Annotated in this window: 53 protein-coding genes and 2 pseudogenes; 24 read left to right on the top strand and 31 right to left on the bottom strand. The window is 64.7% G+C overall.

The window, feature by feature from the left end:
* The 3 genes and pseudogenes from AC1DSN_RS01210 to AC1DSN_RS01220 form a co-directional block, all read right to left on the bottom strand.
* Positions 1-376 (bottom strand): annotated as a pseudogene (locus tag AC1DSN_RS01210) (multidrug RND transporter); the annotation flags it as partial.
* 23 nt (positions 377-399) lie between these two features.
* Complete coding sequence (locus AC1DSN_RS01215) at positions 400-858, bottom strand: MarR family winged helix-turn-helix transcriptional regulator (protein WP_063574111.1); 459 nt, start codon at positions 856-858, stop codon at positions 400-402.
* Positions 859-936: 78 nt separating this feature from the next.
* Entirely contained in the window at positions 937-1,179 is a 243-nt protein-coding gene (locus tag AC1DSN_RS01220; protein WP_477293656.1) for a hypothetical protein, read from the bottom strand.
* A 142-nt stretch (positions 1,180-1,321) separates the two neighbouring features.
* Between AC1DSN_RS01220 and AC1DSN_RS01225 the strand changes: the two genes are divergently transcribed.
* On the top strand, positions 1,322-2,122 hold the full coding sequence (locus AC1DSN_RS01225; RefSeq protein WP_213949965.1) for an AraC family transcriptional regulator: 801 nt from the start codon (positions 1,322-1,324) through the stop codon (positions 2,120-2,122).
* 54 nt (positions 2,123-2,176) lie between these two features.
* On the opposite strand, the gene AC1DSN_RS01230 is transcribed toward AC1DSN_RS01225, so the two are convergent.
* From AC1DSN_RS01230 to kdpF, 9 genes are all read right to left on the bottom strand, one after another.
* Entirely contained in the window at positions 2,177-2,569 is a 393-nt protein-coding gene (locus AC1DSN_RS01230; protein WP_477293659.1) for a hypothetical protein, read from the bottom strand.
* Between the two features lie 289 nt (positions 2,570-2,858).
* The gene (locus AC1DSN_RS01235) at positions 2,859-3,557 is read right to left on the bottom strand and encodes a response regulator (protein ID WP_213949967.1); all 699 of its coding nucleotides are present in this window, start codon (positions 3,555-3,557) and stop codon (positions 2,859-2,861) included.
* Positions 3,554-6,214, bottom strand: coding sequence for an ATP-binding protein (locus AC1DSN_RS01240; protein ID WP_477293661.1), 2,661 nt, complete (start codon positions 6,212-6,214; stop codon positions 3,554-3,556). The genes AC1DSN_RS01235 and AC1DSN_RS01240 overlap by 4 nt, the downstream gene beginning before the upstream one ends.
* A 155-nt stretch (positions 6,215-6,369) precedes the next feature.
* On the bottom strand, positions 6,370-6,945 hold the full coding sequence (gene kdpC, locus AC1DSN_RS01245; protein WP_477295679.1) for a potassium-transporting ATPase subunit KdpC: 576 nt from the start codon (positions 6,943-6,945) through the stop codon (positions 6,370-6,372).
* A gap of 9 nt (positions 6,946-6,954) precedes the next feature.
* Positions 6,955-8,373: an outer membrane beta-barrel protein gene (locus AC1DSN_RS01250; RefSeq protein ID WP_063571505.1), complete on the bottom strand. Its 1,419-nt coding sequence runs from the start codon at positions 8,371-8,373 to the stop codon at positions 6,955-6,957.
* A gap of 74 nt (positions 8,374-8,447) precedes the next feature.
* Positions 8,448-8,636 carry a hypothetical protein gene (locus tag AC1DSN_RS01255; RefSeq protein ID WP_063571506.1) on the bottom strand — a complete coding sequence of 63 codons (189 nt, stop codon included), beginning with the start codon at positions 8,634-8,636 and terminating at the stop codon, positions 8,448-8,450.
* A 13-nt stretch (positions 8,637-8,649) separates the two neighbouring features.
* A complete protein-coding gene (gene kdpB / locus AC1DSN_RS01260) occupies positions 8,650-10,728 on the bottom strand; it encodes a potassium-transporting ATPase subunit KdpB (protein WP_477295677.1) in 2,079 nt (692 codons plus the stop codon).
* A gap of 3 nt (positions 10,729-10,731) precedes the next feature.
* Positions 10,732-12,453 carry a potassium-transporting ATPase subunit KdpA gene (gene kdpA, locus AC1DSN_RS01265; RefSeq protein WP_477329298.1) on the bottom strand — a complete coding sequence of 574 codons (1,722 nt, stop codon included), beginning with the start codon at positions 12,451-12,453 and terminating at the stop codon, positions 10,732-10,734.
* A complete protein-coding gene (gene kdpF, locus AC1DSN_RS01270; protein WP_063571509.1) occupies positions 12,450-12,542 on the bottom strand; it encodes a K(+)-transporting ATPase subunit F in 93 nt (30 codons plus the stop codon). The genes kdpA and kdpF overlap by 4 nt, the downstream gene beginning before the upstream one ends.
* Between kdpF and AC1DSN_RS01275 the strand changes: the two genes are divergently transcribed.
* The gene (locus AC1DSN_RS01275) at positions 12,541-12,723 is read left to right on the top strand and encodes a hypothetical protein (RefSeq protein ID WP_477295672.1); all 183 of its coding nucleotides are present in this window, start codon (positions 12,541-12,543) and stop codon (positions 12,721-12,723) included. The genes kdpF and AC1DSN_RS01275 overlap by 2 nt on opposite strands.
* Before the next feature lie 196 nt (positions 12,724-12,919).
* Here AC1DSN_RS01275 and AC1DSN_RS01280 read toward each other — a convergent pair whose 3' ends face one another.
* Positions 12,920-15,325 (bottom strand): S9 family peptidase, encoded by a 2,406-nt coding sequence (locus AC1DSN_RS01280; RefSeq protein ID WP_477295670.1) that lies wholly within the window; start codon positions 15,323-15,325, stop codon positions 12,920-12,922.
* Between the two features lie 83 nt (positions 15,326-15,408).
* On the opposite strand from AC1DSN_RS01280, the gene AC1DSN_RS01285 reads away from it, so the two are divergent.
* From AC1DSN_RS01285 to AC1DSN_RS01300, 4 genes are all read left to right on the top strand, one after another.
* Positions 15,409-17,511 (top strand): prolyl oligopeptidase family serine peptidase, encoded by a 2,103-nt coding sequence (locus AC1DSN_RS01285; protein WP_477295668.1) that lies wholly within the window; start codon positions 15,409-15,411, stop codon positions 17,509-17,511.
* A 117-nt stretch (positions 17,512-17,628) separates the two neighbouring features.
* A complete protein-coding gene (locus AC1DSN_RS01290; RefSeq protein ID WP_477295666.1) occupies positions 17,629-18,033 on the top strand; it encodes a DUF350 domain-containing protein in 405 nt (134 codons plus the stop codon).
* A gap of 10 nt (positions 18,034-18,043) precedes the next feature.
* Positions 18,044-18,526, top strand: coding sequence for a hypothetical protein (locus tag AC1DSN_RS01295; RefSeq protein ID WP_477329300.1), 483 nt, complete (start codon positions 18,044-18,046; stop codon positions 18,524-18,526).
* Positions 18,526-18,729 carry a glutathionylspermidine synthase family protein gene (locus tag AC1DSN_RS01300; RefSeq protein WP_477329302.1) on the top strand — a complete coding sequence of 68 codons (204 nt, stop codon included), beginning with the start codon at positions 18,526-18,528 and terminating at the stop codon, positions 18,727-18,729. Before AC1DSN_RS01295 ends, AC1DSN_RS01300 begins: the two co-directional genes overlap by 1 nt.
* 37 nt (positions 18,730-18,766) lie before the next feature.
* Here AC1DSN_RS01300 and AC1DSN_RS01305 read toward each other — a convergent pair whose 3' ends face one another.
* From AC1DSN_RS01305 to AC1DSN_RS01315, 3 genes are read right to left on the bottom strand one after another with little or no spacing between them, the layout of a single operon-like run.
* A complete protein-coding gene (locus tag AC1DSN_RS01305; RefSeq protein ID WP_477297535.1) occupies positions 18,767-19,381 on the bottom strand; it encodes a hypothetical protein in 615 nt (204 codons plus the stop codon).
* Positions 19,382-19,393: 12 nt separating this feature from the next.
* Positions 19,394-20,422 carry an ImmA/IrrE family metallo-endopeptidase gene (locus AC1DSN_RS01310; RefSeq protein WP_477329304.1) on the bottom strand — a complete coding sequence of 343 codons (1,029 nt, stop codon included), beginning with the start codon at positions 20,420-20,422 and terminating at the stop codon, positions 19,394-19,396.
* Between the two features lie 37 nt (positions 20,423-20,459).
* Positions 20,460-20,804, bottom strand: a complete 345-nt coding sequence (locus AC1DSN_RS01315; protein ID WP_477329306.1) for a hypothetical protein — start codon at positions 20,802-20,804, stop codon at positions 20,460-20,462.
* An 80-nt stretch (positions 20,805-20,884) separates the two neighbouring features.
* Between AC1DSN_RS01315 and AC1DSN_RS01320 the strand changes: the two genes are divergently transcribed.
* Positions 20,885-21,445, top strand: a complete 561-nt coding sequence (locus tag AC1DSN_RS01320; protein WP_477297540.1) for a sce7726 family protein — start codon at positions 20,885-20,887, stop codon at positions 21,443-21,445.
* Here the strand turns inward: AC1DSN_RS01320 and AC1DSN_RS01325 are convergent.
* Positions 21,442-22,464, bottom strand: coding sequence for a beta family protein (locus AC1DSN_RS01325; protein ID WP_477329308.1), 1,023 nt, complete (start codon positions 22,462-22,464; stop codon positions 21,442-21,444). The genes AC1DSN_RS01320 and AC1DSN_RS01325 overlap by 4 nt on opposite strands.
* Positions 22,465-22,973: 509 nt before the next feature.
* Between AC1DSN_RS01325 and AC1DSN_RS01330 the strand changes: the two genes are divergently transcribed.
* Complete coding sequence (locus AC1DSN_RS01330) at positions 22,974-24,086, top strand: glutathionylspermidine synthase family protein (RefSeq protein ID WP_477329310.1); 1,113 nt, start codon at positions 22,974-22,976, stop codon at positions 24,084-24,086.
* 6 nt (positions 24,087-24,092) lie between these two features.
* Here the strand turns inward: AC1DSN_RS01330 and AC1DSN_RS01335 are convergent, their stop codons facing one another.
* Positions 24,093-24,662, bottom strand: a complete 570-nt coding sequence (locus AC1DSN_RS01335; RefSeq protein WP_477299161.1) for a hypothetical protein — start codon at positions 24,660-24,662, stop codon at positions 24,093-24,095.
* A gap of 121 nt (positions 24,663-24,783) precedes the next feature.
* On the opposite strand from AC1DSN_RS01335, the gene AC1DSN_RS01340 reads away from it, so the two are divergent.
* From AC1DSN_RS01340 to hemC, 4 genes are all read left to right on the top strand, one after another.
* On the top strand, positions 24,784-25,452 hold the full coding sequence (locus tag AC1DSN_RS01340) for an alpha/beta hydrolase (protein WP_477329312.1): 669 nt from the start codon (positions 24,784-24,786) through the stop codon (positions 25,450-25,452).
* A 44-nt stretch (positions 25,453-25,496) separates the two neighbouring features.
* The gene (locus AC1DSN_RS01345) at positions 25,497-26,564 is read left to right on the top strand and encodes a sensor histidine kinase (RefSeq protein WP_477296272.1); all 1,068 of its coding nucleotides are present in this window, start codon (positions 25,497-25,499) and stop codon (positions 26,562-26,564) included.
* Complete coding sequence (locus AC1DSN_RS01350; protein WP_063574079.1) at positions 26,542-27,255, top strand: LytR/AlgR family response regulator transcription factor; 714 nt, start codon at positions 26,542-26,544, stop codon at positions 27,253-27,255. Before AC1DSN_RS01345 ends, AC1DSN_RS01350 begins: the two co-directional genes overlap by 23 nt.
* A 64-nt stretch (positions 27,256-27,319) precedes the next feature.
* Positions 27,320-28,240: a hydroxymethylbilane synthase gene (gene hemC, locus AC1DSN_RS01355; protein WP_477296271.1), complete on the top strand. Its 921-nt coding sequence runs from the start codon at positions 27,320-27,322 to the stop codon at positions 28,238-28,240.
* Between the two features lie 19 nt (positions 28,241-28,259).
* Here the strand turns inward: hemC and AC1DSN_RS01360 are convergent, their stop codons facing one another.
* Together AC1DSN_RS01360 and AC1DSN_RS01365 are read right to left on the bottom strand one after the other, a co-directional pair.
* On the bottom strand, positions 28,260-29,297 hold the full coding sequence (locus AC1DSN_RS01360) for a DUF481 domain-containing protein (RefSeq protein ID WP_477296270.1): 1,038 nt from the start codon (positions 29,295-29,297) through the stop codon (positions 28,260-28,262).
* A gap of 33 nt (positions 29,298-29,330) precedes the next feature.
* Entirely contained in the window at positions 29,331-30,260 is a 930-nt protein-coding gene (locus tag AC1DSN_RS01365; protein ID WP_477329314.1) for a hypothetical protein, read from the bottom strand.
* 209 nt (positions 30,261-30,469) lie between these two features.
* Between AC1DSN_RS01365 and AC1DSN_RS01370 the strand changes: the two genes are divergently transcribed.
* Together AC1DSN_RS01370 and AC1DSN_RS01375 are read left to right on the top strand one after the other, a co-directional pair.
* Entirely contained in the window at positions 30,470-31,462 is a 993-nt protein-coding gene (locus AC1DSN_RS01370; protein WP_063573755.1) for a helix-turn-helix transcriptional regulator, read from the top strand.
* 13 nt (positions 31,463-31,475) lie between these two features.
* Positions 31,476-32,423, top strand: a complete 948-nt coding sequence (locus tag AC1DSN_RS01375; RefSeq protein WP_477296268.1) for a patatin-like phospholipase family protein — start codon at positions 31,476-31,478, stop codon at positions 32,421-32,423.
* Between the two features lie 10 nt (positions 32,424-32,433).
* Here AC1DSN_RS01375 and AC1DSN_RS01380 read toward each other — a convergent pair whose 3' ends face one another.
* The 7 genes from AC1DSN_RS01380 to AC1DSN_RS01410 form a co-directional block, all read right to left on the bottom strand.
* A complete protein-coding gene (locus tag AC1DSN_RS01380) occupies positions 32,434-33,147 on the bottom strand; it encodes a glycosyltransferase (protein ID WP_218625571.1) in 714 nt (237 codons plus the stop codon).
* A gap of 79 nt (positions 33,148-33,226) precedes the next feature.
* Positions 33,227-33,964, bottom strand: coding sequence for a DUF3379 family protein (locus tag AC1DSN_RS01385; RefSeq protein ID WP_477329316.1), 738 nt, complete (start codon positions 33,962-33,964; stop codon positions 33,227-33,229).
* Positions 33,961-34,494 (bottom strand): sigma-70 family RNA polymerase sigma factor, encoded by a 534-nt coding sequence (locus AC1DSN_RS01390; RefSeq protein WP_159890234.1) that lies wholly within the window; start codon positions 34,492-34,494, stop codon positions 33,961-33,963. Before AC1DSN_RS01390 ends, AC1DSN_RS01385 begins: the two co-directional genes overlap by 4 nt.
* Positions 34,495-34,518: 24 nt before the next feature.
* Positions 34,519-35,391 carry a ParB/RepB/Spo0J family partition protein gene (locus tag AC1DSN_RS01395; protein ID WP_477329318.1) on the bottom strand — a complete coding sequence of 291 codons (873 nt, stop codon included), beginning with the start codon at positions 35,389-35,391 and terminating at the stop codon, positions 34,519-34,521.
* Positions 35,392-35,403: 12 nt separating this feature from the next.
* The gene (locus AC1DSN_RS01400; RefSeq protein WP_213949983.1) at positions 35,404-36,255 is read right to left on the bottom strand and encodes a ParA family protein; all 852 of its coding nucleotides are present in this window, start codon (positions 36,253-36,255) and stop codon (positions 35,404-35,406) included.
* 131 nt (positions 36,256-36,386) lie between these two features.
* A complete protein-coding gene (rsmG, locus tag AC1DSN_RS01405) occupies positions 36,387-37,016 on the bottom strand; it encodes a 16S rRNA (guanine(527)-N(7))-methyltransferase RsmG (protein ID WP_213949117.1) in 630 nt (209 codons plus the stop codon).
* A gap of 70 nt (positions 37,017-37,086) precedes the next feature.
* Positions 37,087-37,521 (bottom strand): SPFH domain-containing protein, encoded by a 435-nt coding sequence (locus tag AC1DSN_RS01410; protein WP_477295867.1) that lies wholly within the window; start codon positions 37,519-37,521, stop codon positions 37,087-37,089.
* A gap of 901 nt (positions 37,522-38,422) precedes the next feature.
* Here AC1DSN_RS01410 and AC1DSN_RS01415 point away from each other — a divergent pair.
* The 10 genes and pseudogenes from AC1DSN_RS01415 to AC1DSN_RS01460 all read left to right on the top strand — a co-directional run.
* The gene (locus AC1DSN_RS01415; RefSeq protein WP_477329321.1) at positions 38,423-38,698 is read left to right on the top strand and encodes a hypothetical protein; all 276 of its coding nucleotides are present in this window, start codon (positions 38,423-38,425) and stop codon (positions 38,696-38,698) included.
* The gene (locus AC1DSN_RS01420) at positions 38,698-38,961 is read left to right on the top strand and encodes a hypothetical protein (protein WP_063571274.1); all 264 of its coding nucleotides are present in this window, start codon (positions 38,698-38,700) and stop codon (positions 38,959-38,961) included. Before AC1DSN_RS01415 ends, AC1DSN_RS01420 begins: the two co-directional genes overlap by 1 nt.
* A 4-nt stretch (positions 38,962-38,965) precedes the next feature.
* Positions 38,966-40,570 carry a PepSY-associated TM helix domain-containing protein gene (locus AC1DSN_RS01425; RefSeq protein WP_477295864.1) on the top strand — a complete coding sequence of 535 codons (1,605 nt, stop codon included), beginning with the start codon at positions 38,966-38,968 and terminating at the stop codon, positions 40,568-40,570.
* A 407-nt stretch (positions 40,571-40,977) separates the two neighbouring features.
* The gene (locus tag AC1DSN_RS01430) at positions 40,978-41,997 is read left to right on the top strand and encodes a LacI family DNA-binding transcriptional regulator (protein ID WP_345777504.1); all 1,020 of its coding nucleotides are present in this window, start codon (positions 40,978-40,980) and stop codon (positions 41,995-41,997) included.
* A gap of 236 nt (positions 41,998-42,233) precedes the next feature.
* Positions 42,234-45,257: a TonB-dependent receptor gene (locus tag AC1DSN_RS01435; RefSeq protein WP_477295863.1), complete on the top strand. Its 3,024-nt coding sequence runs from the start codon at positions 42,234-42,236 to the stop codon at positions 45,255-45,257.
* Positions 45,258-45,439: 182 nt separating this feature from the next.
* A complete protein-coding gene (locus AC1DSN_RS01440; protein ID WP_477329323.1) occupies positions 45,440-46,906 on the top strand; it encodes a glucoamylase family protein in 1,467 nt (488 codons plus the stop codon).
* Complete coding sequence (locus tag AC1DSN_RS01445; protein WP_477293454.1) at positions 46,903-48,192, top strand: sugar ABC transporter substrate-binding protein; 1,290 nt, start codon at positions 46,903-46,905, stop codon at positions 48,190-48,192. The genes AC1DSN_RS01440 and AC1DSN_RS01445 overlap by 4 nt, the downstream gene beginning before the upstream one ends.
* Positions 48,189-49,067 (top strand): carbohydrate ABC transporter permease, encoded by an 879-nt coding sequence (locus tag AC1DSN_RS01450; protein ID WP_477293456.1) that lies wholly within the window; start codon positions 48,189-48,191, stop codon positions 49,065-49,067. The genes AC1DSN_RS01445 and AC1DSN_RS01450 overlap by 4 nt, the downstream gene beginning before the upstream one ends.
* Positions 49,064-49,885 (top strand): carbohydrate ABC transporter permease, encoded by an 822-nt coding sequence (locus AC1DSN_RS01455; protein ID WP_063571280.1) that lies wholly within the window; start codon positions 49,064-49,066, stop codon positions 49,883-49,885. Before AC1DSN_RS01450 ends, AC1DSN_RS01455 begins: the two co-directional genes overlap by 4 nt.
* A 5-nt stretch (positions 49,886-49,890) precedes the next feature.
* Positions 49,891-52,581 (top strand): annotated as a pseudogene (locus AC1DSN_RS01460) (discoidin domain-containing protein); the annotation flags it as partial.
* Between the two features lie 111 nt (positions 52,582-52,692).
* Here the strand turns inward: AC1DSN_RS01460 and AC1DSN_RS01465 are convergent.
* The 4 genes from AC1DSN_RS01465 to AC1DSN_RS01480 form a co-directional block, all read right to left on the bottom strand.
* Complete coding sequence (locus AC1DSN_RS01465; protein WP_213949107.1) at positions 52,693-53,052, bottom strand: hypothetical protein; 360 nt, start codon at positions 53,050-53,052, stop codon at positions 52,693-52,695.
* Between the two features lie 217 nt (positions 53,053-53,269).
* Positions 53,270-54,100, bottom strand: coding sequence for a pirin family protein (locus AC1DSN_RS01470; RefSeq protein WP_477293461.1), 831 nt, complete (start codon positions 54,098-54,100; stop codon positions 53,270-53,272).
* Between the two features lie 182 nt (positions 54,101-54,282).
* Positions 54,283-54,954, bottom strand: a complete 672-nt coding sequence (locus AC1DSN_RS01475; protein WP_063572242.1) for a YecA/YgfB family protein — start codon at positions 54,952-54,954, stop codon at positions 54,283-54,285.
* On the bottom strand, positions 54,951-55,524 hold a 574-nt coding region (locus AC1DSN_RS01480; RefSeq protein ID WP_477329325.1), incomplete at its 5' end, for an exodeoxyribonuclease III. The genes AC1DSN_RS01480 and AC1DSN_RS01475, both read right to left, overlap by 4 nt.

A 55,524-nucleotide genomic window follows, 5' to 3' on the forward strand; every position in this document is an offset into this window, starting at 1 on the left:
GGGGCGACGGCAGCAACGAACCCGGCAGATGCGCGCCGGCGGCGCCCGCACCGACGTTGAACGTCGGATCGCGCGCGGCATCGGCGCCGGCGCTCTGGGCCTGCGCCTGACGCACGCGTGCGTCGGCCGTGGCCAGATCCGGGTTGTCCTTCAGTGCTTCCTCGATCAGTGAGGTGAGCTGGCTGTCGCCCAGCCCGGTCCACCAGTCGGCCGACGGCCAGCCGGCCGGCGAGACGGCGACCTTGGACAGGGTACGGTCGGCGTGAAGGGTGGTCGGGTCGGTGAGCTGACCCTGCGGATCCAGTCCACGGCTGGTGACACAGCCGGAAAGAATCAACGCGGCCCCGACGGCCGCCACGAGAGTGTGCAGACGCATGCGTTTTGCCTCGGACGTTTAGTTCAGTCTTTGTCGCGGAGCGCGTTGAGCACGCGCTCCAGGTAATCGTGCAACTGCTCGCGCTCGGTGTGGGAGAGGTCCTTCTGGGCCCGATCCAGCGTCGCGATGTTGCTTTCGTACAGATGCTTCCAGAGCGCCTCACCGGCCTCGGTCAGCTCGATGCGCAAGGCCCGGCGGTCCTGCTCGTGCTGTTTGCGCCGCAGGTAACCCTTGGACTCGAGCTGGTCGAGCTGCCGCGTCATGGCGCCGCCGTCCAGGTCCACCGCCCGTGCCAGTTCCGTCGCCGTCATCGGGCCGTGGGTGGCCAGACGTTTCAATACATGAAACTGGGTGAACTTCAGGTCCGCACCCAACGCGGCGAGATCCGCTTCGATCGCGCGGACGATTTCGCTACGCACCATGCCGATGAGGGCACCCAGGGTGTCGCGACCGTCGTAGGAGAGGCACAGGTGGCTGTTCATGGACACGCATTCTATTGCCCAAAATATAGTTGTCAAGGCAAATATGTGCTGTCCTGATATTTCAGGTTTCTCGGATATTCATCCTTCTTCGGCCAGCAGCGCCGCCAGGGCGGCGTCGCGTACCTCGAAAAGGTCGAACACACCGAGCGCCCTCAGGGTCGGTAACTGAGCCAGCAGACGGGGTTCCAGTCGGCGGACCTGGTCTTCGGACGTGGTCGGATCGAGCATGGCGTGGGCACAGGCGACGAAGGTCACCAAGGCATCGCCCGCCTCCTGGCCTTCGCTCAATTCGCTTAAATCGGTAGTGACGAGACGGATCATAGGGATCTCCGCTTCAGGGTCACGGGCGCAGGTGTCGGCGGATGCCGCGCGCAGGGACAGTTGCTTGGGGTTGCAAATGTTAGCCATGGAAGGTATCGGCCTGATATCGTTAGTGGGCCAACTTATGTCGAGATTCGGCCAAATGCACGACGAAGTCCTACATCGGCTCCTCGAGAGCGCCGACGGCCCGCCGCTCATCGCCTACGAGGCGCGCGGCGAAATACCGCTTCGTGAAACGGACTGGCACAGCCACGTGCGCGGGCAGTTTTTCTACGTGGAACAAGGGCTTTTCATCACCCGCACGGAGCACGGCTCCTACCTGCTGCCGCCGCACCGTGCCGGCTGGATGCCGCCGGGGATGATGCACACGGTGAGCATTGCGGGTCCCAGCCACGCCTGGGGCGTCTTCATCGCGCCGTGTGCCGCGTCCGTCCTTCCCGATCGGCCGTGCGTGGTCGGGGTAAACGATCTCTTCCGCGCCATCGTCAAGCGCGCCGCGACGTGGCCTGTCGACGTCGCTACCGCGGAGCCGGAGCCGGAGCGCGAGCGCCTGTTCGCCGTCCTGCTCGATGAACTCCGGCGCGCGCCCGTGGAGGCACTGCATCTGCCGATGCCGCTGGATCGCCGCCTCCGCCGTGTCGCGATGGCCATGTACGAGAACCCCCATGACACGCGCGGCATCGACGACTGGGCCAACTGGGCCGGCATGTCCTCGCGCACGCTCACGCGCCTGTTCCGCCAGGAAACCCAGTGCAGCGTGGCGCAATGGCGGCAGCAGGCGCGGCTGACGCGCGGGCTCGAACGCCTGGCGCACGGCGAGCCCGTCTCGGTGGTTTCCGATGCCCTCGGCTACGCCACGCCGAGCGCTTTCGTGGCCATGTTTCGCCGCGCCTTCGGCGATTCGCCGGGTCGCTATCTTGCGCGACAGGCCACCGGCACGTAATCGCCATTGCCCACATCATCGCCGCTACTCATGCGCTCCTCCGTAGGAGCCGCTTCAGCGGCGATGGGTGCTTGCGGCGGCCTCGGCCACCGGCTTGCACATCCACATCCCCTCGAATGTGTAGCGATCCCCGCTGCTGCGCTCAACCACGTCCACGCCGATACGGCCATGCAACCACGGCCCATGGTTTCCCTTCGAGCCGATCTCGTGACATGAGCGCAACGGTGTGAAAGCGCCTGATTCCGGGTTCGTCATAGCGGTTTCCTGTGCAAGGCATTCGGCCATGGCTTCGTCGTAGCTCGGCATCGTTCGCTTGCCGGTGGTGAAGCGTTCGCTCGAACACGCGAGTGACCGGGCGAACGCCGGCGTCGCGATGGCGACAGCCGTAAGCAGGGCGGCGACAGCCGCGACGTGCTGAAGGAAAGCGCGGTTTGGGGAGGAATGCATGACGTGCTCCTTGGTGAGAGGAGGCGGAAGGTCATGGGTTCATTCGTCGATGGAAATCAGAATAGTCTGAAAAATGTACCGGGTTGTCCGGGGTGTGGAGTGCGTCACAGTTGGCGGGGTTCGAGGCGACGCTTGGCGTTTGTTGGCGCGTGGGGTTGCGCCGGTTTTGGGGGCATCTGTTCGCCGATGAATCGGCTGCTACGTTCTTTAGGTGCCGGATTTGCGAGCACCCTATCGCCGCTGAAGCGGCTCCCACAGGAAGTGCCACAGGGAAGCAGGCCTTGGCGGCTCAGGTGGCGGGGAAGCGGTAGCCGACGCCGGGTTCGGTTTTGAGCCAGCGCGGTGTGGATGGATCGTCACCCAGTTTGAGGCGGAGCTTGCCCATGACGATGCGCAGGTAATGCGTGTCCTGCGTGTGTGTCGCACCCCAGACTTCGCGGAGGATCTGCTGCTGACTGACGACGCGGCCGGGATGACGGACCAGGAGCGAGAGGACGGCGAATTCCTTGCGTGTAAGCGCGACCGGCGCGCCATCGAGCAGCACTTCGCGGCGCGCGAGGTCGATCACCAGACTGCCGTCGTCATAGCGCACGGGCGCATCGGCCTGACCACCCTTGGCGCCCTGACGGAGCAACACACGCAGGCGCGCCATCAGTTCCTGGATGCCGAAGGGCTTGGTCACGTAGTCGTTGGCACCCTGGTCGAGCGCACGCACCTTCTCGCTTTCCGAGTCACGCACGGAGAGCATCAGCACGGGGACTTCGCTCCATGTTCGGATTTCACGCAACACATCATGGCCTTCCATGTCCGGCAGGCCGATGTCGAGCACGACGACATCCGGCGATTGCGTCACGGCCAGGCCCAGGCCTTCCTGCCCCGTGGCGGCGAGCAGCACCTGGTAGCCCTCGGCACGCAGGCCGATATCGAGGAAGCGGCGGATCTGCGCTTCGTCGTCGATCACCAGTACTCGTGGAGCGGTGGGGTTCATGCGTTCTCGGTAGGGGGCGGCGGCAGCGGCAGTGAGACCCGGATGGTCGTGCCTCCGCCCACGTGGGGCAAGGCCTCCACGCTGCCGCCATGCGCGCCGATCATGCCACGGCAGATCGCCAGGCCCAGCCCGGTCCCCTTGCCGCCGCGGTCGCCGCGCGTCACCGAATAGAACATGTCGAAAATCCGCGCCCGCTCGTCCTCCGGAATACCCGGACCGCGATCGGCCACGTCCACCAGCAGGCGACCCGCCTCCGAGCGGACCGTGACGCGAATCGGCTCCTCGGGCGGTGTGAAGCGGCCCGCATTCTCGAGGATATTGAACAACGCCTGCTCGATCAGCGCGGGGTGCACATGCAGCAGCACCGTGTCGGTGGGCAGGTGCATGTCGATCCGCACCTCGGGAAATAGCTTGTGCATGCGCGACACGGCAGCGGCGACGATCTCGCCAGCGTCCACCCAGTCTCGATGGAGCTGCAGCGTGCCGTGGCCAAGACGGGTCATGTCGAGCAGGTTCTGGATGTAACGATCGAGACGCTGGCCCTCGCCGAGAATGGCCTGGAGCAGTTCGTGCCGCTCGTTGGCGGGCAGCTGGGCGTCGTAACTGAGCAGGGTGCCGGCGGAGCCGATCATCGAGGCCAGCGGGGAGCGCAGGTCGTGTGAGACCGACGAGAGCAGGGCACTGCGCAGACGTTCGGTTTCACCCTGCACGCGCGCGCTTTCCAGTTCGTGCGCGAGGCGCGCCCGATCGAGTGCCTGGCCGATGTCCTGCACCATGGCCAGGGCGAGGCTGCGCCGGTCGGCATCGGGCTCGCGTGCGCTCAGCGGAAAGCGCAACGCGACGACGCCGGCCCGCTGGTGTTCGGCGCCGAGCGGCAGCATCCAGCAGGAGGCGGCATGCAGCGTATCGGTGTAGCGGCCTGCCGGCTCGGCATGGCCCTCACACCAGTCGGCGGCCGCGAGGTCCTGCGTGGATAACGCGAAGGCATCGGGAACCGAGTTCACGACCTTGAAGTGGCCGCTCTCGTCGCGTGCAAGCATCGCGATCTCGATCGAAAGCGCGCGGGCCAATGCCCCCGCGCCGGCCTTGCGGATGCTGTCGGCGTCGGCGCTGGTCGCCAGTTGCTGGCCCAGTGCGACCAACGCGCGGGCACGCACCTGTGCAGCGCGCAGCGACGTCACCTGTCCGGCCAGCCGTGTCGCCAGCCGGCTGCAGACCAGCGCGACGACGAGGAACAGGACAACGGCGAGCACATCATCGGCGTTGGCGATGGCCAGCGTGTAGCGCGGCGGGGCGAAGAAGAAGTTGTAACCCAGGAAGCAGAGCAGCGCCGTGTACACAGCCACGGCCATGCGCGTACGCACCGCGACGACGAGCACGGCGGTGAGGAAGATCAGTGAGAGGTTGGCCACCGACAGGAAGCGATCGGCAACGAACGACAACGCCATGGCGATGGCGGTCGCTCCCGTGGCGAACGCGTACTCGCGGCGGGACCCGCCGCCATCCTTGAAGCGCAGGCGTCGACGTGCGCGAGCGCGTTCGGCCGGCGTGGCGACGATGGTCAGCTCGAGGTGCGCGCCGCGGCGTAGCAGCTGCTGGGTGAGCGAGAACCCGAGGCGCCGGGCGATCGGCCGCTCGCGGGTACGACCGACGATGATCTGGCCGACGCCTTCGCGATCGGCCCAGGTGAGCAGTTCATCGGCCACGGCATGGCCGCGCAGGATCACGCCTTCACCACCGAGTCGGCGCGCAAGACGCATCGCGGAATCCACGCGCTCGCGCCGCTCGGCATCGAGGCCGCCGCGATCGACGAAGACCACGCTCCAGGGCGCGCCACGACGCTCCGCGATGCGTCGAGTGATCCGCACGAGGTATTCGCTCTGCCCGTGGCCGTCGATGGCAGCCATGCAACGGCGGCGCACCGGCATGGCATCGCCACGGGCGAGCATGTGCTCGCGCAGGTCACTGTCGACATGCGCTGCCACGGTTTCCACGGCGAGCTCGCGCAGGGCGGCGAGGTTGGTCGGCGAGAAATAGGCATCCAGTGCGACGGCTGCCGTTTCCGGCACATAGACCTTGCCCTGCTTGAGCCGGCCGATCAGTTCGCGCGGCGGCAGGTCGACCAGCACGATATCGCGTGCCCGGTCGAGGAAGGCGTCCGGCACGGTCTCGCGGACGGCCACGCCGGTGATCCGGCGGATCTGGTCGTTGAGGCTCTCCAGGTGCTGGACATTGAGTGCCGTGTAGACCTCGATGCCGGCATCCAGCAGTTCGGCGATATCCTGCCAGCGGCGCGTGTGGCGGCCACCGGGAAGATTGGTGTGAGCCAGTTCGTCGACCAGCAACACGGCGGGCCGACGCGCGAGCGCGGCCTCGAGATCGAATTCCCGGAAGTCCCGGCCGGCATAGCGCACGGGTCGGGTCGGCAGCACTTCCAGCCCGTCGACCAGGGCGACGGTGTCCGAACGCCCGTGGGTTTCGACGAGTCCGACGACCACGTCGATGCCCTGGCGTTTCAGATCGCGGGCCGCGGAAAGCATGGCGTAGGTCTTGCCGACACCGGGTGCCGCGCCGAGGAAGACCTTGAGGCGTTGGCCGTCCTCTTCCTTCGCGGCACTGAGCAGCGCGTTGGCGCGGGCGTCGCGGTCGTCAGTCATGAGGCGTGGCCGGGGGCGAAGGGTGCATGAGCGAAGGGTAGCCGATGGGCTGAGGCAAACTGGTATCGCCGATGAATCGGCTCCTACAAGAGCGCGGGCCCGCTCGTTGTAGCGGCGCCCTGCTTCTGTAGGAGCCGATTCATCGGCGATGGGTGTTACCGAGACGCTTGATCAACAGCCAGGTTGAGCTTCAACACATTCACCCGAGGCTCGCCGAGCACACCGAGCTGGCGCCCGTCGGTATTGGCGGCAATCAGCTCGCGCAACTTCGCGGGGTCCAGGTGCCTTGCCCTGGCCACGCGAGCCAGCTGGTACTCGGCCGCGGCCGGGCTGATCTCCGGATCCAGGCCACTGCCCGACGCCGTCACCAGGTCCACCGGCACGGCGGCCTTGTTGAGGGGATCGGCGTTACGCAGCGCGGCGATGCGATCGCTCGCCGCTTTGGCCAGGGCCGGGTTGGTCGGGCCCAGGTTCGACGGGGTGGACGCCGCGGCATTGTTCGGGCCCGGCGTGGTCGCCGACGGGCGACCCCAGAAGTAGCCGGGCGCCGTGAACGACTGGCCGATCAGCGCGGAGCCGACCGGCTTGCCATCACGTTCGACCAGGCTGCCCGCCGCCTGGTGCGGGAACAGCAGGGCCGATAGCCCACCGACCACCGCCGGATAGGCCACGCCGGTGACCGCGGTCATGAGCAGGAGCAGGACGATGGCGTTACGCAGCAAGGTGGTCATGGGAGTTCCTTAGTAGTGCAGGATCGCGTCGACGACGGCGGTGGCCTGGTAGTCCTTGCGGCCACCATTGTATGCATCGACGTCGTAAGACCGGTCGTAACGGATTTCGGGACGGATCTCGAGATCCGGAGTCACCCAATGGGTCATGCCGAGCGTGTGGCTGGTGTACTTGGTCGGGTACCCGGTGCGCTGACCCTTCTGGTCGTTATAGAACTCGTTGCGGAACGAGATCATGTTCTTCGGATCCAGTTCGACGTTGAAGTAGTTCACGATGCCGTACTCGCCGGCCTTTCCCGGGAACGGCGACGAGCCGGCGACTTTCGGATCGAAGTCCTCGCCATAGCCCGGAATGTTGCGGCCGTACATGTAGTACGCCTCGGTGAGCATGTGTACGTTGTCACTGAAGCGATGGCCCCAGGTGGTCACGTACATCTGCACGTTGTTGTAGTTGTAGTCGGAGTTGTTGAAGCTGTTCACGCAGGGATAGAGCATGTCGTTGTTGTCGGACGACACGTAGCGTACGCAGGCCTGCAACGTCGGGCGTGCCGAATGGTTCCACACCGCGGTGTCGTTGCCACCGTTGATGCCCACCTGCAAAGTCCACTGCTGGTTGAGGCGCGTCGTGGTCATCACACCCATCTGGGTGTACGGATCCACGGTGTAGAGGATCGAGTGGGTGACCAGATAGTTGTTAGGCGAGAACTGCGCCTCGATGTCCGGCAACGACAACCAGCGACCGATGCGGATATCCATGCCTTCGGCAATGTGCGGCAGGTAGATGTCACCGTAGAACAGCATCGGGTCATAGCCGTAAATCTTGCCGTTGAGCGGCTCGTTCGGCTTGGGATTGTTGAGAAGCTGGTTGCTGAAGACGCCCTTCGCCGTGGTGAAGTGGTAGTCATAACCATAGAGGTTATCCAGGTGGAAGCCCCAGTCCACGTGATCGGTCTGCACGGTGTCGGCCAGGCGCTCGATGCGGAACAGGGCCTGGTTGAACTCGATGCGATTAGGACGCACCGCGTACGACACGGGATAGTTCGTGTGCGAGGACGTGCTCAGGTTGGCCGAGGCATTGAGCCAGCCATAGACCTCGATGCGATTGTCCTTCATCCACTTGCCGACGCTGTTGCAGGCAAGTGCCTTCTCGAGCGGGTACTGCGAATTCTCGTTCGGCGCACCGATCGGATAGGGGACGCCACCTAGCTGCCATTCCGCCGAGGGGAACGGCGGTGACGAGAACGGCGCGGCCATGCCGCGGCGTGCCGGCGCCTCAGCGTTGGGATCGGCCGGCTGGGCATCTTCGCGGTAGGCGGCGGCAAGGCGGCTACCGAATCCCTGGGAGCAGTCGTCACTGCCCGAGGCCATGGCCTTGGTGACAGGTGCGAGTGCGAACATGGCGGCGAGGAAAGCATAACGAGTGGTACGCATGGCGTTTTGACCGATCCCTTTCGGGACCCCTTTATCGGTGGAGTGGGTGGGTTGGGCTTTACAGAAGACGGCGTTCAGATGCCGGCGTAGCCGCCGAGCGTGTATTCGTCGTCGTTGGGCGGTGTTGCCGGAACCATGCGCGGCTTGATTACCGCGATCGGCGCGCCCGCAACGGCAGCGACGTGTTCCGGGGCGACGACGCGGACTTCCATGTCCAGGTCGGCGTGGTCTTCGATGAAAACGGTGAGCTTCACGGAATGCATGGGGCGACCTCGGTCAGGCGAGTCCAAGAAGGACCAGCAGCATGTCGATCAACTTGATGCCAATGAAGGGCACGACGATGCCGCCAAGCCCGTAGACGAGCAGATTTCGACGCAGGAGCGCGCCAGCGCCGAGCGCGCGGTAGGCCACGCCCTTCAGTGCGAGCGGAATGAGACAGATGATGATCAGCGCGTTGAAGATCACCGCGGACAGGATCGCGCTGCGTGGCGTGGCCAGGTGCATGACGTTGAGCGCATTGAGTGCGGGGTACGTCGTGGCGAACGCCGCGGGAATGATCGCGAAATATTTGGCGATATCGTTGGCGATGGAGAACGTGGTCAGCGAGCCGCGGGTGATCAGCATCTGCTTGCCGATGGCGACAATCTCGATCAGCTTGGTCGGATTGGAATCCAGGTCGACCATGTTGCCGGCTTCTTTCGCCGCCTGCGTGCCGCTGTTCATGGCCACGGCCACGTCGGCCTGGGCCAGCGCCGGTGCGTCGTTGGTGCCGTCGCCGCACATCGCCACCAGGCGGTTCTCGGCCTGCATGTCGCGGATGAGCTTGAGCTTGGCTTCCGGCGTTGCCTCGGCGAGGAAGTCGTCGACGCCGGCTTCGGCCGCGATCGCCGCCGCCGTGAGCGGGTTGTCGCCGGTGATCATGATGGTGCGGATGCCCATCTTGCGCATCTCGGCGAAGCGCTCCTTGATGCCGTCCTTGACGATGTCCTTGAGCTCAACCACGCCCAGGGTCAGGGAGCCGTCGACCACGACCAGCGGCGTAGCTCCACGACGGGCCACGTCTTCGGCCATGCGGCGGACCAACGGCGGCATGTGGCTATCCTGGGAGTCGAGGTAGCGCTCGACCGCGTCCATCGCACCCTTGCGGATATGGCGGGTGCCGACATCGACGCCGCTCATGCGGGTCTGCGCGGTGAACGGCACGAACTCGGCGTGGCGATCGTCGTGGCGGCGCTCGCTCACGCTGGCGGCGATGAACTTCGCGGCCAGCGTAACGATGCTGCGGCCCTCGGGCGTTTCATCGGCACGCGAGGCAAGCTCGGCGGCTTCGGCCAGTTCGCGTTCCTCGATACCCGGGGCCGGATGGAACGCCACGGCCTGGCGGTTGCCGAGCGTGATCGTGCCGGTCTTGTCGAGCAACAGCACGTCCACGTCACCGGCGGCCTCGACCGCGCGGCCCGACGTGGCGATGACGTTGGCGCGGATCATGCGATCCATGCCGGCGATACCGATGGCCGAGAGCAGGGCGCCGATCGTCGTCGGAATCAGGCAGACCAGTAGCGCGATGAGTACGGTCAGGCTGATCGGCTCACCCGCGCCGGCGGCCTGCACGCTGTAGATCGAGTACGGCAGCAGCGTCGCACAGGCCAGCAGGAAGATCAGGGTGAACTTCGCCAGCAGGATCGTCAGCGCGATCTCGTTCGGCGTCTTGCGGCGAGAAGCGCCTTCGACCATCGAGATCATGCGGTCGAGGAAGCTCTCGCCGGGGTTGCTGGAAATGCGCACCACGATCCAGTCGGAGAGCACGCGGGTGCCGCCGGTGACCGCGCTGCGGTCGCCGCCGGACTCACGGATCACCGGTGCGGATTCGCCGGTGATCGCACTCTCGTCGACGCTGGCCGCGCCGACTACGATCTCGCCATCGCCGGGCACGATCTCACCGGCTTCGACGAGGACGTGATGGCCGAGGCGAAGCTCGCTGGACGGGGTGAAGACAATGGGCGCCTCGCGGTCTGCGGAAGCGAGCTTCTTCGCCATCACGTCACGACGGGAACCGCGCAGCGCATCGGCCTGGGCCTTTCCGCGACCTTCCGCCAGCGCTTCGGCGAAGTTGGCGAACAGCAAGGTGAACCACAACCAGAGGCTGACCCAGAAGATGAACGCGGTCGGCGCTTCGGCGTGACCCGTAAGGGCCTGCACCCAGAGCAGCGTGGTGGCCACGCTGCACACGAAGACCACGAACATCACCGGGTTGCGGAACTGCATGCGCGGCGAGAGCTTGCGGAACGCGTCGACGAGGGCGCGAGTCACCAGCGCGCGATCGAAACCACGCGGAGTATGGGCTTGGGAAGTCATGGATCAGTGGCCCGTAGCGGACATCAGTTGTTCGGCGATCGGCCCAAGGGCGAGTGCCGGAAGGAAGGTCAGTGCGCCGACGACGATGACGACGCAGGCAAGCAGGGTGACGAAGAGCGGTGTATGCGTTGGCAGGGTGCCGGCGGTTTCCGGCACGTGACGCTTGGCGGCCAGTGAGCCAGCCATGGCGAGCATCGCGATCGCCAGCGGGAAACGGGCAAGGAACATGCAGATGGCCAGCAAGACGTTCCAGAAGGGCGTATTGGCGGAAAGCCCACCGAACGCGCTGCCGTTGTTATTCGACGCCGAACTGACCGCGTAGAGAATCTCACTGAAACCGTGCGCTCCGGGGTTGGCGACTGCCGCTGTGCCGGCCGGCGTCATCACCGCGATGGCCGTGCAGATCACCACCAGGGCACATGGAATCAGTACGGCGAGGCTCGCCATCTTCATCTCGTGCGCTTCGATCTTCTTGCCGAGGTATTCCGGTGTACGACCCACCATCAGCCCGGCAATGAACACCGCGACCACGGCGAAGGCGAGCATGCCGTACAGACCCGAGCCGACACCGCCGAAGATCACTTCACCCAGCTGCATCAGCCACATGGGCACGAGGCCACCGAGCGGCGTAAGCGAGTCGTGCGCGGCGTTCACCGCGCCGCAGGACGCTGCCGTCGTGATGGCGGCGAACAACCCGGACGCGGCGATGCCGAAGCGCGTCTCCTTGCCTTCCATGTTGCCGCCGGCCTGCGTGGCCGAGGCCTGCGCGTCGATGGCCAACCCGTGCAGCGCCGGGTTACCGGCCTGTTCGGCGGCTACGAGTCCCAGCGTCAGCGGGACGAAAATAAGCAGCATGGTGGCGAGCAGCGCCCAGCCCTGGCGGCGATCGCCGACCATGCTGCCGAAGGTGTAGCAAAGTGACGCCGGAACAAGAAAGATCGCCAGCATCTCGACGAAGTTGGAGAACGGCGTCGGATTCTCGAACGGATGCGCGGAGTTGGCGTTGAAAAAGCCACCGCCGTTGGTGCCGAGCATCTTGATCGCGATCTGCGACGCCGCCGGACCCATCGGCAAGGTCTGCTGGCCGTGCTGCAGGGTCGCGACGTCGACATAGGCCGACACGTTCTGCACCACACCCTGCGAAACCAGCAACAGGGCGATCACCAGGGAAAACGGAATGAGCACGTAGAGCGTGGCCCGGGTCATGTCGACCCAGAAGTTGCCCACCGCTGCGACGCCGCGACGGCTGAAGCCACGGATGACCGCGATCAGCACGGCGATGCCGGTCGCCGCCGACAGGAAGTTCTGCACCGCAAGGCCGATGGCCTGGGTGAAGTAACTCATCGTCGACTCGCCGGCGTAACCCTGCCAGTTCGTGTTCGTCGCGAAACTCACCGCGGTGTTCATCGCCGAATCCGGCGTGATCGCACCGAAGTGCTGCGGGTTCAGCGGCAACCACTGCTGCGTGCGCTGGAGGATGTAGACGACGGCGAGGCCGGCTACGTTGAAGACCAGCATGGCGATGGCGTAGCGCTTCCAGCTCATGTCCTCGTCGGCGCGGATGCCCGACAGACGATAGAGCAGGTTTTCAGCGCGGGCGCCGAAGCGGTTCACGCGGTTGGGCGTCTCGGCGAACACCTGGGCCATGTAGTGGCCCATGGGTTTCACCAGCACGAGGAGGACGGCCAGATACAGGCCGACCTGGAAGAAGTCGTTCGCGGTCATTCGAACCACTCCGGCTTCAACAGGGCGACGCAGAGGTAACCGGTCAGGGCCACCGCAACCACGGTGGCGATAAGCAGGACAAGGGACATGGCGGGCTCCTCAGCGACGACCGAGACGGTCGCAAATCATGAGGAAACCGATCGTCAGCGCCGTAAGGACGACAACGAGAAGGACGTACAGGAGTTCCACGGGTGCATTCCGTCGAAGAAGACGGCGCATTGTTCTCCCGTGGCGATATTTCTTGCGTATCGCGTCGGGCTGGGGGCGTAAAGCCTGCGTAAAATTTCCACGCAGCGCCCTTGTGGGAGCCGATTCATCGGCGAATGAGGACATGTGGGAGCCGATTCATCGGCGAAAAGCCAACGGAGCGGTTTAGCCGAAACCGCCATCGCCGATGAATCGGCTCCCACAGGAAGCGTCAGGGCATCGCCGATGAATCGGCTCCCACAAGAGCACAGCGGCTGGCTTACTGGTGCAGGTTCTGCTGGAACAACTCGTCGATACGGCGGTATTCGTCGTACCAGGAGTCCGGATGCACGAAACCGTGGCGCTCCAGGGGATACAGCGACATCCAGAAGTTCTTCTTGTGCAGCTCGATGAAACGCTGGTACAGGCGGACCGTGTCGCTGGCCAGCACGTTGTCGTCGATCAGGCCATGTTCCATCAGCAGCGGGTCGGACAGCTTGTCCGCATACATGATGGGCGAGCTGGTCGCGTAGGCCTCGGGATCGAGCTGGGGATCGTTGAGGATGTTGGCCGAGTATTCGTGGTTGTAGCTGGTCCAGTCGGTGACCGGGCGCAGGGCCGCGCCGGCCGCGAACTCACCCGGGGCGCGCAGCAGCGCCATCAGGGTCATGAAGCCGCCGTAGCTGCCGCCATAGATGCCGACGCGCTTGGGATCCACGTGCTGGTTCTTCACCAGCCAGGCCTTGCCGTCGAGCAGGTCCTCGAGTTCGGGATGACCCATGTTGCGGTAGATCGCCGTGCGCCAGTCGCGGCCGTAACCCTTCGAGGCGCGGTAATCCATGTCGATCACGACATAACCGCGCTGCACCAGCAGGTTGTGGAACATCTGCTCGCGAAAGTACGCCGGGTAGGACAGGTGCACGTTCTGCAGGTAGCCGGCACCGTGGACGAAGATCACCGCCGGGCGAGAGGCGGCGTTGCCACCGTCCGCCGGACCATAGAACTTCGCCCAGATGGTGCCCGCGCCATGGCTGGAAGGAACCTGGACGATCTTCGGCGCAACCCAATCACGGGCCTTGTAGCCGGGCTTGCGTGTGTCCGTGAGCTCACGGGCAGCCGCGCCGTCCACTCCGATCGTTGCCAGTTGCGACGGAACATACGGCGAAGAGTGCAGGACAGCGAGCGTGCGGCCGTCCGGCGACAGGTTGAAATCGTCCAGGCCTTCGAACGTCGTGATGCGGGTCAGCGCGCCACCGGTCGAGGGCACTTTGTAGATGTCGTAGCTATACGGTGCGACCTGGTTGGTGCGCACGAAAAAGGTCGAACCATCCGGGCTGAGCACGGGGTGGTCGGTTTCAAAGCGGCCGCTGGTGATCGCCGTGGCCTTGCCGCCGAGCGGGCGCGTGTAGAGCTGGGCGAACCCGGATTCCTCGCTGAGGTACCAGAGGGTGCGGCCATCGCGCAGCCAGCCGAAGTCGTTGCCGTCCCAGTTGATCCAGGCCTTGTCGGTCAGGCGGTGCTGGCTGACCAGTGCATGCCTGTCGAAGTCGACGCTGGCGATCCAGCGGTCCTTGTTGTCGATCGCGCGCAACTGCACGGCCACGTTGTGACCGTCGTCGCTCCAGACGATGCCCGGGCTGTACTCGCCGTTGACGATGACGGGCCGGACCTTCGGTGCAGCCAGTGCGTCGGCACGGTCACCCTTGCCGTCCTTGCGCAGCGCGGCCACGGTCTTCGCACGGAGCTCGGCGAGCGGATCCTCGCCGATACCCGGGAGTTTCGCGGTGTCGAGCTCGAAGCTGGTGTGCGCACGGAGGTCGAGCAGCCGCAGGGACTGGGGTGCCGGATCGTTGCGGCCGACGTAGGCGCGCGTGGCCTCGGCTTCGGCGTAGCCGGAGTCGGTGACGTAATGTGTGAGGTCGGCGATCTTGCCGCCATCGGCGTCCTTGGCCTGGGTAACCACCAGCATCCAGCGGCCGTCCGGCGACAACGAGGTATCGGTCACCGTGACGTTCTTGCCCAACCAGAACGGCTGCGGCGCCTGGCCCGGATCGGCGGCGGCCAGCGCCTCTGCGTCGGCCTTCATCGCATCGTCGTCCGCGCGCAGGCTGCGCAACGTCTTGAAGATGGCCTGCTGGTCGTCCTTCAGGTCATCGGATTTCGTCGCTTTCGGATCGTCCTTCTCTTCGAGCAGCGCGGCTGGCGTCACCGGGCCGCCGGCGACCGCGTAGGTGAACCAGGCGTTGCCACTTCGAAAGGAAAGCAGGCGGCCATCCAGGGAGAAGTGCGGGTCTCGCTCCTTCGCCGCCGACCGGGTCACCTGCACCGTGGCGCCCGTACCGAGGTCACGCAGGAAGATGTCACCGTGCCGGATAAAGGCCGCATGGCGGTGCTCGCGGTCGAACACCAGCTTGGTGCCATCGGCGCCCGCGGCGGCCTTCGGATCCAGCTGCACCGGCGCGCCACCGGTGGCTGCGACGCGGTAGAGATCGCGGACCGGCGTGCCGTCGTGCTTCAGCGAGTAGTACAGCTGCGTGCCGTCGACGCTCCAGTAAGCGTCTTCAACCGGTGCGCCGATCCAGTCCGGGTCGGCCATGATGGTTTCCATGTCCAGCGGCGGCGGTGGCGCGGCGAAGGCCGGCGCGGCGGCTAAGACAGTAAGCAGGGCGGCGGCGAGTACGCGCATCGAACGTTTCCCGGGTCTGGCAAATCGGTCGAGGATAGCGCGCCTTTGATACGCTCGGGTCCCCTCCACCGGAGTCGTCCCCCATGCGCGTACTCGTTCCCCGCCTGCTCGCCGCGAGCCTGCTCGTTGCCTGCGGCGCCCACGCCGCCCCCACCAGCCCGCCGCCGACGCCGAAGCATGTGGTCGCCGAAACACTCGCCGGGCAGCCGGTGAACGATCCCTACCGTTGGCTGGAGAACCCGGACGCGGCGGACGTGACGGCGTGGATCGACGCGCAGAACGCCTATACCGAAGCGACCGTCGGCGCGATGCCGCTGGGCAAGACGCTGAGCGCCCGCATCCGCGAACTGGCGATCACCTCGACCACCCGCTCGTCGCCCACGCTGGCCGGCGGCACCTTGTTCTATTTCGAGAACACGCCCCCGCAGCCGCAGCCCGTGCTGGTCGGCAAGGCCTGGCCGGATGGCCCCACCCGCACCCTTGTCGATCTCAACCAGGGTGATGGCAACACCGCCATCACCGAATACTGGCCGTCGCCGAGCGGCCGTTATCTTGCCTACGGCACGGCCGAAGGCGGCAGCGAGCTGACCACCATCCATATCCTCGACACCACCAGCGGCAAGCCGTTGGGCGATGTCCTGCCCCTGGCCGGCGGTGGCACGACACCCCAGGCGCTGGCCTGGGATGCCGACGAGAAGGGTGTGACCTACGCGCGCTTCGAAACGCCGAAGGCCGGTCAGGCCCTGCGCGAGTTCGATGCCGTGCTCGCGCACCACACGATCGGCGAGCCGGCCAGCAAGGACCGCACGGTCTTCGGCAAGGGTTACTCGCACGTCGCCGAGTACATCCTGCTCGAAGGCAGCGCGGGCAAGTCCGTCGCGCTGCTCGCCAACGAAGGCGATGGCGGCCCGGCCGAGGTGTACCTGCGCGAAGGCAAGGGCTCCTTTGCCCGCGTACTCGGCCACGACGCCGACGCGCGCTCGGCCGCGTGGGTGGGCGACCGCCTTTTCGTGGTCAGCTTCGCCGGTGCGCCGCGGGGCAAGATCGTCGCGGTAGGGGCGGGCGGCAAGACCACGCCCGTGCTCGAACAAGGCGAGGGCGCGATCCAGCGCGTGACCCCGCTCGGTGACGGCTTCCTGGTCGTGCGCAGTGCGGGTCCCGACTGGTGGGCCGACCAGTACGACGCAAAGGCAGGCTTCGTTCGTCGCGTACCGCTACCCGCCACGGGTGTCACTATCAGCGGCATCGCCTCCGAGTCCGGCCAGAACAAGGCGCTGATTTCCTACGTCGGCTGGACCACGCCGACCCATTGGGCGGAGTACGACGGCGCCAGCGGTTCGCTGAAGACCATCTTCGAAGTGAAGCCCGCCGCCGACTATTCGAAGGTCCGCGTGACCCGCGTGGACGGCGTCTCGAAGGACGGCAGCAAGGTCCCGGTCACCGTGATCTCGATGGACGGCATCACGCCGAACGGCAAGCGCCCGACCATCCTCTACAGCTACGGTGGCTTCGGCATTCCGGTGACGCCGGGCTTTATCGGCGCCAACCTCGCGTGGCTCGAGCGTGGCGGCGTCCTGGCTTACGCCAACATCCGTGGCGGCAACGAGTTCGGCGAAGCCTGGCACGAACAGGGCCAAAAGCTGCACAAGCAGAACGTGTTCGACGACTTCTACGCCGCGGCGCAGGCCATGGTTTCCTCGAAGTGGACCGACACGAAGCACCTCGGCATCCTCGGCGGCAGCAACGGCGGCCTGTTGATGGGCGCAGCACTCACCCAGCATCCGGAGCAGTATCGCGCCGTGGTCGGAGCCGTCGGTATTTACGACGTGCCGCGCCACGAAACCGCATTCGCGAATGGTCCGTACAACGTGAGCGAGTACGGCACCGTGAAGGACGATGCGCAAGCAAAAGCCACCCTGGCGTGGTCGCCATTGCACAACGTGAAGAAGGGGACGGCGTACCCGGCCGTGCTGCTGACCACCGGTGCCAACGACCCGCGTGTCGCTCCGTGGCAGTCACGCAAGTTCGCCGCGGCGTTGCAGGACGCAAGCACGTCCGGGCAGCCCGTGTTGCTGCTGACACGCATGAATGCGGGGCATGGTATCGGCGCGCCTTTCAGCCAGCGTGTCGGTAATGCGGCGTTGTCAATGACGTTCTTCGCCACCGAGCTTGGGCTCGGCGAGTAAAAGCATCGCCGATGAATCGGCTCCTACTTGGCGAAGCACACCCCGCTCGGTAGGAGCCGATTTATCGGCGATAGGCGCTCGCGAAATCCCACACACAGACAGAACAAGGAAGCCTTCGTGATCGTCTCGGACCTGTTCACCCTGCCCGCCTTCGTGGCGTATCTCGCCCTGGGCATCCTCTACTTCGTCGCCTTCGTGGTGACCTACATCTGGATCACGCCGCAACGCGAGATGGCGTTGATCCGTGATGGCAACCTCTCGGCGGCGATCAGTCTCGGCGGCGCGGCGCTGGGCTTCGTGCAGCCGCTGGCCAGTGCCATCGCGCACAGCGTAAGCCTCACCGACCTTGCCCTGTGGGGCCTGGTCGCATGGGTCGTGCAGTTGCTGACCCACTTTGTGCTTCGGCTGATGGTGCGTGACCTGCGCCAGAAAATCGAAGAGGACGTGAGGTCGGTCGCTCTTTTCGTCGCGATCGTCGCGATATGCGTCGGCGCGCTGAATGCCGCTGCGATGTCCTACTGAGGCACCTGCCATGGAAAAGGACACGAAGACGACGTCTATCGCCCCGCAAAAGGATGCGGCGTTCAAACCCGCGACGGGGTACCGACATCCTTCCTTCTACCCACAGAAGGAACCACTGACGCGCAAGCGAACCGTCGCGATCACCCTGGGTGTGCTTGGCGCCGCGGCGGTGGGCTTCGCCACGCTCGGCGGCAAGGACGTGCAGCGCAACAGCTACAACTCGCAGGAAGACTGCGAGCACGACTACGCCACCGGTCAGTGCACGCGCGACCAGGCGGTCGGCGGCACAGGCTATGCGGGCGGTGGTGGGTACCACTATTACGGCCCGTGGTATCGCAGTGACTGGCGCAATGGTCCGATCAAGGGCGATCCTGGCCCGGGCCGGAGCTACGCCTCCGGGTCCGGCTTCACCGGCCATGGTCCGTCCGGATTCGACTTCGGCAGCCGTGGTGGCTTCGGCTCGAGCGGCCGCGTCTCCGCGCGGGGCGGCTGATGCGTCGCGACATCATTGCGCCACGCGAAGGTTGGCAGGACAAAGTCGAGGCGCTTGGTTTCGGCTTCCATACGATCGACGGCCAGGCCTACTGGCGTGAGGATGCGTGCTACGTATTCGACGAAGCCGCCGTGGATACGCTCGAAGCGGCGACAGCCGCGCATGCTTACGGCGCGCGCAGGCGAGCTCAACAACACAGCTGATAGACGATGGTGACTCCGAGCTGGGATCAGAACGCCCTCATGGCACGCCGCAATAGTATCCGAGCGTACGAGCAATCAGTTCGTTCACATAGCTCGAGAGGCCTTCCACGACACTGTCTTTGGTTGCCGGCGCCGTACGCCCAAACGCCAGACTCAAGCTCATATCGGCATCGGGACAGCTCCGAATTTTCGCTGAGATCCGCGAAAAGTCCTCAATGCTTAGAATCCTGAGGATCGCGTGCTCCAAGGCTCGGATTCGAGGCCAGGCGGAAGCTGCGTCAGGTACCGTGGCGAGCGTCGCGAGAGCGCGCTTATCGCCGGTCAGCAGTTGGGACGATTGATCCATCAGCAAAGCGGCAAAGAGCACCTGTTCGCCGGTATCGATGCCAGGAATTTGCAGCGAAAGAACGAGGTTGGCAGCCTCGGGGCTCAGTTGAACTTCCTTCGCTTTCGCAAGAAAGGATTCGGCAGCAGCGACGGCGGCTTCCGTTCCAAGTTTCGCCACTGCGGCAGGTTTGCCGATCCTGAGCTGGAACCTTAGTTGTGGCAATACGGCGACGTCCGACGCGAGGCATCCATACGAATGGACGAGTTCATCGACCAGGCCGTACTGACAACACTTCCTCGCTACATCGCTGTCAAGCAACACCATGAGCAACCCTCCTTAGTCTTGGAATCCTTGGGCGGCTAGCAGGTACTCGCGATTTTCTTCGCTGAGCCTATCCAGCTGCGCATAGCTGACCAAGGCATTCTTGATCAGCTCCAGCGCACCTCCTGAGTCGGGGTAGTACTCAATCGCTTGACTCGCTAAGGGCCACTGCGAGCGCTCTTGCGCAAACGACAGTATGAGATGGCCCGGGTCGATCCTCAACGCCTGACCAAGCTGGAAGGCTTCACCAGCTAGAGTCGTCGATGTGTGATGTTCGTTTAAGCGGACGGCTTGTGCGGTCGCGCCGCGCCGGATAAGTGCCAGGGCGTACGCGTCCGCTTGGGCTTCCTCGCTGTCAAGCGATGTCGCCGGCGTCGTAATCGCGTTGGACACGCTGACGATGTCCTCGTCGATCAGGATGCTGCCTTCGCCGACGTGGCCGCACTGTATGTGCCCGAGTTCATGGGCAAGAACGAACAACTGTCTCGACCGTTGTTGGTGCTTAAGACCAAGAACGATGACGGGACGTCCATCCACAACGGTGGCCATACCGGTTAACCGTTTGCACCCGCGCGGCAGCTCGCTTAAGAACAATACAGGGATGCCGTGCTCCCAGAGCACCGCCAATAACCGGGAGAAATCCACTACCGCATCGGGGCCCGCGACAAGTTCCGCAAGCTCTACGGCACTTTTCGGCAGCGGTCGATAGGTTTCGGATGATGCGAAGGCGCCGAGTCTGGCGAGCGCGAGTCCGATGTTGGCGGCGACTTGAAGCTCTTCCTGTCGCGTGCCTGCGCGATGTTTGAATCGACGTGGCCCGGGTCGGGTTCCAACGGCAATCGTCCCATCCTCGACAAACGAAACCTCTAGGCCAAGACGTTGCTGCAAGATCATCGCGAACTGAAGCGAGCCTGCGCTGGTGCCTAAGAGTGCGTTATCCCACCAATCGGGCAGCAATCGCTCGACGAAAGTTCGGGGGAAGCCATGCTCCTTAAGCACAGCGTAGGCGCGAGTGGCCGTTAGCGGATGTGATGTCGTTGTCATGGGCCTGATCCTTTTCGCAATTGCCGTCGCAACGACCTCACTTGAGTTTGGCTTGATGAATTGATCGGAGCATAGCCGCAATCAATTCAGCATGTCGTTCAGTCCCATCCCAGACCTCGGCAAGCGCCTGCATCAGGTGGGGGGAAGAAGAAGGATCATGGGCGACGGGTTGCGATTTTGCATATGCAAAATCGCGCAGCTGTATAAGTGTCCGGGTGAGCCGCTTCGGTTGACCAAATAAGTTCCGGAATACTTGGGACTGGTTGATTCCAACCTCGGCTGCGATGGCGCTACTACTGTTTAACCCCATGGTCGCAAAGCGGCGTCGCAAATCCTGCGCTAGGCCGACCGGATCGACGGGGGTAGCTCGACGGGTTCGCATATATGCAAATTTACCATATATGCATACAGATTTGCACCAAGCACTGGTATGATGTCGGCGTGCCTGCGGGATGCTCGAATATGCTTGAAGCCGATATCAAAATCGCTCTGAAAGCTCACCTTTCAGACCGCTCCCCAACGCCCCCGCTTCGATTTATCGAAGAGTTCAAGCTCGAACGCGGCTTGGGTCGCGCCGACGTCGTTGAGATCGGCGAATTTCATTGCTATGAGATCAAGAGCGACGCTGACTCTCTTGGCCGGCTTATCGCTCAAGGCTCGCGTTACACCAAGACCTTCAAGAAAGTTACGTTGGTGACTGCGGAGCGCCACTTGGAGCGCGCGATGCCTCTCCTGCCTGAGTGGTGGGGCGTGATCGTCATCCCCATCACTGCCGATGGGAAGTTCCGTCACTTGCGCCCGGCACGCGCTAATCGTGGCCAAGACGCTTACAACCTTGCGGCCACCTTGCTCCGCGACGAATGCCTCTCCCTCATCCGAGGGCTCGGGCACGAACGTGGCTGGAAGACGAAAAGTCTCTACGACATGCAAGCGTTCCTCGCAGGGCAATTGCACTTGGCTGAGTTGGCATCTCTGGTCCCTCAACACATCGCCCGCCGCTTCGAAAGTCCCGCACTCTGCTAATACTGAGCTTTCACCAAGTACGTGATGTGTATCGTCCACGCTTCGGTGATATGGGCATTTCCTCCCTTCTTCTTAGATAAGGGCAACGAAGGATCGACGCGGTCAGCAATCATCGTGTCGCCGTGCGAGTAGCCCTTCTTCCTAAACTCCGCCTGGTGCACGGTGGTCATCAGGACGCTGATGGCAATCGATTGACCTTTGGTCTTGTCCGTGCCCCGAATGATCCGCCAACTATTATCGAGCGCGTACTTGATCGTCGCCTTTCCCCCCCGCCGCGTTAATTGGATCTCTTCCCACTTGGGGCTCAGGATCCCGTAATCGGCAAAGCCAATGTTTACGCTGGGAATTAAGGGAACCAAGCTCGTCCATAGCACCCAGTCGTCACGATCGATGAGCTTTGAGCCCTTGATCGACTGAAGATCGGATGGAAATGCACCCGACGCCACGGTGACCATATTGAAGCCGAGCGCCGCGCAGCCGGCGATGAACGAGGCGAACGACGAGCGCTCATTGCTCGTAAGCGTCGGCGTCGTGCCCATGTCGACCAGAAGCACCACTGATTCCGCCGCGATGCCCAAAATTTGAAGCGCCTGTTGGATCATCGCCAGGGCTGCGGCGTCCGAACCAGACTGCCTTGTACGCAGTCGCAGGCCGACGCGGTGGCGTTTCTTAAGAATTGAGGCGACTGCCGTCCCTCCCAACCGAAGCACATCTGGCGGTCCGAACACCGGGATAACCGACGAGTCATCGGCCGGTAGCTGCTTTAAGAACGTAGACAACTCCTTGAAGCGCGAAGCCGTGAGAGTTCCCGAGGGGTCCGCGTAGTCCACGAGCACCAAGCGTGGCCACACCGTGGCGAGGTGCTTGATGAGCGCGTCGTGTTGCGAGCTATCCCGGATTTCTAAGCACGGCAGTATACGATCTGCGACCGGCTTCTCTAATGCGGCCAGTGCACTCCGTTCATACTGCTGCCACTTAATGATTGGAACGTACGGCGGTCGCGCGTCTGTACTACTCATTGCATCCTCCCCCTAGAGGTGATCTGAACATGCTCGCCGCGCCGATGCGTAAGTTATCGACCGTGCGACCAGAGGAGCACCGGGGGATGCGTTGGTACGCGTGGATCAATCCCACAGGGCGGCGGGGCGCATCCTGAACGCATTTGAGGCAGATGTCTGTAGGTGAAGTCCTACACATTCTAGGCACGTGACTCAACATACCTACGGTAGATGGCCATCAATTGGCGCGGGCACGCCTCGGCGGCCGACGGTCTGCGCGATCGACTCGTGCACAGCATCCGCGGACTCGCGCTCAAACGGGGGTACAACCATCATGCTGCGCCGCTAACTGCCAGTGCCTGCCTGCTGCCTCGCCCGTGAAAGCTCGCGTGGTGGGCGCCTAGGGAAAGACGCAGTTCACGCCGTGATGTCCGTGATCAAGATTCCTGGCGTCGATGGTCACCGCGCGCCGGGTCGCAGGCTTTATGATCCTCGTATTGCACTGATACGATCGCTTCCAAAGATTTTGGATGCATACCCCTGTGCAACGCGCATCGCTAACCCCAAGACCTGACTGGCAGTCTTCCGTGGAGGCGCTTGGTTTCGGCTTCCATACGATCGACGGCCAGGCCTACTGGCGTGAGGATGCGTGCTACGTATTCGACGAAGCCGCCGTGGATACGCTCGAAGCGGCGACAGCCGAGTTGCATGGCCTCTGCCTCGATGCCGTCGATCGCATCGTCCGCGCCGGTCGTTACGCCGACCTCGGCCTCGATGATCGCGCCGCGCAGCTGATCGAGCGTAGCTGGTTCGATCGCGATCCCGCCTTGTATGGCCGTATGGACCTGTCTTTCGACGGACGCTCGCCGCCGAAGCTTCTCGAGTACAACGCCGACACCCCGACCTCGCTGTTCGAAGCCTCGGTGGTGCAGTGGTACTGGCTGGAAGAGGTCGCCCCTGACGCGGACCAGTTCAACTCGATCCACGAGAAGTTGATCGAACGATGGCGCGTTGTCGGGGGTGGCCCGCGCGTGCACTTCGCCGCGTGCTACGACAACCCCGAAGACGCGACGACCTGCGACTACCTGCTGGACACCTGCACGCAGGCAGGGCACGCGGTCGATGCCCTCGACATCGAATCGATCGGCTGGTCCGGCAACGCGTTCATCGACCTTGCCGACCGTCCCATCGACCGGCTGTTCAAGTTGTATCCGTGGGAGTGGCTGATGAGCGAGGCCTTCGCCCAGCATATTCCCGCGAGTGGTACCCGCTGGATCGAGCCGCCGTGGAAAATGTTGCTCTCCAATAAGGCCATCCTGCCCATCCTCTGGGAATACTTTCCGCGGCATCCGAACCTGCTGCCTGCGAGCCGGCGCCGCGAGGATGTCGAGGGTGCGGTGGTCGGGAAGCCGTACTGGGGACGCGAAGGCGAGGGCATCGTGGTACTTGCCGCTGGCGAGCGCGCTGATGCCAAATCCTTCCAGGTTTATCAGTCTCTCGCGCCGCTACCGGTATTCGACGGCCGTCATGCCCTGGTCGGCTCGTGGGTGATCGGCGACGAACCGGCAGGTATCGGGATACGCGAAGACGACGATCGTATTACGCGCAATACGAGCTGCTTCGTGCCTCATTTGTTTCGCTGACTTCGCTCAATGATGTGGCGGGTCGTACATCACGGTGACGTAATAGGTGACGCGGCCGACCGGATTCGCGCGGCTAAAACTCGCGAAAACGAACGCGTCGGATGGCTGGTTGAACGGCGCCATCTGCGACTTGCCCGTCACCTGTACATTCCCTCCGGCGACAATGCCGACGAGATCGGGCTCAGGCGTCGCGGTCGGCGGATCGAAGGTGATGTCCGGGAGCTCGACAGCACCGTACTTCGCCTTCAGGGCGCGATACGTCGTCGCCCAGACCTTCGAGGCGGCCTTGATGTCCTCGCCTTCGTAAAGGTAAACGCCGATGCGGACGAGCTTCCCCTCCTTGAAGAAGAACTGCACGTTCTCCTTGTGACCATCGAACAGTCCGTTATAGGTCTCGAGGTCGCCGTTGGTGAACGACTTGTACGGGCCGGCGTCGACCTGCGAGGTGACCTCCTGCGGCGACATGCCGAAATGCCAGGGCGGGAGGCCGCCGGTCGGTAGCACGGTCTGCGCGGTCGTCGTTGCGCCGAAGGCCAGTGACAGGATCAGTAACATCGATGCAAGAGTTCGTCGCATGTCCCATTTCCCTGGTGTGGTTCGATTGATCGTCAAGAGCATCGCCGATGAATCGGCTCCCACATGGAGCCACCGCGAGTGCCGTGTAACATAATCGATTCTCGCACCCCGGAGTTCTCACATGCCCTTGCCCACCGTCGAAACCGAAACGAAGCCGTCGCCGACCTGGTCGGTCATCTGGCTGCATGGCCTCGGCGCCGACGGCAACGACTTCGCACCCATCGTGCCGGAGCTGGTCGACGCAAGCTGGCCCGGCGTGCGCTTCGTCTTCCCGCACGCGCCGGTGCGTGCGGTGACGGTCAACAACGGTGCACCCATGCGTGCGTGGTACGACATCAAGGGGCTTGCCATCGCGGACAAACAGGATGCCGAAGGCATCCGTGCGTCCATCGATGAAGTCGAAGCCTTGATCGCGCGCGAGGAAGAACGCGGTGTGCCTGCCTCGCGCATCATCCTCGCCGGTTTCTCGCAGGGCGGGGCCATGGCGCTCTCGGCGGGGCTTCGTCACCGCGAGACACTCGCTGGCCTGTTGATCCTCTCAGCCTATCTGCCCTTGCACGAGACCATCGAAGCCGAGCGCAGCGGGTCGAACCACGCCACGCCGATCTTCTGGGGCCATGGCAGCGCCGATCCCATCGTCCCGATGGCGTTGGGCGAGATGTCGCGGCAGGCGCTCGAGTCGCTCGGCCATCGCATCGACTGGCACAGCTACCCGATGGCGCACCAGGTCAGCCTGCCCGAGATCACGGATGTGCGCGCCTGGCTGACGGAGCGCTTCGCCGCCGCGTGATCGCGTGCGCGGCGGGGTGAGCAGGCATCCGGCATACTCGCCGCATGCCCGCCACCCCCTCCGAAACGACCCGCGTTCCGCGCCCACCGTCGGCGCCGTTACCTGATTTCTGCAGCCTGCCGGTGTTGTTCGCCTTGCTCGTGGTGGGCGCGCTGACCGTGACCCTCATGTGGCTGGCCCCCGGCGGGACGGGCACGCTTCGCGATTACTGCATTGCCGTGCTCTTCACCAGCTGGCTCTCAGTACTGCTGACCGTGGCGCTGTGCAAGCTGCGCGGCGGCATGCAACGACTGCCCGGCCTGCTGCCTTATGCGGCGGTCTGGCTCCTGCTGGTCGCCACCGTCGGGATCAGCGCGGCGGTGTTGGGGTGGATGGACCACGGTCTTGCGATCGGCATCACTCCCCGGCCAACGATCCACTTCGTCCGCGACAGCGTGGTCGCCACCGGGCTGCTCGGCGCGGGGCTGCTGCGCTACTTCTTCGTTGTCGCGCAGTGGCAGGTTCGCCTGGCCGCCGAGGCACAGGCACAGGTGGCCGCCCTGCAGGCGCGTATCCGTCCGCATTTCCTGTTCAACAGCATGAACGCCGTGGCCGCCCTGATCCGGGTCGATCCCGACGCGGCGGAGCGCACCGTCGAAAACCTTGCCGAGCTGTTTCGTGCGGCCCTGGGTAGCGACACGGAATCCATCGGCACGCTCGGCGACGAGTGGATGCTCGTCGACCGTTACCTTGAGATCGAAGCGTTACGCCTCGGCCATCGACTGCGGGTGGAACGCGACATCGACGTACCGCCCGAGCTGCCCATGCCACGCATGCTCCTGCAGCCACTGGTGGAGAATGCCATCCGCCACGGCGTGCAACCGAGCCGCAGCGGTGGCACGATCCGCCTTGGCGGGAGCAGGGTACCCGGCGGCGTCGAGATCGTCGTCGACAATCCGATCGCCGATGGTGCACCCACACCCGGTACCGGGCACGGCTTGCGCAACGTACGCGAGCGCGTCCGCTTTCACTACGGCGAGCGCGCCAGCGTGAGGGTGGACACCGTGGCGGACCGTTTCATCGTGACCGTTTTCCTGCCGGAGTCCGCGAATGCGCGTGCTGATCGCCGATGACGAACCGCTCGCGCGGGCACGGCTGGATTCGCTGCTCGCGCGGCGCGGCGACGTGCAGGTGGTCGGCAGCGTAGCCGACGGTGAGGCCGCACTCGAGGCCTGCGCGGCGCTGCAACCCGACCTGATCCTGCTCGATATCGAGATGCCCGGTCTCGGTGGCACGGCGGTGGCGCGTCGCCTTGCCGAGGCGGCGATACGGCCACAGGTGGTGTTCTGTACGGCCTACGAGCAGCATGCGTTGAGCGCGTTCGATCTTGGCGTCACGGACTACCTGCTGAAGCCCGTACGCGCCGAGCGCCTCGACGAGGCCCTCGATCGCGTGGCAACACGCTTGCGACCGACCCCCTCCACGCAGGCCACCTGGCTGCGCGCGCGCAACGGCGCCGACGAGGTCCGCGTGCGTCTGGACGATGTCCTCTATCTGCTGGCCGACGAGAAATACGTGGCCGTCCACCATGGCGGCGGCATGTGGCTGATCGACGACTCCCTGCGCCAGCTCGAAACGGCGCACGGCGACCGGCTGGTCCGCCTGCATCGCAATTGCCTGGTGCCGCGGGCCCGTCTCCTCGGCCTGCGAACGCTGAGCGATGGCCGCGTGCTCGCCCGGCTCTCCGGCACCGAGGTCACGCCCGAGGTGAGCCGGCGGAACCTGCCCGCGGTACGCCAGTTGCTACGTACCGACGCCGGCTGAGCGTGCAAGACCGGGGCGAAACGCGGGACAATCCCGCCTCGACCGATCGACCGCCTGGATAGAAATGACCGCACCACTTCGCATCGCCACCCGCAAGAGCGCCCTGGCCCTCTGGCAGGCCGAGCACGTTGCCTCCCTCCTGCGCCAGGCGCACCCGGGGTTGCAGGTGGAGCTGGTGCCCCTCTCGACCCGGGGCGACGAGATTCTCGATCGCTCGCTGGCGACCATCGGCGGCAAGGGCCTGTTCCTCAAGGAACTCGAAATCGCCATCCTCGACGATCGCGCGGATATCGCCGTGCACTCCTTGAAAGACGTGCCGGCGGAGCTGGAGCCGGGCTTCGTGCTCTCGGCCATCCTCCCGCGCGCGGACGCCGCCGACGCCTTCATCAGCAACCAGTACGCGAATCTCGCCGACCTGCCGCACGCGGCGCGCGTGGGCACCTCGTCGCTGCGACGCCAGGCACAGCTACGCGCGGTGCGGCCCGACCTGCAACTGCTCGATCTGCGCGGCAACGTGAATACCCGGCTGGCCAAGCTCGATGAAGGCCACTACGACGCCATCATCCTGGCCTGTGCCGGCGTGGAGCGTCTCGGCCTCGGAAAACGCATCACCGCACGCCTCGCCAGCCCGGACTGGCTTCCGGCCCCGGGCCAGGGCGCGATCGCCGTGGAATCGCGCGCCAGCGACACCCGCGTTGCCGAATTGATGGCGGCCCTGGGCGACCCCGAGACACAGATTGCCGTGGACGCGGAGCGCGCCATGAACGAACGACTGGGCGGTAGCTGCGCCGTGGCGATCGGCGCGTGGTGCGTGGTGGCCGAATACGGTCTCACGCTGCACGGTATGGTCGGTAACGCCCATACCGGTGAGCTGTTGCGTGCGCAGGCCGATGCGAAGGCCGACACACCCGTGGAGCTGGGGCACGAAGTGGCGGCGATGTTGATCGGGCTCGGCGCCGAGGCGTTTTTAGCGCCTCAGCGTTGAGTGAATCCGGCCCGCAAACTCAGAAGTTATAAACGAGGTTCGTCGTCATCAGCTTGTCGGTGCTCACCGTACCCGGCTGGATGTCGCTGTTGTAGCGGATCTGGTAACCCAGCTTCAGCGCCATCTTCTTGGTCATGCTGACCGACAGGCCGATATCATTCTGGTAGTACTGGTTCTTCGAGCCTGCTTCGATCAGTAGCGTGTCTTCCAGCGCGGTGTTCTCGGTAAGACGGTACTTGCCGTTGATCAGGCTACGTCCCACCACCTCACCCTCGTCCTTCGGGGTATACGGCTCCGACACAGCGGCGCCGGTGGCCGGATCCACCACCGGCGTGCCGTCGGCATTGAGCTCCGGACGGGTGGACTTGGCAGGCTGGTAGCGCTTGTAACCGGGACCGACTTCGAAGGACAGCTCGGCGCGTTCGTTCTTGAGGGCGATGTAGCCGTAGCCGACCGAGACGATGCCCTGCCACAGGTTGGCGCCGAAGTCGTCGTGCTCGTAGCGGGCGGCGGTCACGATGTAGCTGCGCGGATCGAACTTGTAGCCCACCGACGCGCCGGTGTCATACCGGTTGGCCGTGGTGCTGAATTTATCGATCGTGTTGCCGTCGGCATCGGTGACCGTCGTCTCGCCCTTCGAACGCAGGCCATTAAGATAGAGGTTGTTCTTCCAGAGCTCGTTTTCCTGGCTCAGGCCGAGCTTGGCGTTGGCGTTTTCGGTGCGTGAGTTACCGCGCGACGAGGCGAAGCCGAATTCGCCCGAGCCGGTCCAGCCGCCGTTCTGGGCCGCGTTGGGCGCGGCGTTGGGGGCCGGCGCGTTGGCGTCGAACGGAGCGGAGGCCGGAGCCGGTGCGGGCGCCGCGGCGACAACGGGTGTCGTCGTCGTGGTGGTCGTTGTGGCTGGCGTTGTGGTTGTCGTCGGCGTAGTCGTTGTCGTGGTAGTCGCCGTTGTGACAGGCGTAGCGGAGGTGGCGTTCTTGGTGGCGTTGGCGTCCTGCGCCGACGCGGTGAACGGCAGCGCGGCAAGGACGAGCGTGGCGATCAGGGATTGTTTCATCGTCTACCCGTATGTGAATGGAAGTGTAAATGGCTAGACTGCCATGAGCTGCGCATAGGCGCGCCCATAGAGCCTTTGCTCGAGACATTGACCGATAACGCAGCTTAACGCGGCCAAACCAGCGGCCGGCGCCAGCATCCGTCCGGCGGGGTGCGACACCAGTAAAAGACACGGCAGCCCGACTGAAAGCACCGCGACGCCGACACGCCCGACCAGCAGGCGCGCGGCCGCGCCACCGGTGGTGAAGCGCTCCGGCACGCCGCGCTCATCGGCCAGCTGGCGCACCGCGCGCCAGCGCATGCCCTCGACGATACCCAACGCCAGCGCCACGGCGAGAAGCCCGAGTCGCCAGGGGGTGGGTGGATCGATCGCCGTCTCATTCTGCAGTGCGACGCAAACCCAGAGCCACAGACCGCCGGCGAACACGGCAGACACCGTGCGGCCCAACGGCTGCGTGTTGGCGAGCGCGGCCACGCCAGGAGGCAGCCGCCGCGACGCGCTCCGCGCCGTATACACAAGGGTGGCAAGTGTACACAGGACGAGGATGGCGCCGGCCAGACGGGTCGCCCAGAACGCGTTTTCTCCCCGCGCCAGGCCAGCCAGCGCCAGCATGGGCAGGTAATTCACCATGGCCACCAGTCCCTCGACCGTGGGCATCATGCGCTTGGCCGGGTTCCAGCCATGCCAGTCCGGCGCGAAACCCAGGCGCAGACAGGTCGCGATGAGACCCAGGCTGACGAACACGAGGCCGATGGTCAGGGGCGCGAGCACCTCGCCGCGGCCGTCGGGATAGACCCCGAGCGCCAGCGAGATGCCGAGCACCATCCACAGCCCATAGCCGGCCGCCGTGGCCGTCTGGATGACCACGAGAGGGGCGGTGAACAGGATGTCGGCGCGAGGAGCGTCGTCCGGCGGTTCGTGTGGACCCACCAGAGCCGGGCCTGCGTGCTTCGGTTCCGCCATGGTCGGGGGAGGCCTTCGGCGAATCGCAAAGCAGCATTTTTGCGCCTTATGGCCCCCGGCGCAAACTTGCGATCGGGCGACCCCCCGAATGGCCGAGTCTCATGTCCCTTGCGGACGGCCATCGCCACCGCCATGCTTGAGTCGCGTAGATACGGGCGTCACGCCCGCACGGACACACTTCCCGAAGCACCATCCAGCCGGCGACACCCATGGACCGCTACGAGCGCATTCTCACCCTGCACCGCCTGCTGAAGTCAGCGCACTATCCCGTGCCGCTGTCCCGGCTGATGGACGAGCTTGAATGCTCGCGTGCCACGCTCTACCGCGATGTCGCCTTCCTGCGCGATGCGCTGGGTGCACCCGTGCAGAGCGTCGCCGGCGAGCAGGCCTCGTTCCGCTACGACGCCTCCGAGGCCGACAGCTTCGAGTTGCCTGGCCTGTGGTTGACCAGTGACGAGCTGGCCGCGCTGATGGCGCTCAATGAGCTTATCGGTCGATCCGATCCCGGTGTGCTCGCAGGCGCGCTGGCGCCGTTCAAGGCGCGCATCGAACGCCTGCTTTCCGACCACGGCAGCGGAAAGGCCTTGCCCGTGGACCGCATCCGGGTGATTTCCTGGGGCGCGCGCAAGATGGACCAGCAGGTGTTTCGCATCGTCGCAGGCGCGACGCTCGAACGTCGCCAGCTGAGCTTCCGTTACCGCGCGCGCACCACCAATGCCGATTCCAAGCGCACGGTGTCACCGCAGCGGCTCACCCACTATCGCGACAACTGGTACCTCGACGTCTGGGACCACGACCGTGAAGCCCTGCGCAGCTTCGCGGTGGATCGCATCGCGGACCCGCAGTCGCTGGAGACGAAGGCCAGGGACGTGGACGACGCCGAGCTTAACGACCTGCTCGCCTCCAGCTATGGCATCTTCGCGGGCAAGCCCAAGGCCTGGGCAACTATCCGTTTTTCATCGCATGCCGCGCGTTGGGTGGCAGACGAACACTGGCACTCGCAGCAAAAGGGCGAGTCCCTGCCGGATGGACGCTACGAACTGAAGGTGCCGTATTCGAACTCGCGCGAACTGTTGATGGACGTACTCAAGTACGGGCCGGATGCCGAGATCGTCTCGCCACTGCCGCTTCGCGAAGAAATGAAGATCCTGCTCCAGTTGGCCCTGACCGGCTACCAGAACAGTTCGAACAACCACCACTGAGCGCCGCCGCTGCATGAGTGAGATCGATATCGCGGATCCGGGCGCCCTGCCCGCCGCCAGCGGTACGCCGCGTAAGCCGCGTGTGGCCCTTGCGCTCGGTGCAGGGGCGGCAAAAGGACTCGCCCATATCGGCGCGATCGAAGTCCTCGAGGAACGCGGTTTTGAAATCGTCGCCATTGCCGGCACGTCGATGGGTGCGCTCGTCGGCGGCATCTACGGCATGGGCAAGCTCGATGTGTATCGCGACTGGGTTTCCGCCCTGGCGCGGTTCGACGTGTTGCGCCTGGTCGACTGGAGCTTCTCGGGCGGTGGTTTCATCAAGGGCGACCGGATCATGGCGGCGCTGCGTGAGCTCATCGGTGAGGTCAACATCGAGGAGCTCAATGTTTCCTATACGGCCGTGGCGACCGACCTGGATCGCGAGCGCGAAGTGTGGCTCACCAAGGGCCCGCTGTTCGATGCGATCCGCGCCTCCATCGCCATCCCGACGCTCTTTCGTCCGTATGTGCACGACGGTCGCCGGCTGGTCGACGGTGCGCTACTGAACCCGTTGCCGGTGCTTCCGCTGATGCGCGAAGACGCCGACTACGTGATCGCCGTAAGCGTGGATGGCGCGGCCGAACTGCAGAAGCCACCGGAAAAGGACGTGACCGTGCGCACCGACGAAGGGTATACCGCCAAGCTCGGGCGTCTGATCGGACGCGTACTGCCTTCGTCGGATGGCAAGCCGAAGCTCAGGGATCCCGGTGCGTTCGACCTGATGACCCAGGCGATGGACCTGATGCAGGCCAATCTCTCACGGCTGCGCCTGGCGGCCTACCAGCCGGACGTGCTGATCGAGATTCCGCGCAATGTATCGACGGTGTACGAGTTCTACCGCGCGAGAGAGTTGATCGAGCTGGGGCGCGAGCGCACGGCGAAGGCGTTGGATGCCTGGCAGCCGCGGATGTTGAAGCGCTGAAAGCGCCGCCTCAGACCTCTTCCGTACGCGTCACCTTCGCCCGCCGCATCAACCAGGCCACGCCGCGCAGATCGGCCAGCCCGACCCAAAGCCGGTCCAGCATCCCGTACTTCGACGTCCCCGCTGTGCGCGGACGATGCCCCACCGGCACGCTCTGGCTGGCAAAACCCGCACGCTTCACCAGCGCCGGCAGGTAGCGATGCATATGGTCGAAGTAGGGCAGGCGCATGAACGTCTCGCGTTCGAACAGCTTCAGGCCGCAACCGGTATCCGGGGTACTGTCCTGGAGCATGCGCGAGCGCACCGCATTAGCGACCTTCGACGAGATGCGCTTGTTGAAACTGTCGCGCCGCGTGACACGCCAGCCAGCGAACAGCTTCAGCGCCGGCGAGGCGTCACGCGCGGCGAGCAGCTTGGGAATATCGGCGGGGTCGTTCTGGCCGTCGCCATCCAGCGTGGCGATCCACGGCGCACGCGCGTTGCGCACGCCATTCCAGACGGCCGTGCTCTGGCCGCTGCGGGTGAGGTGCCGGATGACCCGCAGCTCCGGATACTGCGCCTTGGCGGCGGTGAGCACGGCGACGCTGTCGTCGGTGCTGTCGTCGTCCACGTAGATGATCTCGAAGTCGATCCGGCCGCGCAGCGCCGAGGCGATCTCGGCGAGGAGGGGCGGGATGTTGTCGCGCTCGTTGAAGACGGGCACGACTACGGCGAGGTCGGTCATCGCGATTCCGGGGTGGCTCGATTCGGGGCGGCATTATCGCCCAACCGGCCCGGGATGGGGCCGCGCTCGCCGCGTTCGTTCAGATCCGGCCGATGACTTGCGGCGCCGGGCCTTCGATCGCGGCACGCCAGCCCCGCTCCACGGCGTCCATCGCGCTGCGGCTGGCGCCCTGCTGGGCCAGGACCACCAGGGTGCCGCCGTGCAGCGGCATCTGCCTGCCTTCCCAGCCATCGCGCACGAAGGTGCCGGGCGTGGTGTCCATCTTGCCCGGCATGTACAGGGCCACCACCGGCTCGTCGTTCATGCGGGTCACCAGGTGCACGGCCGGGTACGGACCCACCGTGCAGTCGCGCACGTAGGTGACGCCGGCCGGCATCGGCCCCTTGAGCCGCGTCGCGCGGCCGACGAAACCGGCCTCGACCTGGGCGTCGGTCATGGGCTCGGTCAGGCTCAGCGCATCCATCTCGCCGGGCATGTGCGCCACGGCGAGGGCGGGTAGCGAGTTGAGATCATTCTGACGCCACATCAGGCCCACCCCGGCGAAGGCGATGGCGACCGAGGCCGCCATGGCCAGCCAGGCACGACGCATGCCCACCTGGCGGCGACGCTCGCCCGTGGCCTGGGCGAGCAGGATCCGGTCGACGAGACCTTCGGGGAGGGGAATGGCCAGCGCGGCTTCGAGATCGTCGTCGAAACGCTGTGCGCGCTGCCAGAACGCGGCACAGCCGTCCTTGCAGCTGTCGCGATGGGCGATCAGTTCGGGAGCGCGCGAGCGCGGCTCGGCGCCGATGCGGCGGCGGAATTCGAGGCAGTTCATTTCCGGCCTCCTTCAGCCGCGGCGCGTCCGCCGAGCAGGTCCTTGAGACGCTGACGTGCGCGGAACAACTGGGTCATCACCGCGCCAGGCTGTTGATCGGTGGCGGCGGCGATCTCGTCGCAACTCATGCCACCGAGCACCTGCATGGCCAGGGGCTCGCGGTATTTGTCGGGCAACTTGAGCATGGCGTCGCGCACCTGGGCGGCATCGCCACTGCGCTCCGGGCTGGCAAAGGCGGCCTCTTCGGGCACGGTGTCGTCCAGTTCCACGGTGTCGAAGCGCTTTCGTTCGTAAAGGCGCGCGTGTTCGCGGCGCAAAATGGTGATCAGCCAGGGCTTCGCGGATTCGGCGTCGCGCAGCGAGTCGAGGTTTTTCCACGCGCGCAGGAAAGTCTCCTGGACCAGGTCCTGGGCCACGGACTCGTTGCGCGACAGCCAGAAGGCGAACCGGTAAAGGTCGGCCGACAGGGCGCGCACCATCGCTTCGTATTGGCGCTGCTTCGGGTTCACGTCCTTATGGACCGGAGGCATGGCCATTTCCTTTCAGATCCGCGCTCAGCGGACCTTGGACAGGATGCCGTCGAGCTCGTCGAGGCTGTGGTAATGGATGACGAGCTTGCCCTTGCCGCCGCGACCGTGCGCCAGTTCGACGCGCGTGGCGAAACGCTCCGCCAACTCCCGCTCCAGATTGGCGATGTTCGGGTCGGCCGGGTTGGCCTTGGCCTTGCCCTTCGGCGCCAGCTGCGCCTTGCGTGCGGCCTCTTCCAGTTCGCGCACGGTCCAGCCGTGGCGCGCAGCTTCCAGCGCCAGCGGTTCGGCGATGCTGTGCGGAAGGGTGAGAAGCGCGCGCGCGTGGCCCATTTCCAGCTTGCTCTCGTCCAGCAGCGTCTTGATCGACGCCGGCAGGTCGATCAGGCGCAGCAGGTTCGACACGGCGGCGCGCGAACGGCCGACGGCATCGGCTGCCTGCTGGTGCGTGAGGTCGAATTCGTCGATCAGGCGCTGCAGGGCCTGGGCTTCCTCGAGCGGCGTGAGCTCCTGGCGCTGGATGTTTTCGATCAGCGCCATGGCGAGCACGGACTGCTCGGGCACGTCCTTCACCAGCGCCGGGATCTCGCTCATGGAGGCGCGCTGCGCCGCGCGCCAGCGACGCTCGCCGGCAATCAGCTCGTAACTGTTCTTGCCGATGGCGCGAACCACCACCGGCTGGATGAGGCCCTGGGCCTTGATCGAGGCGGCGAGCTCGTCGAGCGCCTCGTCGTTCCAGTGGCGGCGCGGCTGGTACTTGCCGGCCTGGATCTGGTGGATAGGCAGCAGTCGCAGCTCGCCTTCCTGCTCGACGATCGACGGACCGGCATCAGGGCCAGCACCACCACCGAGCAGGGCATCCAGGCCACGGCCGAGTCCACGTTTCTTCGCTGCTGCCATTGAAGGAATTCCTTAAGGTGCCGTCGGAACCGTGTCGGTGGCGTCGGGCGCCGCGTCGTCGGTCTCGGGGGTGTCGCTTGCCGCGCCTTGTGCCGCCAGCATGGCGCGTTCGCGGCGAATGATTTCGCCGGCGAGGCCGATGTAGGCGATGGCGCCGCGCGACCCGCGATCGTAGAGATGAATGGGCTGGCCGTGGCTGGGCGCCTCGGCAAGACGCACGTTACGCGGAATGATCGAGCGCAGCACCTTGTCGCCAAAGTGCAGGGTGAGCTGGGCCGAGACCTCGTTGCCGAGGTTGTTGCGCACGTCGTACATGGTGCGCAGCAGGCCTTCGACCTCGAGTTCGGGGTTCAGGCGCATCCGCACGGCCTTGATCGTGTCGAGCAGGCTCGACAGGCCTTCCAGCGCGAAGTACTCGCACTGCACGGGAATCAGCACGCCGTCGGCCGCGGTGAGCGCGTTGAGCGTCAGCAGGTGCAGCGAGGGCGGGCAGTCGATCAGGATGGTGTGGTAGTTGTCCGCGACCTTGGCGAGCTGCTCTTTCAGGCGATGCTCGCGCGCCATGCCGTCCATCAGTTTCAGCTCGGCGGCGGTGAGGTCGCCGTTACCCGGGAGCAGGTCGTAACCGGCCTCGGTGCGCACCAGCACGCTGCCGATCTCTACTTCGCCCAGCAGCACTTCGCAGCCATTCGGCTTGGCCTCGTGCTTGTCCACGCCCGACGCCATGGTGGCGTTGCCCTGCGGATCGAGGTCGACGAGCAGCACCTTGCGCCGCGCGGCGGCCAGGGCCGCGGCGAGGTTGACGGAGGTGGTGGTCTTGCCGACGCCGCCTTTCTGGTTGGCGACTGCGAGGATGCGGGCCATGGAGGGTCGTTATCTACCGAGCGCGGAAGGGGCGCTAGCGTAGCATTGCCGGGAGGTCCAGCCCTAGACAGGGTGTAAGGGCAGAAGCAGCTCCTTGTGGGAGCCGCTTCAGCGGCGAAGGGTGCTGGCGATCACGCCCGCCGAATCACGACCAGATGCCGCTCGCCCTCGACCCCCGGCACCGTCAACACATGAATCCCCTCGACGGTGAACCCCTCCGGCACCCCATCCAGCTCCTCAGCCGGATGCTTGCCCTTCATCGCCAGCCACACACCACCCGGCGCCAGCAAATGCCCGCCCCAGCCAAGCATGTCCGCCAGGCTGGCGAAAGCACGGGCGGTAATACAGTCGAACGTGCCCTCCACATCCTCGACCCGGCTCTGCAGGGCGCGTCCGTTGGTCAGCTTCAGCGAGCGGATCGCCTCGCGAAGAAAGCGGACCTTCTTGCCGTTGGAGTCGACCATGAGGACCTCGCGCGCCGGCTCGGCGATCGCCAGGGGAATGCCGGGAAGGCCCGGACCGGTCCCCAGATCGGCAAGCGTCGTGCCCTCGACGAACGGGACGATGGCCAGCGAATCCAGAAGGTGGCGCGCGACCTGCTCGTCCGCGTTACGGACCGCTGTCAGGTTATAGGCCGAGTTCCAGCGCTCGAGCAGCTCGCGGTAATCGAGCAGGCGCGCCACGGCGCCCTCGGGCAGGACGGTGCCAAGCGTGGCAATGCCGCGTTCGAGCTGGGTTTGCAGGGCTTCGCGCGCAGTCATGCGACACCGGGGAATGGTGATGGGGCGCAAGAGTATGAAAGCGCCGGCGCGAAGGCGCCAGCGCGGGGGATCAGGCCGCGTCGAGCTCGACGCGGGTGACCAGCATGCCGCGCGAACGCAGCGAGCCATTCATCGTGTGCTTGAGCTGGGTACCGACGGCGCGGCGGTCGGCCGAATGGGCGGAGCTGGCGTCGCGCAGGGCAGCAACAACATTGCTGCGAATCATCTCAGGCGCTTCGTCGATCACTTCGTCGGCCACTTCCGGCTCGAGCACCTGCCAGTAGACCGTGCCGCCGTCGAAACGCAGCGTCTGGCCACCGAGGTCGATCTTGTGGAAAACGCGGTCGATGATCGGCACGAGCATGTGGGTGCCAGCGGTAAGCAACGAGGGCGAGCCGCCGAGGCGACGCACGCTGTAGACCTGACCTTCCGGGATGCGTCGCACCGAGGCCGCCGCAAGAGCGAAGGCAACGAGGGTGGTGGCAATGAGGATGGTGGTCAACATGGCTGCTATTTCAACGAGTTACCGTGGTTTCCTGTCGCACTACGTGGCGAGACGCGCCAACGTGGTGATTCGTGTGGTGTTAATTCTAATTTAACGCAAGGGTTAACGCTAGTTTTACTTAACCCCCGTATTCAGTTAACGGTCGGTTTGGTCAAAACTTGAGCAGGTGGTGATTCTTTGACCAGGCCCACAGCGGTCAGCCGGGCAAAGCAGGCGGCGCCTATAACCGGAGAGATATTCCAGGGAGTTGGAAAGAGGTCTAGGTTTGGCATCAGGAGTTCCACCACCTCGACAAGGAGAAGTCGACATGCGCAGCATCATCAGGTCGGTATCGTCGGCCCTGTTCGGCATTGTCCGCAGCAGGTGTGTCCGGCACGGCGTCGGCCGGCTCGGGCTATATCAACCTCGTGAGTGGCATCCCCCGCTTCAACGTTCCGCGTGCCCTTCCGCGGATGCGCTGGGACACCGACGCGGCGACGCTGTCATGAGGCGTCCCTATGTGTGCTGGCTTTCGATAGCGCTTGCGGTTGCCTGCGTTGGTTTGCCCGAGCGGTCGCAGGCGCGTCAGCTGGAAGACCTTTTCCATAGCCCAGGGGGCTCGCGGACGAGTCGGCCGGCGCCATGCACAGCGAACCGGCTGGCAGCGGCGGCGGCGGCGGCGAGCGCTGCATCGTTTGGCTACGGCATTGACGGCGATGGCTCGGGGACGGGAAGCCAGGGACCGATCACTCACTTTCCGCTGACATGTGACCCTAAACCCAGTAAACCCCGTAGAGCCGTGGACGCTGTCATGGAGATGCTTGGACCGGGAGGCGCCTATTGGCGGCCATACGGACAGTGATACGACGGTTGACCGTCCTGGCTTAAATGATAATAATTATCAATCAGCCATCGACAGGCCATGCCAATGAATACCCTCGGCTGCGTGGCGGCCCTCGTCGCCATGGCCCTCGCTTATCTCTCGGCCCGGAACCAGCGCGTGCTGGCGCGTCCGTTGGGGCGCAGGGGCCGCCTTGCCGCATGGGTTTTCGCCGTCATCGCGTTCGCCGCCTGGATCGCCGGTGAGACGTCGCTTCCCGGGATTGTTGCCGCGCTCGCCGCGCTGATGCTCGGCGCGGTCGCCTGGCCCTATGTGGCATGGCTCTTCCGCCCCGCCGCCGAACGGAAAAACCGCTGATGCTCGCCAAGACCTTCGCCGGCATCCTGCTCGGCCTGCCGCTGGCGCTGGCCCTCATCGCCGTGATGATCTGGATCTGGCCGGGCTCGAGCGAATCGGTGACCCTGCCCTTCCTGGTCGCTTTCTTCCCGGTCTGGACCGGGATCATGGGTGGCACTTATATGTTCCGCAGCGGCGCCCGCGCCTGGGCCTGGCTGGCCGTGGCCAACCTCGCCGCATTCGGCGCCCTGTTCCTTGCCAAGCACACGATGCCGGGGCTCTGATCCGATGAAAGCCTCGACCATTCGCACGTTTACCGTCGTCCACACCTGGACCGGATTGCTTGCTGGCTTCGCGCTGTTCATCGCGTTCTACGCGGGCGCGCTGACGATGTTCCACGACGAGATCGACACCTGGGCGTCGCCCCGGGCCGAGATGGCTCGTGCCGACACGATGGATCGCGTGGAGAAAATGCTCGAGGGCATCGTCGCCACGCACCCCGGGGCGCGCGACCAGATCGGCGTGACCTTCCCAGCCGATCATCCGTCGCACGAGGTGGCCGCGTACTGGATGGACAAGAGCGGCGACTGGAAAACGCAGACGCTCAACGAGAGCAGCGCGCGCGACGCGGAAGACCACGAGCACGCACTGGCCGACTTCGTCTACGAGCTGCACTACGACCTCGGCATCCCGGCGATCGGTATCTATCTGATGGGTGTCGTCAGCGTGATCTACGGTCTCGCCTTGCTTACCGGCCTGCTGATTCATCTGCCCAATCTCGTGCGCGAGCTGTTCGCGCTGCGCCCCGGTCATAACCTCAAGCGGCTGTGGCAGGACGCGCACAACGTCATCGGCATTCTCAGCCTGCCCTTCCACATCATCTTCGCCATCACCGGCGCGTTGCTCTGCCTGACCATGGTCATGTTGATGGCGTTCAACACGGCGGCGTTCGACGGCAAGCTGTTGCTGGCGTTCGAGCGCATGACCAGCGCGCTTCCGGAAACGACGGCGAAGGGTGGCAGCGCGGTGATGCTGACCCCGGCGGAACTCGGTGCGCGGGCGCGCCAGGCGGCAATCGCCTCCGGTGTCGCGAACTTCAAACCCGATTACATGCGTTACGTGCACTACGGCCAGAAGGGCGCGGCTGCGGAAGTACGCGGCACCTCGACCAAGACGCTCGGTGAGTACGGCATGGTCTCGCTCGATGCCGCCGACGGCCATGTTTTGCAGGTGCAGGTGAGCGGGGCGCGCGATGCCAACCACGCGACCTACGCCGCCATCTTCGGGCTGCACTTCGGTTCGTTCGGTAACGTGTCGCTGCGCTGGCTGTACTTCCTGCTTGGGCTTGCTGGCGCCTTCCTTTTCTATTCCGGCAACCTGCTCTATATCGAGACGCGGCGTAAGCGGCGCCAGGCCGAGCAGCCGATGAAGGTACGCGCGATGGCCACGGCTACCGTGGGCGTGTGCATCGGTTCGTGCTTCGCCATCTCGGCGACCTTCCTGGGAAATCTGATCGGGCCGTTGCTTGGCGCCACGCCGGAAGCGATCGTCCAGCCGGTTTGCTTCACTGCCTTCGCGGCCGCCGTGATCTGGACCTTCTGGCGCCGGCCGGCGAAGGCGGCCGTGGATCTGCTCTGCGCGACGGCGCTGGTAAGCGTGACCGTTGGCGTGCTCGACATGGCGATCCACGGAGATCGCCTCATGCGCACGCTGGCGGAGGGTCGCTTCGCCGTGCTGGGCGTGGACCTCGTTGCCATCGCCATGGGCGTGGGCTTCGCGTGGCTAGGCGTCGCCACCCGCAGGCGTGCCGTCGAGGGCGATCCGTGCAGTGTCTGGTCGTCGAAGCGTGTGGTTGCCACCGCCGCCACGTCGACGACAGCGCAGCAAGCGTGAGATTTGGGCAGCACCGCTCTGTGTAGGAGCCGATTCATCGGCGATCCCTAACGGGTCGCGAGCACCCATCGCCGATGAATCGGCTCCTACAGGGGCGAACGAGCGGCGCTTCAAAGCGCAAGAAGTCGCGATTTTCCATGTAACGCCCGTTACTAAACGCGGCAGCCATTCATCTCCGTGACGTTTTCGCTGAGACAGCTGCTGCGTCGCCGCAAACGTTTACGTACCAGTCAAGTCGCTGACACCACACACGTTTTTAACAGGTGGGGGCGAGTGGTATCGCTCTTCGTCCAGTATCGTACCGCAGCGCAACAAGGCCTTGTTTTCGAAGACTTTACAAGCTCCCATGAAAACGTTTACGTTCCGCGCCGTCAGCCCTCCGGGGCGGGGGATAAGGGCGAAAACGCGTGAGTGTGACCATCAAAGACGTCGCGAGAATGGCCAACGTTTCCGTGGCCTCGGTTTCCCGTGCCCTGAACGGCCATGGCGGCGTGACGGCCGAAACCCAGAAGCGGATTCGAGAAGTTGCGACCCGCCTCCGCTACGTTCCGCACAATGCTGCGCGCAGCCTGATCACCCGCCGTACCCAGACCATCGGCGCCCTCCTGCCCGATCTGCACGGTTCGTTCTTCTCCGAACTCATCCGCGGTATCGATCTGGCCGCACGGGCGCGTGGGCTCTACCTGCTGGTCTCCAGCTCCCACGGTGATGCCACCGAAGCCGCCATCGCCCTGCGCGCCATGCAGGGCCGCGTGGACGGCCTGCTGGTGATGTCGCCGCATGCGGACGAAGCGTTCCTCGACGAGAACCTGCCGATCGTCCTGCCGACCGTGCTGATCAACAGCCACGTGCGCTCGGAACGGCACGCCTCGCTCGACGTGGACGACTTCGGCGGTGCCCGCGCCATGACCGAACACCTGCTGGGCCTGGGTCGCAAGCGCATCGTTTTCATTGCCGGTCCCGAAGTGAACCACGACGTGCAGGAGCGTATCCGCGGTTACCGCGACGCCCTGTCCACCGCCGGATTTGGTGGGCGTGCGGCTGTGCTGCACGGCGACTTCACCGAGGAATCCGGTTACCACGCCGGCAAGCAGGCGCTGGCCATGGTGCCGCGCCCCGATGCGATCTTCGCCGCCAACGACATGATGGCGATCGGCTGCCTGTCCGCACTCGCCGAGGCGAAGGTGCGCACGCCCGAAGACATCGCCGTGGTGGGCTTCGACGACATTCCCATGGCGCGCTATGTGTCGCCGCCGTTGACCACGGTGCGCATCCGCATCGCCGAGCTTGGTGAGGCCGCCCTCGAGCGTCTCGCCGCCATGATCGAAGCACCCGACGACGCCGCTCCCGAGCCGCATGTCGTCAGCACCGAAATCGTCGTTCGCGCCTCGTGTGGCGGGAGCGACACGGTAAGACGACGGGCCTGACGCCCGTCGGAATACACGGCTTGCCGGGCCGTGGCTGGAACCTCAGGGACGGCGTCAATCACAGGACATCCGAACGAACTTCCGGTCCGCAACCGCGGAACGGGCGGGAAAGCACGGGGGCATAACGCTCTCGAAAAAGTGGCACGACCACCGCGGACGACACCAATGTCGACCTCCGTGTTTCACGCTCCGCCGGGCCGGACAGCACAGCAAGAACCATTTGGGAGAGGGGATTCATGAAGGTTTCGTCGCATTTGAAGAAAAAGCTGCTGGTCAGTGTCATCGCTGCCGCCGTCGCCACCGCGATCGCACCCGGCGCCGTGTTCGCACAGACCGCCAATGCCACGCTTCGTGGCAAGGCCACGCCGGGCGCCAATGTCACCGTGTTCAACCCGCAGACCGGCCTGACCCGCCATGCGACGGCCGGTGCCGACGGCTCCTACGTGATCAATGGCCTGCCGCCGGCGACGTATCGCGTGGACGCGGGCCCGGCCACGGAGCAGAACATCACGTTGACGGTCGCCTCCACGGCCACCGTGAACCTGATGGCCCCGACCTCCCAGGGCACGACGGCCAACGCGGCCAATGCGACGGCCATGGAAGGCGTGACGGTCGCCGCCACGACGATCCAGGAAGTGAAGACGCCGGAAGTCGGCCAGACGATCTCGCTGCACCAGATCGCGACCATTCCGCAGGCCTCGCGTAACTTCCTCGAGTTCGCCGACACCGTGCCGGGCATGGTCTTCAGCGTCGATGCGAAGGGCAATACGTCGCTTCGCGGCGGCGCACAGAACACCAGCTCGACGAACGTCTACATCGATGGCGTGAGCCAGAAGAGCTACGTGAAGGAAGGCGGCGTCTCCGGCCAGAGTGGTAGCCAGGGCAACCCGTTCCCGCAGCTTGCCATCGGCGAATACAAGGTCATCACCTCGAACTACAAGGCCGAGTACGACCAGGTCTCGAGCGCGGCGATCACCGCCGATACGAAGTCGGGCACCAACGAGTTCCACGGTGAGGTGTTCGGCACGTACACCAACGACGCGTTCCGCAACCGTACGCCGATCGAGAAGTTCTCCGGCAAGAAGGTCGAGTCCGAATCCAAGGAATACGGTTTCGCGCTCGGCGGTCCGATCATCAAGGACAAGATGCATTTCTTCGTGGCCTACGAAGAGAAGAAGTTCGACACGCCGATTTCGGTCACGCCGAACAGCGTCAACAATGCGAATGTCAGTGCGCTGCTTCCCGCGTCCGCGCAGGCTGAAATTGGTCCGGCCAACATCCCCTTCAACGAGAAGCTGTACTTCGGCAAGATCGACTGGGAGCTGACCGACCGCGACCGCATCGAGATCAGCACCCAGGTGCGCCGCGAAACGCAGGTCTCGAACGTCGGCAGCGGTGTGACGGCCTCAGCCGGGCTCGACAACAACAACCACGACACGCGCGGCACGTTCAAGTGGGCCCATAGTGCGGACAGCTGGTACAACGAGCTGATCTTCACCTATGAGAACGCTTATCTGCGGGCGGTCCCGACCACGGTCGGCAACGGCGCCACCTATTCGTACCAGCAGCAGCAGGACGCAACGATCCTGACGACGGGCTCGGCCGATCCGCGCGGGATCTCGGACAAGAGCCAGGAAGGTCCAAGCATCTCCGACACCTTCACCTTCAACGATCTCGAGTGGCACGGCGACCATGTCGTCAAGTTCGGCTACAAGTACAAGTCGGTCGAGCTGAAGGCCGCCGATGCTGCTGCGTCCAATCCGCAGTTCTTCTACGACGTGAATCCGACCGGCACCTCGGCGCAGCCGTGGAAAGTCTTCTACGCGACGCAGCTGCCGGGCGTGGACGGCGTTGCCGACACCACGTCGCGCCAGTACGGCATGTTCGCGCAGGACGACTGGACCGTTAACGACCACCTCACCCTGAACCTCGGCGTGCGCTGGGACTACGAAGTCACGCCGCAGTACACGAACTACGTGACACCCCAGCGCGTGCTCGATGCCCTCAACTCGCAGGACCCGTACGCGGGTGCACCGGTCGGCCAGACCTATGCGGAATCGCTTGCCAAGGGCGGCGTCAACGTCAACGATTACATCAGCACCGGCAATAACCGCAAAGCCTACAAGGGCGAGTGGCAGCCGCGCCTCGGCTTCTCGTACGACCTGTTCGGCGATGAAGCGCATGTCATCCACGGCGGTGCCGGCCGCGCCTACGACCGCAACCTGTTCGACTACCTTCAGGTCGAGCAGACCAAGCTGACGCTGCCGCAGACCACGCTGAACTTCAATCTTCCGACCCACCCGTGTGACACCGGCGCGTCGAACTGCATCCCCTTCAATCCGGCTTATCTGACGGGCGGCCAGGGTGTGTTGAACAGTCTTCTCTCCGGCGGCAATTCCGGCCAGGAAGTGGACATGCTCAACAACCACCTGAAGGCTCCGTACTCCGACCAGTTCAGCCTCGGTATGTCCAATGCCGTCGGTGACTGGCAGACCGATGCCACGGTGACCCGCGTGCTGTCGAGAGACGGTTTCGTGTTCACCCTCGGCAACCGCTTCCCCAACGGCCAGTTCTTCCAGGGCGGTTCACAGCCCTGGAGCAATGGCGTGCCGAACATGGGCGGCCTGATCATCGGTAACAACGGCATCTCCACACGCACCACGCAGGTCCTGCTGTCGGCGAACAAGCCGTACACGGTGGAATCCGGCTGGAGCACAAGCCTGGCGTACACGTACTCGCATGCCAAGCAGAACCGTGACATCAACGAGCATTACTCGTTCGACGAAGCCACGATCAATGACTACCCGTTCATCACTTCGAATGCGGTGGCGAAGCACCGCTTCGTCGGTACGGGTGCGGTCGACCTGCCGTGGGGCATCAATGCCTCGATCAAGCTGACCGTCGCCACGCCGCTGCCGAAGAACGACAACGCCTGCTACGGCGCGATCCTGCCGACAGGTAGCTCCTGCCAGCCGGTTGCTGGTATTCCCCGCGGCTCCAAGTTCCTGGTCGGTGGTGACATCTGGGGTTACCGCGATATCGACGTGCAGTTCACCAAGGACTTCATCATCAGCGGCGACACCAAGATCTACGCCCGCTTCGATATCCTGAACCTGTTCAACTGGACCAACTACGCCGACTACAACACCGCCTGGGGTTCCGGCGGCGAATTCAATCCGAACGGCGTGTCGTACAACAAGCAGGGCAACATCACCTACCTGCCGCGTACCGCACGCTTCACCGTTGGCCTGAAGTTCTGATCGACGGGTGCATCCGGTACGCCGGATGCACCATACTTTCGGCGCCCGCGAGTCTCCCCGCGGGCGCTGCTTTTGTACGGCAAGCAAAGTCCTCCGGGACTTTTATTTGTCTTGATGGCGTAAACGTTTACATACGCCACCGCGGGACGTACCAAAGGATTCGCTCAATGAAAGCCACTACGATGAAACGCCTAGCCCTAGCTCTCGGTGTCATGCTCGCCAGTACCGCCCCCCTTGCCCTCGCGCAGAAAGAACCCGCGAAAGCCAAACACGTGTCGGCCGCCACGCTCAAAGACCTCCACGCCGTCCCGCCCATGGTGGTGGAGCTGGAGAAACGTACGTTCCAGTGGTTTTGGGACAGCGGCAACCCGACCAACGGCCTTATTCCCGATCACTACCCGAGCCCGTCCTTCGCTTCGATCGCCTCGGTCGGTTTCGGCCTGACGGCGTACGGCGTGGGTGTCGAGCGCGGGTATATCACCCGTGACCAGGCGGTCGAGCGCACGCTGGCCACCCTGCGTTTCTTCCACGACGCCCCGCAGAACGACGCCGAAGACGGCGCCACCGGCTACAAAGGCTTCTTCTATCACTTCCTGAACATGCAGACCGGTCAGCGTGAAGCGCGCTGGACCGAAGTCTCCACGGTGGACACGACGCTGCTGCTCGGTGGCATCCTGTTCGCGCAGAGCTATTACGACCACGACAACCCGCAGGAAGCCGAGATTCGCCAGCTTGCCGACGACATTTACCGTCGCGTCGAATGGACCTGGGCGCAGAACCACGGTGCCCTGATCAGCATGGGCTGGACACCCGGCGGCAAGATGATTCCGCACGACTGGGCCGGCTATAACGAAGGCATGCTGGTGTACATCCTGGCCCTCGGTTCGCCCACGCACCCGGTGAACGAGGATGCCTGGCACGCCTGGACGGCTACGTACGACAAGACCTGGGGCGAGTTCCACGGCCAGACCTTCCTCAACTTCGCACCGATGTTCGGTCACCAGTACAGCCATACCTGGGTGGATTTCCGCGGCATCCGCGACGCCTGGGGCCGTGACCACAACATGGACTACTTCGAGAACAGCCGTCGTGCGACATACTCACAGCAGGCCTATGCGGTAGCCAATCCCGGCGGCTGGAACGGTTACGGCAAGAACATCTGGGGCCTCACCGCCAGTAATGGCCCCGGCGGCCTGATCGTCAAGCAGGGCGACAAAGAGCGCACTTTCGCCGGTTACACCGCACGAGGCGCCGGCCTGGACTACATCTCCGACGACGGCACCATCGTGCCCACGGCAGCCGGCGGCTCGATCGCCTTCGCGCCCGAGATCGTGATTCCCGCGCTCGAGGAGATGAAAAAGAAGTACGGCCAGTACATCTATACGAAGTACGGCTTCGTCGACGCCTTCAACATGACCTTCGACACCAAGACCGAAGTGCGCACCGGCAGGCTGGTACCGGGTTTCGGCTGGGCAGACACCGTGCACCTGGGCATCGACCAGGGCCCCATCGTGTTGATGATCGAGAACTACCGAAGCGATTTCGTCTGGTCGGTGATGAAGAAGAACCCGTATATCCGCAAGGGTCTGCAGCGCGCCGGCTTCACCGGCGGCTGGCTCGATGCCGATACGGCCGCCAACCTGTGGTGAGTCGCGTCACCCGCGCTTGCCGGACCACCCTGGCGCTGGCGCTTGCCGCCGTCGCGGTGGCCGGCTGTGCGAAACCGGACGCGGACGCGCGGACCCTGCAGTTCTGGACCATCGGCCGCGAAGGCGAGGCGGTGGAAAAGCTGCTGCCGGAGTTCGAGCGTGAGCATCCCGGCCTGCACGTGTCCGTGCAGCAGCTGCCGCTTACGGCCGCTCACCAGAAGCTGCTGACGGCCTACGCCGGTGACTCCACGCCAGATATCACCCAGCTGGGTAACACCTGGGTGCCGGAACTGGTGGCACTGGACGCGATCGAGCCGCTCGACGCACGCGTCGCCGCGTCGAAGGTCGTCGATCGCAACGACTATTTCCCGGCCATCTGGTCCACCAACGTCATCGACGGCAAGCTGTACGGCGTGCCCTGGTACGTCGACACGCGCCTGTTGTTCTATCGCAAGGATCTTCTCGCGAAGGTCGGTTACGACCATCCGCCGCGCGACTGGAACGAGTGGCAGGCGATGATGGCGAAGCTGTCGCAGCCGCCCGGCAAGACCTATGGCGTGCTGCTACCGACCAACGAATTCGAACAGCTGCTCGCGCTCTCCCTGCAGCAGGATGAGCCCTTGCTGCGCGACGATGGTCGCTACGGCAATTTCCGCAGTGCCGGTTTCAAGAAGGCGCTGACCTTCTACGTCTCGCTGTTCAAGAACAAGCAAGCCCCGATGATGACCAACGTCGGTGTGGGCAACCCGTGGGCGGCTTTCGGCCAGGGCTTTTACACGTTTTATCTGTCGGGTCCGTGGAATATCGGCGAGTTCCGCAAACGCCTTCCACCCGAGCAGCAGGGCGATTGGGCGACCACGCCGTTGCCGGGGCCCGACGGTCCGGGCGCATCGAATGCGGGCGGCTCCAGCCTGGTCATCTTCCGTGCGTCGAAGCACAAGGATGACGCCTGGGCGCTTGTCGAGTTCCTCTCGCGCCCGGCCATCCAGGAGCGCTTCTACCAGATCCTCGGCGACATGCCGCCGCGACGTTCCTCGTGGGAAGCGCCCGCGCTGCGTAACGACGACAAGGCCACGGCCTTCCGCGAGCAGCTCGAGCGCGTGAAGCCCACGCCGCCGGTGGCCGAGTGGGAACGCATCGTCACCGAGATGCAGCTCGTCGCCGCGCAGGCCGCTCATGGCGATCTCTCCATCGACGAAGCCGCCGCCGAGATCGATCGCCGGGCGGACCGCCTGCTGGAGAAACGTCGCTGGATGCTCGACCACGGCCATAAGGCATCGCCATGAATACCTCCCGCGCCGCCTGGCTGTTCATCACGCCCGCGCTGATCATCCTCGGCCTGTTCTTCCTGCTGCCGGTGGTCGCGGCGCTGATCCTTTCGGTCACCGATTACGATCTTTATGCGCTGGCCGACATCCGCAACCTGCGCTTCGTTGCCCTGCAGAACTACTGGCAGCTGCTGCAGCGCCCGCTGTTCTGGTCGGCACTCGGCCATACGGTGTACTTCGTGGTAGTCGGCGTGCCCTTGTCGCTGATCGCTTCGCTGGGTTCGGCGATGCTGCTCAATTCACCACTCGTCCGGTTCAAGCCCTTCTTCCGCACGGCGCTGTTCGCACCCGTCGTGACGACCGTGGTCGCGGTCGCGGTGATCTGGCGTTACCTGTTCAACACCAAGTACGGCCTGGTCAACTACGCGCTCGATGCGATCGGCATGCCGACCATCGACTGGCTGGGTGATCCGCACTGGGCGATGCCGACGATCATCCTGTTCGCCGTGTGGAAGAACTTCGGCTACAACATGATCATCTTCATGGCCGGCCTCCAGGCGATACCCGGCGATCTCTACGAGGCCGCGCGCATCGATGGTGCGTCGGCCTTTGCGCAGTTTCGTCACATAACCCTGCCGATGCTGAAACCCACCATGGTGATGGTGAGCATTCTTACCGTTTCCGGTTACTTCCAGCTGTTCGCCGAGCCGTATGTCATGACCGAAGGCGGCCCGCTGCAGAGCACCACCTCGGTGCTGTACCTGATGTACGAAGAGGGCTTCAAGTGGTGGAACCTGGGTTCGGCCTCGGCCGTGGCCTTCATCCTGTTCGTCATCATGTTCGCGGTCACCGCGACGATGCTGCGCCTGTCGCGGCAGGGAGAGAAGGCATGAGCCCACGTCTGGCCAAGGCCCTCATCAACGGCCTGCTGATCGGCGCCGCGGCGATCGCCATTGCGCCGCTGCTGTACATGCTGTCCGTGTCGTTCATGCCGCAGGGTGAGGCGAGTGCCTTGCCGCCGCCCATCCTGCCCACGCATCCGACGCTCGCCAATTATCGCCAGCTGTTCCTCAACGCCGGCATGGGCCGTTACCTGGTCAACAGCCTGCTGATCTCGACCGCGATTACCGTGGTCTCGCTCGCCTTCAACCTGATGGCCGGCTACGCCTTTGCCAAGCTGGAATTCAAGGGGCGCCAGCGGATCTTCCAGGTGCTGCTCGGCGCGCTGGTGATCCCGGCACAGGTAGCGATGCTGCCGCTGTTCCTGCTGCTGAAGTACATGGGCCTGGTCAACACTTATGGCGCGGTGATCGTGCCTGCGCTGGCGACCATCTTTGGCATCTTCCTCGTGCGCCAGTACGCCAGCGGTATTCCGGACGACCTGATGGAGGCGGCGCGCATCGATGGTGCTGGCGAATTCCGTATCTTCGCCACCATCGTGATGCCGCTGCTGAAGCCGATCATGGTGACGCTGGCGATCTTCACCTTCCTGGCCGCGTGGAACGACTTCATGTGGCCGTTGATCGCACTGACCGGACAAGAGCACTACACGCTGCCGATCGCGCTGGCGTCGCTGTCGCGCGAGCACGTGCAGGACAGCGAGCTGATGATGGCTGGCTCGGTCGTGACCATCCTTCCGGTACTCGTTCTGTTCCTCGCCCTGCAGCGCTACTACCTCGAAGGTCTGCTCATGGGTAGCGTCAAGGGATAAGCCGTATGTCGCGTTTCGCTTTATTCAAACTGGCCGCGTCTGCGTGCTTCCTCGTCGCCTTGCCGACGTTTGCCACGGACAAGGCACGCACGCTCGACACCTTCGATACGGCGACAGGTTGGGCAGCGATCCACACCGATGATGTGTCGGCTACGCTGCGCCCGATGCCCGGACGCGTGGGACAGGCCATCTGCCTCGCCTACGATTTCAACGGCGTGTCGGGCGCAGCGTCTATACGCAAAACCCTGCCGATCGATTACCCGGATGGCTTCGCGCTGAGTTTCGACGTGCGCGGCCACATGCCGCCAAACACCTTGCAGCTGAAGCTGGTCGACGATAGCGGCGACAACGTCTGGTGGTTCCAGCAACCGCACTTCATGCCGACCGGCACGTGGACAACCGTCCAGGCGACGAGCCGCCAGGTCGAGTTCGCGTGGGGGCCTGTCAAAGACCGCGCCTTGCGTCATACGCGCGATATCGAGTTCGTCGTCTATGCCGAGGCGCAACCTGGGCAGGCGGCGAATCGTGGCGAGGTCTGCTTCGACAATCTTCGTCTCACACCGCGAATGCCGGAGGCGGTGGCCGTGCCGCCACCGACGCCGAACGCCGTGTTCGAGTCGCGTGCCAGGCAGGTACGTCGCGGACTGTACCCGCGCGGCTTCTCGGGCGAGCAATCGTACTGGACCATCGTCGGTGTGGATGGCGGTAGTCGTGATTCCGCGCTGCTCTCCGAAGACGGTGCGGTGGAAATCGTACGCGGCGGCTTTTCCATCGAGCCCTTTCTCGTCTCTGGCGGCAAGCTCATCACCTGGGCGGACGTCACGACGACGCAGTCGCTGCGCGACCGCTACCTCCCGATGCCGTCGGTGCGCTGGGCGACAGGTGGACTCACCCTCGATACAACGGTATTCGCACAGGGTCCTGCAGGCGCCTCGCGATTGCTGCTGAGCTATCGGGTCGCGAACGACAATGACACCGCGCGCGATGTGACACTGGCGCTCGCCACGCGCCCGTTCCAGGTGAATCCGCCGACGCAGTTCCTCAATGCGCCGGGTGGCACCAGTCCCATCCACGATCTTGCGTGGGATGGTCGGGCATTGACCGTCAACGGTGCGCGCAAGGTGGTGCCCTTGCAGGCGACGACCGCCTTCGTCGCCAGCGCCAGTGCGCCGAAAGCGCTCGGTGAACGACTGGATGCAGGCGAACGCCCGAGCATGAAGGCGATTCACGACGCGACGGGCTTCGCTCAAGGCGCGTTGCTGTACGACCTGCATGTACCGGCGCATGGTCACGTCGATCTTGGCGTCGTCGTGCCGGTGAAACAGGACGACGTGGTTGACGTGCCCGCGGACGCTGGCACCTGGCTGGCCACCCAGGCCGACGCCGTCGCCGCGACCTGGCATGAAAAGCTCGACCGCGTCGAGGTGGCGGTACCGTACACGGCGCAACCCATCGTTGACACCATGAAGAGCGGCGTCGCGCAGATGCTCATGTCGCGTGACGGGCCTGCGCTGCAGCCCGGTACGCGCTCGTATGCACGCACCTGGGTGCGCGACGGCGCGATGATGCTCGAAGGGCTGCTCCGCACGGGCCACGAAGATGTCGCCTCTGCCTTCATCCGCTGGTACGCACCGCACCAGTTCTCCAGCGGAAAGGTGCCGTGCTGTGTCGACGCGCGCGGTTCCGATCCGGTACCCGAGAACGATAGCCACGGCGAACTCATCTTCAGCGTGGCCGAGCTCTGGCGCTACACGCACGACCGCGGCACCGTTGATGCACTGTGGCCGCATGTCGAGAAGGCCGTGACGTACATGGACACGCTACGTGCCAGCGAGCGGGAGCCGGAGCGCCTGCGGAATGCCGACCGTCCGCTCTATGGCCTGATGCCTGCCTCGATCAGCCACGAGGGCTATTCGACCAAGCCGATGCATTCGTACTGGGACGACTTCTGGGCACTCAAGGGCTACGACGATGCCGTCGAACTCGCTGCCGCGCTCGGTCACGCGGACAAGGTCCCGGCATACACGGCTTCGCGCGATCAGTTCCGCGGCGATCTGCATGCGTCCATCGAGGCGGCCGTGAAGGCGCGCGGCATCGACTTCCTTCCGGGTTCGGCCGAGCTTGGCGACTTTGACGCTACCTCGACCACGATCGCGTTGTCGCCGGGCGGCGAGCAGTCACGCCTGCCGAAGGCGTTGGTCGAGCACACCTTCGAGAGGTACTGGCAGGGATTCGTGGCGCGGCGCGACGGCCAGGTGGCGTGGGAGGACTACACGCCCTATGAGGTGCGAACGATCGCCACCTTCGTCCGGCTGGGCTGGCGAGACCGTGTCAACGACCTCATCGCGTTCTTCTTCGCCGATCGCCGGCCGGCCGCGTGGAACCAGTGGGCGGAGGTCGTCGGCCGCGACCCGCGCAAGCCGCGCTTCGTCGGCGACATGCCCCACGCGTGGATTGCCTCGGACTTCGTCCGATCAGCGCTCGATCTGTTTGCCTACGACCGCGAGGCGGACGGCAGCATGGTCCTGGCAGCCGGCGTGCAGCCTGGCTGGCTGGAAGGCGAGGGCATCGCCATTCGCGACCTGCGCACGCCTTACGGGCGTCTGGGCTACACACTGGTGGCAAAGGGAGCACAAGTCACCCTGACCATCACCCAGCCCATCCATCCGCCGGGCGGCCTGATCCTCTCGCTCCCTTCAGGCGAAACGAAGATCCCCCCGAACGCCAGCACCTTCAAAGCCACCCTGTAGGAGCCGATTCATCGGCGATCCCGCGCCAGCGGGCCAGACAGGGCGAAAGGCCCAGGCTTAGTGCGTAGCAACCCGCGTCCGCAACAGCGCATCCACCGCCTGCTGCCACTCCGCCGATCCCGGCTTCGCCTGCGGAGCCTCTTCGCCCAGCTTGGTATTCACCGCCTGGTCCCAGGCCGGGGTATCCGGTTTCGGACCATGGCCGTCATCGCTGATGGCCAGGGTCTTATCGACCCAGGCGAACCAATCGGGCGATCCCAGCACGGGGTTTGCGGGCGCGGTCTTACCGGGCGCCGGGGCAGACGCCGTCGTCGTCTCGGCCGAGGGTGCAGCCGTTGGCGCGGGCGCTTGCGACGGTGAACACGCCGCAATGATGAGAGCTGCCGTGATGGGCACGGCGGTAAAAAGGAAGCGCATGGGCAATGAAATCCTCGCGAATGCCGATGCGCCGATGCTAAAGGGCCGTTCCCGTCCGGCACTTAAACAGGGTGGGGAACTTCTCGTGCTTGTTCAGGTTTGGGGTTCTTGTTGGAGTCGGCGAATTGGCCCGCTGCGCGGGATCGCCGATGAATCGGCTCCTACAGGGGCCGATTCATCGGATATGGGGGAGCCGATTCGTTGGTACGAGGAACCGTCAGAACTTGCCGGCGCGGAAATCCGCGATCGCTTCGTGAATCTGCGCCGGGGTGTTCATGACGAACGGGCCGTAGCGCGCGACAGGTTCAGCGAGCGGACGGCCGGCGACGACCAGGACACGAGCGGACTCGTCGGCCGCGAAGGTCACCGTCTTTCCCTTGGACAACACCGCCAGCTCACTACGCGCCAGCGATTCACCCGCCACCACTGCGGCCTTCCCATCGAACACATAGGCAAACGCGCTGTGTCCTTCGGGCAGATCGAGTTCGAAACGCGCACCTGCGTCGAGGGCGATATCGAGATACACCGGCTCAGTCGCCACGGCGGACACCGGACCCTTCGCGCCTGCCAGTTCGCCGGCAATGACGCGCACGGCCACGCCTTCCACCGGATGCACCAGCGGAATATCCGAAGGAGGGATGTCCTGATAGCGCGGTTCGACCATCTTGTCTGTCGCCGGGAGGTTCACCCACAGCTGAAAGCCCCACATGAGCCCTTCTTCCTGCTGCGGCATTTCCGAATGCAGGATGCCGCGCCCTGCCGTCATCCACTGCACGCTGCCCGGACCGAGATCCCCGCGGTTGCCGTGGTTGTCGCCGTGCTGCATGCGCCCGGCGAGCATGTATGTGACGGTCTCGAACCCGCGGTGGGGATGCTCGGGAAAGCCCTCGATGTAGTCGCCGGGCTGGTCGGAGCGAAACTCGTCGAGCAGCAGGAAGGGATCGAGCATGTCGAGGGCGGGCTGGCCGATCACGCGCTTGAGTTTCACGCCGGCGCCGTCGGCGGTGTCCATGCCGCGAACGCGGCGGACGATGCTTCGTTGGGTCATGACGGGTCTCCGGTAGCTGATGCGACCAAAGATGACGCCAATCGGCGACGGGGCCAAGACGCGTCCGGTGAACGATCTGTCCTGTGGGAGCCGCTTCAGCGGCGAAAGGCCAACGGAGCGGTGACGCGGCAACGCCTATCGCCGCTGAAGCGGCTCCCACATGGAAAACAGTCAGCGCTTTCTTAATGCACCCAGTGGCCCGAGCGCTGCCGCGGCGGGCCTTCTTCACCGTCCACGCGCGGGCGGGTCATCGCTGCCAGTTCGTCTTCGGTCGGCGCGTTCTGGCGCCAGTACTCGCCGACGGCATTGAGCACCTCGGGCAACTGGCCCAGGCACTCGTCGTACTCCTCGTCGGTGAGCTTCTCGAACTCGGCATCGGCCTGGAGTACGCCTTCATCCACGGCAAGGGCCATGATCGGGCCGAGCAGCTGCATCAGGTTCGGGTCCTCGGCCAGGCGGTTTTCCCAGAGCTGTGCGCGCATGTCGATGCCGCGACTGAAGCCTTCACACCAGCCGGCGGCAGAGAGCATGGGACCGTCTTCGGTGTCGATCTCACCGAGGATGGGCTCATAGGCATCGACGTCGAGTTCAGCGCTGATGGAATCGTTGAGCTTGGCTAGCAGGGCGAGCAGCCGGTTCCCTTCGTCCTCGTCCTCGAAGGCGTCATGCAGGATCTCGTGCAGCCACTCTTCCGGCTTCACTTCGAGCGGCCCGATGGCGATCGCCGAGAGAAGGCCATGCAAGCCGTCGAGCATCAGGTCGCCGTCGCCACCGTGCATCCGCAGGTAGGTATCGAGGACTTCGAGCTCGGCGTCATCCAGCGAGCTGGGCCATTCGGACTTGGGTGTGTTCAAAGCATCAACTCCAGCGCGACGGGCGCGTGGTCGGACGGTTGCTCCCACTTGCGCGGGGCCTTGTCGATGATCGACGAGGTTACCGACGATTTGAGCGCATCGCTGATCAAGATGAGGTCGATCCGCAGGCCCATGTTGCGGCGGAACCCGGCCTGGCGGTAGTCCCACCAGCTGAAGAGACCGGCTTCGTCGTTGAACATGCGAAAACTGTCGTGAAGGCCGACATCGAACAGCGCCTGCAGTGCCGCGCGCTCGGGCGGGGAGCAGAAGATGTCTTCGCCCCAGGCCACGGGGTCGTATACGTCGCGGTCGTCGCGGCAGATGTTGAAGTCGCCCAGCACGACCAGCTTCGGATACTTCAGGATCTGCTGCTCGAGGAAGTCGCGGACCTTCGCCAGCCAGTGCAGCTTGTAGGTGTACTTCTCGTCACCCAACGCCTTGCCGTTGACCACGTACAGATTCACGACACGGATATCGCCGACGGTGGCTGCGAGGATCCGACGCTGCGGATCGTCCAGGCCCTCGATATCGGTGACGACATCGCTCAGCTCACCGCGCGCGAGGATAGCC

It is taken from the genome of Luteibacter sp. P4_D7_3, assembly GCF_056401735.1.

Excerpts from the sequence above, each read along its gene's own strand:
- kdpF (WP_063571509.1), bottom strand. The coding sequence starts at position 12,542 with ATGTCCCTTGTCCTGCTTATCGCCACCGTGGTTGCGGTGGCCCTGACC.
- AC1DSN_RS01435 (WP_477295863.1), top strand. The coding sequence starts at position 42,234 with ATGAAGGTTTCGTCGCATTTGAAGAAAAAGCTGCTGGTCAGTGTCATC.
- AC1DSN_RS01345 (WP_477296272.1), top strand. The coding sequence starts at position 25,497 with ATGCCCGCCACCCCCTCCGAAACGACCCGCGTTCCGCGCCCACCGTCG.
- AC1DSN_RS01295 (WP_477329300.1), top strand. The coding sequence starts at position 18,044 with ATGGAAAAGGACACGAAGACGACGTCTATCGCCCCGCAAAAGGATGCG.
- kdpA (WP_477329298.1), bottom strand. The coding sequence starts at position 12,453 with ATGACCGCGAACGACTTCTTCCAGGTCGGCCTGTATCTGGCCGTCCTC.
- AC1DSN_RS01370 (WP_063573755.1), top strand. The coding sequence starts at position 30,470 with ATGGACCGCTACGAGCGCATTCTCACCCTGCACCGCCTGCTGAAGTCA.
- AC1DSN_RS01220 (WP_477293656.1), bottom strand. The coding sequence starts at position 1,179 with ATGATCCGTCTCGTCACTACCGATTTAAGCGAATTGAGCGAAGGCCAG.
- AC1DSN_RS01285 (WP_477295668.1), top strand. The coding sequence starts at position 15,409 with ATGCGCGTACTCGTTCCCCGCCTGCTCGCCGCGAGCCTGCTCGTTGCC.
- kdpC (WP_477295679.1), bottom strand. The coding sequence starts at position 6,945 with ATGACCACCTTGCTGCGTAACGCCATCGTCCTGCTCCTGCTCATGACC.
- AC1DSN_RS01365 (WP_477329314.1), bottom strand. The coding sequence starts at position 30,260 with ATGGCGGAACCGAAGCACGCAGGCCCGGCTCTGGTGGGTCCACACGAA.
- AC1DSN_RS01395 (WP_477329318.1), bottom strand. The coding sequence starts at position 35,391 with ATGGCAGCAGCGAAGAAACGTGGACTCGGCCGTGGCCTGGATGCCCTG.
- AC1DSN_RS01275 (WP_477295672.1), top strand. The coding sequence starts at position 12,541 with ATGGCGGGCTCCTCAGCGACGACCGAGACGGTCGCAAATCATGAGGAA.
- AC1DSN_RS01335 (WP_477299161.1), bottom strand. The coding sequence starts at position 24,662 with ATGCGACGAACTCTTGCATCGATGTTACTGATCCTGTCACTGGCCTTC.
- AC1DSN_RS01310 (WP_477329304.1), bottom strand. The coding sequence starts at position 20,422 with ATGACAACGACATCACATCCGCTAACGGCCACTCGCGCCTACGCTGTG.
- AC1DSN_RS01425 (WP_477295864.1), top strand. The coding sequence starts at position 38,966 with ATGAAAGCCTCGACCATTCGCACGTTTACCGTCGTCCACACCTGGACC.
- AC1DSN_RS01455 (WP_063571280.1), top strand. The coding sequence starts at position 49,064 with ATGAGCCCACGTCTGGCCAAGGCCCTCATCAACGGCCTGCTGATCGGC.
- AC1DSN_RS01240 (WP_477293661.1), bottom strand. The coding sequence starts at position 6,214 with ATGACTGACGACCGCGACGCCCGCGCCAACGCGCTGCTCAGTGCCGCG.
- AC1DSN_RS01215 (WP_063574111.1), bottom strand. The coding sequence starts at position 858 with ATGAACAGCCACCTGTGCCTCTCCTACGACGGTCGCGACACCCTGGGT.
- AC1DSN_RS01410 (WP_477295867.1), bottom strand. The coding sequence starts at position 37,521 with ATGTTGACCACCATCCTCATTGCCACCACCCTCGTTGCCTTCGCTCTT.
- AC1DSN_RS01280 (WP_477295670.1), bottom strand. The coding sequence starts at position 15,325 with ATGCGCGTACTCGCCGCCGCCCTGCTTACTGTCTTAGCCGCCGCGCCG.
- AC1DSN_RS01230 (WP_477293659.1), bottom strand. The coding sequence starts at position 2,569 with ATGCATTCCTCCCCAAACCGCGCTTTCCTTCAGCACGTCGCGGCTGTC.
- AC1DSN_RS01235 (WP_213949967.1), bottom strand. The coding sequence starts at position 3,557 with ATGAACCCCACCGCTCCACGAGTACTGGTGATCGACGACGAAGCGCAG.
- AC1DSN_RS01385 (WP_477329316.1), bottom strand. The coding sequence starts at position 33,964 with ATGAACTGCCTCGAATTCCGCCGCCGCATCGGCGCCGAGCCGCGCTCG.
- AC1DSN_RS01330 (WP_477329310.1), top strand. The coding sequence starts at position 22,974 with ATGCATACCCCTGTGCAACGCGCATCGCTAACCCCAAGACCTGACTGG.
- AC1DSN_RS01440 (WP_477329323.1), top strand. The coding sequence starts at position 45,440 with ATGAAACGCCTAGCCCTAGCTCTCGGTGTCATGCTCGCCAGTACCGCC.
- AC1DSN_RS01300 (WP_477329302.1), top strand. The coding sequence starts at position 18,526 with ATGCGTCGCGACATCATTGCGCCACGCGAAGGTTGGCAGGACAAAGTC.
- AC1DSN_RS01305 (WP_477297535.1), bottom strand. The coding sequence starts at position 19,381 with ATGGTGTTGCTTGACAGCGATGTAGCGAGGAAGTGTTGTCAGTACGGC.
- kdpB (WP_477295677.1), bottom strand. The coding sequence starts at position 10,728 with ATGACTTCCCAAGCCCATACTCCGCGTGGTTTCGATCGCGCGCTGGTG.
- AC1DSN_RS01340 (WP_477329312.1), top strand. The coding sequence starts at position 24,784 with ATGCCCTTGCCCACCGTCGAAACCGAAACGAAGCCGTCGCCGACCTGG.
- rsmG (WP_213949117.1), bottom strand. The coding sequence starts at position 37,016 with ATGACTGCGCGCGAAGCCCTGCAAACCCAGCTCGAACGCGGCATTGCC.
- AC1DSN_RS01380 (WP_218625571.1), bottom strand. The coding sequence starts at position 33,147 with ATGACCGACCTCGCCGTAGTCGTGCCCGTCTTCAACGAGCGCGACAAC.
- AC1DSN_RS01470 (WP_477293461.1), bottom strand. The coding sequence starts at position 54,100 with ATGACCCAACGAAGCATCGTCCGCCGCGTTCGCGGCATGGACACCGCC.
- AC1DSN_RS01415 (WP_477329321.1), top strand. The coding sequence starts at position 38,423 with ATGCCAATGAATACCCTCGGCTGCGTGGCGGCCCTCGTCGCCATGGCC.
- AC1DSN_RS01360 (WP_477296270.1), bottom strand. The coding sequence starts at position 29,297 with ATGAAACAATCCCTGATCGCCACGCTCGTCCTTGCCGCGCTGCCGTTC.
- AC1DSN_RS01450 (WP_477293456.1), top strand. The coding sequence starts at position 48,189 with ATGAATACCTCCCGCGCCGCCTGGCTGTTCATCACGCCCGCGCTGATC.
- AC1DSN_RS01320 (WP_477297540.1), top strand. The coding sequence starts at position 20,885 with ATGCTTGAAGCCGATATCAAAATCGCTCTGAAAGCTCACCTTTCAGAC.
- AC1DSN_RS01375 (WP_477296268.1), top strand. The coding sequence starts at position 31,476 with ATGAGTGAGATCGATATCGCGGATCCGGGCGCCCTGCCCGCCGCCAGC.
- AC1DSN_RS01420 (WP_063571274.1), top strand. The coding sequence starts at position 38,698 with ATGCTCGCCAAGACCTTCGCCGGCATCCTGCTCGGCCTGCCGCTGGCG.
- AC1DSN_RS01315 (WP_477329306.1), bottom strand. The coding sequence starts at position 20,804 with ATGCGAACCCGTCGAGCTACCCCCGTCGATCCGGTCGGCCTAGCGCAG.
- hemC (WP_477296271.1), top strand. The coding sequence starts at position 27,320 with ATGACCGCACCACTTCGCATCGCCACCCGCAAGAGCGCCCTGGCCCTC.
- AC1DSN_RS01250 (WP_063571505.1), bottom strand. The coding sequence starts at position 8,373 with ATGCGTACCACTCGTTATGCTTTCCTCGCCGCCATGTTCGCACTCGCA.
- AC1DSN_RS01325 (WP_477329308.1), bottom strand. The coding sequence starts at position 22,464 with ATGAGTAGTACAGACGCGCGACCGCCGTACGTTCCAATCATTAAGTGG.
- AC1DSN_RS01350 (WP_063574079.1), top strand. The coding sequence starts at position 26,542 with ATGCGCGTGCTGATCGCCGATGACGAACCGCTCGCGCGGGCACGGCTG.
- AC1DSN_RS01255 (WP_063571506.1), bottom strand. The coding sequence starts at position 8,636 with ATGCATTCCGTGAAGCTCACCGTTTTCATCGAAGACCACGCCGACCTG.
- AC1DSN_RS01225 (WP_213949965.1), top strand. The coding sequence starts at position 1,322 with ATGCACGACGAAGTCCTACATCGGCTCCTCGAGAGCGCCGACGGCCCG.
- AC1DSN_RS01400 (WP_213949983.1), bottom strand. The coding sequence starts at position 36,255 with ATGGCCCGCATCCTCGCAGTCGCCAACCAGAAAGGCGGCGTCGGCAAG.
- AC1DSN_RS01390 (WP_159890234.1), bottom strand. The coding sequence starts at position 34,494 with ATGCCTCCGGTCCATAAGGACGTGAACCCGAAGCAGCGCCAATACGAA.
- AC1DSN_RS01465 (WP_213949107.1), bottom strand. The coding sequence starts at position 53,052 with ATGCGCTTCCTTTTTACCGCCGTGCCCATCACGGCAGCTCTCATCATT.